Origin of the sequence: Sphingobium fluminis, assembly GCF_037723805.1 — a bacterium.
GTDB lineage: Bacteria > Pseudomonadota > Alphaproteobacteria > Sphingomonadales > Sphingomonadaceae > Sphingobium.
This window is the reverse complement of the sequence record NZ_JBBJUK010000001.1, coordinates 1125208-1172810: the sequence shown is the minus strand read 5'-3', so window position 1 is coordinate 1172810 and position 47603 is coordinate 1125208. Positions and strand designations below refer to the sequence as shown.

Sequence of the window (47603 nt, the reverse complement as noted above, 5' to 3'; positions counted from 1 at the left end):
GCTGTTCTTCAACCTGGGCGTCGAGATCGGCCAGTTGATCTTCGTGATCGCCGCGATCGCGCTGTACCTGATCCTGCGCAAAGCCTCGGCGTATCTGCGTCTGCGGGCCTATGCGCCGGTCATCGCGCGCCATGCCAGCGCGGCGCTCGTCGGAACGCTCGCCTCCTACTGGCTGGCCGAGCGCACGGTCGCGCTGTTCGGCTGATCCTGCAGGATCGCGCAAGAATGACAAGCCGCGCGCCGACACGCGCCGCGCAGAGGAAACGAACTCCCGGAGCATGCGATCGATGAAGCCATCCCAAAGGCGCCCTATCCTGGGTCGTCATATTTCGACACTCGCCGGGATCATGATTCTGGCCGCTTCTCCCCTGGCTGCGGCACAGGATCAGGTGCGGGACGACGATCATGACATCATCGTCTACGGCCGTTCCCTTCCCCAGATCGGCTCTGCGATCTCCGGATCGCAAGGCGTCGTTGGCTATCGTGATTTCGAGGACAAGCCATTGTCCCGCGTCGGCGAACTGGTCGAAAATGTGCCCGGTGTAATCGCCACCCAGCATAGCGGCACCGGCAAGGCGAACCAATATTTCCTGCGCGGCTTCAATCTGGATCATGGCACCGATTTCGCCGCGTTCGTGGACGGCGTACCGATCAATATGCGCAGCCACGGCCATGGGCAGGGCTATCTCGATCTCAACTTCCTGATCCCGGAACTGATCGAACGGATCGATTATCGCAAAGGCCCCTATTTTGCCGATGTCGGCGACTTTTCGGCGGCCGGCACGGTGATGTTCAAGACGATGGACAGGCTTCAAAGACCGATCGTCGAGGCGACCACGGGCAGCTATGGCTATTATCGCGCGCTCGCCGCTGGGAACGCCACCGTGGGAAAGGAGACCTGCTAGTCGCGTTGGATGGCACGCTGTCCAACGGACCCTGGACGCTCGACGAGGATCTGCAGAAGACCAATGCGCTGGTCAAATATTCTCAAGGCACGCCCGATCATGGCTGGAATTTCGGCTTTACAGGCTATCGTGCACGCTGAAAATCCGCTTTGATATCAGGAGCGATCTTCAGCGCGGCATTCTCGTCGGCGCTCGCTTTGGATAACAGGGTCCGGGACCAGCAGTCTCGGATCATAGGGGGTATTCCAATTCCAGTTCCGGTCGGGGACAATAAAGAACCAGATGGTAATGGACGCGGGTCAGGTTCCCACCTTCGATCACCGGGAGGACGTTGATCCGTTTACCGTGTCTGACGCTGGCTTTTCCATAAACCTGACGATTCAGAAGGTTCATGAAGTGACTAAAGCACTTCCTGGCTTCGTACATGTCGATCTTCTGGTATCGACCGGTCAGACCCCCGACCCCACCGATCCCCTGCTTTAACGTCAATGTCACAGCAAAGGGACACGTAAACCGACGAATGTCGACGAACGAAAGCACGGACTGACGGTAGGCTGATTGTTCTGTTATTGTTCTCATGACGTGACGTATTGAGGGTAGACCCTATATTTAGATTTGAAATGACGTGGGGGTGGACAGAATTACTATAAAATCTGTCTATTCCCTCTACGAGGGTGAATTTCACCAATACCCCACGGACATCCCGGGGAAATTAATTTGGCTTTTTTTGGATATCAGGGGATCGTCGCTAGCGACGAGACGTCCGTTGGGGACTGTCTCTGACCATCAGGTGATCGATTGCCAGTGATATAGGTTTCGTTATGAAACTGGTGCCGCTTACAGGACTCGAACCTGTGACCCCCGCATTACGAATGCGATGCTCTACCAACTGAGCTAAAGCGGCGTCCGGGGGCCAGATAACAGCGCATTGGCGCCAGGACAAGCGGGCAATTCACCGTCGTGACCCAACCCGCCCCCTTCGGCTCTTTACATCATATTTACCATCGCATGCCAATGTGGTTCCGCAAGGAAAGCTTTCCAGTTTCGAGGACAACCCGATGGACACTCTGCGGGGGCATGATGCCGCCAATGATCAGGACGATTTCGATTATGCCGATGACGCGGCAATCGAGAGCCCGCCTGCCGTCGTGACGGACGAGCGCCGCCTGCAGGTTCGCGCTTACAGCTATTGGGCCTCGCTGCTCGGTGACCGGACATTGCCGTCGATTGAGGATCTTTCCCCAGACCAAATGGAGGATTTTGGACCGCGCAGCGTATTACTCGACTTTACGGCAGGCACGGATAACCCCGCAATCGTCTATCTCGGCACCGATCTGCGCCGGGAATGCGAGATCGAGGGCGTCATAACCCATATCAAAGATGTGCCCGCCCGCTCATTGCTGTCGCGCCTCACCGATCATTATCTCCAGATTCTCGCCAATGCAGCGCCGATCGGGTTCGAAGCCGAGTTCATCAATCAGCGTGGTGCGGAAATCCTGTATCGCGGGATATTGATGCCCTTCTCCTCGGACGATGATTCCATCGATTTCGTCTTCGGAGTCATCAACTGGAAGGAATTGGCCGGACGCGACCAGATCGACGCGCTTGAACGCGAAGTCGATGCGGCATTACGAAGCGCGCCCTCCGTACGGGCTGTAACGTCGGTCTGGACCGATGGCCATATGACCGAGCCGGCATTGACCCATCCCTCCGTCGATTTCAACCGTCCGACCGAATCGACCGGCGATACGTCCTTGATCGGATTGCTCGCGCTCGCCCGGGACGGAGCCGAACTGGCGTGCACCTCTGAAACACGCAGCCATTCGGCGCTCTACCGCGCCATCGGCCTGGCCTATGATTTCGCGCTTCTGACTGACAATGCGCCGCAGGATTATGCGGCGCTGTTGCGCGACGCCGGAATCAAAGTGCAGGCGCGAAGTCCGATGACCGCTATCGTCAAACTTGTCTTTGGTGCGAGCTACGACAAGACGCGGATCACCGAATATGCGACCGCGCTGGACCATGGCTGGGCGGCGGGCCTGACCACCGGCAGTCTGGGCGATTATCTCGGCAACTATCCCGGTGGCCTAAAGGCGCTGGTGCGCGACGCGCGCGCCACGCGCCGCGCTGAAGCGCTCCCAAAGACCGATAGAAAGCGCGACGCACGTATCGCCATGAAGGCGGCCGCAGCACTCGATCCGCTGGCGATAACGACCGATCAGGATGGCCTGGCAGTCGTCGTCGCACGGCGGGAAGCCGATGGCTCTCTCGCCATCGTCGCTACCCTGCCCGAAGGGTCGGATCTGGGGCAGCGCGTGATGTCTGCAGCCGCCCGCTGACGGCGGCCATCTGATCGCAGCGGACTTGAGACAGTCATGGCGATAGCCGGGCGCGCGATGACGCCGTTCATTGTGCATCGCATCATTATTACAAAATGGCGAAACTATATTTCGACTTTCGGTTGAGCCGTGGCGGGCGCACGCGCATATAGGCCTCAGGCCGGAAAGACATATGGATGGCAATCCGGCGTCTATTTGGCTCCTAGATGGCGGGCTCGTCCGCCCTGAAAAGGTAGGCGCATGACGGCCCTGACTAACACCCAGACGATCAAGATGGATCAATACGTTGGCAAGGCACTGGTAGCGGCCTTGTCGCAAGGTGCGCTGCCCGGCGAGAGCGAGGGATTCGATGCCGAAGCGGCAACCACCGCCGCCGCTTTCATCGCCGGCGCGGCTTCCACACGCAGCCCGGGCCACCCGGCAATCGCCATCGAAACGTGGGGTGAGGGCGCGACTGGCCGATTTATGCGGATCGCGGTGATCAATGACGATATGCCGTTCCTGGTCGACTCGATCGGCAATGCGCTGGCGGCGATGGACATCACCATCTACCGGCTGCTCCACCCGGTCCTTTCCGTGGCTCGCGACACTGACGGCACGCTCACTGCGATATTGGATGATGATGCGCCCGGTGCCCGCCGGGAATCGGTCGTCTATATCGAGGCTGATCGCGTCGACGCCAAGGCACGGCGCGCACTTGAATCATCGCTGCGCCACACCCTGGCCGATGTCCGCGCCGCTGTGGCGGAATGGCCCCGGATGCGTGAAGCCATGGCGGCGGACGCGGACGCCGTTCCGGACGAGGAAGGTGCCGCGCTGCTTCGCTGGTTCCTGGCGCGGCACTTCACCCAGATCGGCCATGAGCGCCACGCGCGTGGGGGCAAGACCGACCATCGCCTCGGTATCTGCACGCTGGATCGAAAGGCGCTGCTGGCCCCGGCGTCGATCGAGGCCGCCTTCAGCTGGTTCGAAGAGGGCAGGCGCACCCCGCTGATCCTCAAATCGAACCTGATCTCGCGGGTCCATCGCCACGTCCTCATCGACCTCATCATCGTTCCGGTGCGCGAGGGCAAACAAGTGACGGCCCTGTCGGTCCATGCCGGCATGTGGACCAGCGCAGGCCTCGCCGCGACGCCGGACAAAGTGCCGCTGCTGCGTTCCGCGCTGTCATCGCTGATGGACAAGTTCGGCTTCGACGCGGGGGGCCATGCCGGCAAGACGCTGGCCCACGCACTGACCGCCCTGCCCCATGACATATTGATCGGTTTCGACCGGGAAACGCTCGAACGGCTCGCGCTGACGTTCATGTCGCTGACCGATCGGCCCCGTCCCAAGCTCGCGCTCGCCACCAGCGCGTTGGCGCGACATCTTTACGCATTCGTATGGCTACCGCGCGATGAACTCAGCACCGCTCGCCGCGTGGCGGTGCAGGAGATGCTGGCTGACGCCGCCCATGGTCATGTGCTCAGCTGGTCGATTGCGCTCGAAGAAGGCGGGCTTGCGCTCTTGCGCATCACGCTTGACCTGCGCGAAGGCGGTATCGTGCCGGACGACGCGGCGCTGGACCGACAATTGAAGCAAATGGTGCGTGGGTGGCTCCCGTCCGTCGAAGAAGCGCTGGCGCAAACCGAGGAGGGCGGCCGCGCCGCCGCGCTCGCTCAGCGATTTGCGCCCGGGTTCCCGATGGCCTATCGTAACGGCGCTGGCCCTGCGGAAGCGGCGGTGGATATCCGCCGGCTGCACGGCCTGTCCGGCCCAGGCGATAAATCCATCCGCATCTATCGCAACGACGACGATAGCCCTGAACGCCTGCGCCTCAAGCTCTACAGCAATGATGTCGTTGCGCTGTCGGACGCCGTGCCTGCGTTCGAGAATTTCGGCTTTCGCATCATCGACGAGATGACCACTCCGGTGGACGGCGGCACCTTGGGGCATGTTCAGCGGTTCGTGCTGGAATTGCCGGAGGGTGGCGACGCGGCCGACGTGATCGCTCGCGCGGATATCGTGACCGAGGCGATCGCCCAGGTGCTGGAAGGCGTTGCCGAAAATGATCGCTTCAACGAACTGATCGTGACCGCGGGGCTGGCGCCCCGATCGGCCGTGCTGTTCCGCGCGCTGTTCCGTTACCTGCGCCAGACCGGCATGGCCTATGGCATGGCGACCTTTGCCGATACGCTGCGCCACGAACAGGATCTTGCCCGCCAGTTGGTTTCCCTGTTCGAAGCACTGCACGATCCGCGCGCGCGGCATGATGCGCAGGCGCGTCTGGAACAGGCGCAGGCAGCGATCGACGCCGGCCTCGAAAACGTCACAGCGATCGACGAAGACCGCGTGCTGCGGTTGCTTCGGGCCGTCATCACCGCCACGTTACGCACCAATTTCTTCAGCGCCGCGGCCGTGGAAGCGCTGGCGTTCAAGCTGGACAGCGCGCTGATCCCGGGCCTTCCTGCCCCCCTCCCTTGGCGGGAAATCTGGATTTATTCGCCCCGCGTCGAGGGCATCCACCTGCGTGCCGGGCCGGTGGCGCGTGGCGGTCTGCGCTGGTCGGACCGCCGCGACGATTTCCGCACCGAGATATTGGGCCTGATGAAGGCGCAGCGCGTCAAGAACGCCGTCATCGTGCCGACCGGCGCCAAAGGCGGCTTCTATCCCAAGCAACTGCCCAACCCGCTGACAGATCGCGACGCGTGGATGGCCGAAGGCACCGAAAGCTATCGCATCTTCATCCGCGCGCTGCTGTCGGTAACCGACAATCTGGTCAAGGACGTGGTGACGCATCCGCCGCAAGTGGTCATCCACGATGGCGACGATCCCTATTTCGTGGTCGCCGCCGACAAGGGCACGGCAAGTTTCAGCGACATCGCCAACGCCATCGCGCTGGAGCGCGACTTCTGGCTGGGCGACGCCTTCGCCAGTGGAGGTTCTCACGGCTATGACCACAAGGCGATGGGCATTACCGCAAAGGGTGCCTGGATCAGCGTTCGGCGACATTTCGCGGAACTGGGCACGGATATTCAAAGCGAGCCTGTCAGCGTCGTCGGTTGCGGCGACATGTCGGGCGACGTGTTCGGCAATGGCATGTTGCTCAGCAAGGCGATCCGGCTCATCGCGGCGTTCGACCATCGCCATATCTTCCTTGATCCCAATCCCGATCCAGCGATCAGCTGGGAAGAACGCGCGCGCTTGTTCGCCCTGCCGCGATCGAGTTGGGACGATTATGACAAGCGCCTGATTTCCGCAGGCGGCGGCGTGTTCTCGCGCGCGCTCAAGAGCATCCCTCTGACTTCGCAGATGCAGGCGATGCTGGGCGTTACCGACAAGGCGATGGAGCCCGCCGCGCTCGTTGCGGCAATCCTCAAAAGTCCCGCCGACCTGCTGTGGTTCGGCGGCATAGGCACCTATGTCAAAGCCGCTGCGCAAAGCCATGGCGAGGTGGGCGACCCTGCCAATGACCGGCTGCGCGTCGACGCAGAGCAGTTGCGCGTGCGCGTCGTGGGCGAAGGCGCCAATCTGGGCGTGACGCAGGCGGCCCGCATCGCCTTCGCCCTGCATGGCGGGCGCATCAACACCGACTTCATCGATAATTCGGCTGGGGTCGACTGTTCGGACAATGAGGTCAATATCAAGATCGCGCTGAATAAGGAGATGGCGGAAGGCCGGCTGAGCTTCGAGGCGCGCAATCGCCTGCTGATCGATATGACCGACGCCGTGGCGGAGCTCGTGCTTGAGGATAACCGGCTTCAGGCGCTTGGCCTCTCCATCGCCGAAACGGGCGGCGCCGCCGATCTGGCCAGCTATGTGCGCTTGATCGAAACGCTGGAAGACGAAGGGCGGCTAGACCGCAGGGTCGAGGGGCTCGCGGCCAACGACCAGTTGTTGAGGCGAGGCCAGGATGGACAGGGGCTCACCCGCCCGGAACTCGCCGTCCTCCTCTCGACGGCAAAACTCGCCTTGCAGGACGCAATCGAACATGGCGCGCTTGCGAGCGATCCCAGCCTTGGCGGCGAACTCGCCGCCGCCTTCCCCCGCGCGATGCAGGAGAAGGAGGCGGACGCAATCGCCGCGCACCAGCTACGCGGACAGATTATCGCCACCAAGGTAGCCAACCGCATCGTCAACCGCCTCGGCCTTATTCACCCATTCGAACTGGCGGAGGAAGAAGGCTGCTCGCTCGCGGACCTTGCCAACGCATTCCTGATCGCCGAGCGGCTTTACGATATCGGCAGCCTGTGGTCGGACATCGATGACGCGGACATGTCCGAAGCTGCGCGGCTTGCGCTGTTCAACGACATCGCCGGCGGGATGCGCGCGCAGATCGCCGATATTTTGCGCAGCTTGCCCGCCGGTACTCTACCCGAAACTGGCTATTCCAGGCTGGCGCAAGGCGTGACAAAGCTCGCCGCAGAGGTGGATAGCCTCCTCACCGGCGAGGCGGTTCGCCGGACCGCCGCAGTCACCGACCGCCTCCTGGCGCTCGGTGCGCCCGAGGCCCTTGTCCATCGCGCAGCCGGCCTCTTCAAGCTCGACGGTGCGGTCGGCATCGCGATGCTGGCCAGACGGTTGAAGGTCGACGAGGTCGCGCTGACCCGCGCCTTCACGCATCTGGGCGAGGCCGTTGGCATTGATTGGGTGCAATCTGCGGCCGCTCGCATGACGCCCAGCGATCCGTGGGAGCGGCTGCTGATTTCAGGCGTGGCTCGCGATATGCAGCAGGTGCGGCTCGAATTTCTCGCCCAGGGCGGGGGAAGCGGCGGCGGGAAGAATATTAGCTCGTATGTAGATAAATGGCTGGAAGAAAAGCAGCCGCGCATTCGGCAGTTTCGATCGCTCGTCCAACGCGCCAAGGCCGTGGCTACACCGAATGTCGCGATGCTGGCCGAAATCGCAGGCCAGGCGCGCGGTCTGCTGGGGCGGTAATCGGACGTCATCATACATATTGATACAAATTTCAGCGAAGGTCGGTTTGCAATTGCGAGTCGTTCGCGTTATTCGGAGGCCCAATCTTAGGAATGCCCCCACCCGATGCACGCTCCGGTCGCCGCCAAGCCGAAAAAGAAAAAGATCCGCAGCTTCTGGCTTAAGCAATTGCATAGCTGGCACTGGATCAGTTCGGCCTTCAGCCTCATCGGCTTGCTACTGTTTGCTTTCACCGGTATCACGCTCAATCATGCGGCGGATCTGGAAGGGGCGCCGCAAACGGTATCGAAGTCCGCCACCTTGCCCGCGCCTTTGCTCAAGCTGATCGCGCCCGATGACGCGCCCGACGCCAAGAAGCCATTTCCCGTCCCGGTTGGGCAGTGGGTCGAAAAAACGATCGGTCAGCGCGGCAGCGGCATCGCCGAATGGTCGGCGGACGACGTCTATCTGGCGCTTCCCCGGCCAGGGGGAGATGGCTGGGTCTCCATCGACCGGCGCAGTGGCGAAGTCACGAGCGAGGCGACCAGCCGGGGTTGGATCAGCTATCTCAATGACCTGCACAAGGGTCGCAACACCGGCGGCGTCTGGCAATGGTTCATCGATATCTTCGCCGCCGCCTGCTTCCTTTTCGCACTGACCGGCCTGCTGTTGCTTCAGTTGCACGCCGCCAAGCGGCCGAGCACCTGGCCACTGGTCGCGCTCGGCCTTGCCATTCCGGCGGTCCTCGCCCTCGTGTTCATCCATTAAGGGGAAACCAGCTTCATGCCGATCAGCCACAGACTTGTCCTGACAGGCGGCGCCGCCTTCGGCACGTTGAGCGCTCTCGCGACGCCCGCGATCGCCGAAACGCTGAACGTCAGCCTCGCCATACCACGCCTTACGGTGGCCGAATATCATCGCCCCTATGTCGCGATATGGGTCGAAAAAGAGGGCGCGGCTCCACGCACGCTGACGGTCTGGTATGATTTCGACAAGGCCAAGGGCGAAGGCACGAAATGGCTACGCGATGTGCGCCAGTGGTGGCGCGCCTCCGGGCGGACCATGACGTTTCCCGCCGATGGCGTCACCGGCGCCACCCGCGCCCCCGGCGACCAGAAGATCAGCTTCGCCACCGGCAAGGGGCCGCTCGGCGCGTTGACGCCGGGCAATTATACGCTGGTCGTGGAAGCGGCGCGCGAAGTGGGCGGACGCGAACTGCTTCGCCTGCCCTTCGCCTGGCCGCCCAAACCGCGTGCCGTGGTGAAGGCGCAGGGCAGCAGTGAATTGGGGGCGGTCAGCCTCAGCTTCGGCAAATAACAGGGGATAATTTCATGAAAGCGAAATATCTGATCGCAGCGGCGCTGGGCGCACTATGCCTTTCATGCGCGGCACAGGCCCACCGGCAATGGATGCTGCCATCCTCCACTACCCTCTCGGGCACCGACGCCTGGGTTACCGTGGACGCCGCCGTTTCCAACGATTTGTTCTATTTCGAGCATAATCCGATGAACACGGACAATATCGTCGTCACCGAACCGGACGGCGCGGTCGGCAAGATCGAAAATATCGGCAAGGGCCGCTTTCGATCGACCTTCGACGTTCACCTCACCAAGCCGGGCACCTATCGCATCGCGTCGGCATCGACCGGGATCATGGGAAGTTACACGCTGAACGGTGAGGTCAAGCGCCTGCCGCGCGGCACCACCAAGGACTCGCTGGCGGCGGCCATTCCGGCCGGCGCTACGAACGTCCAGACGGCCGAAGCATCCAATCGGAACGAGATTTTCATCACGCTGGGCGCGCCTACCACCACGGTTTTCAAATCCACGGGTAGCGGCATCGAACTGGTGCCCGTCACCCACCCCGACGATCTGGTGGCCGGTGAGGCCGCAGCGTTCCAATTCCTGCTCGATGGCAAGCCGGCGGCTGGCCTCAAGCTCACCGTCATCCCCGGCGGCATCCGCTATCGCGACTCGCTGGGACAGATGGACCTCGTCGCCGACAAGGACGGCAAGGTTTCGATCACATGGCCGACGCCCGGCATGTACTGGCTGAACGCCAGCATCGGCGGTGGCCGAGAAGGCGGCGAAGGTGGCGGGCCCGGTGGCGGCCAAGGCATGGGCGGGCCCGGCGGTCAGGCCCCGCGCGCGCCCGGCGCTGGCCAGGGCGGCGATGGTGCCCCCCGCCCCGCCCCGTCCGGCCCCCCGCAGCGCCGCGCGAGCTATGTCACTACACTGGAAGTGCTGGCCCCCTGAGCCGGCAACCCCACGGCATCCGGATTGCGATTCCCCCAAGCCTTTCGCCCGATCAGTTCGATGGGGCCGAGAGGCCCGGGCCGATCCTGGACCTGTCCGGGCCGACCATGGGAACCACCTGGTCGGCCCGCATCGTCGATGCCCCCCCTCATTGCGCGGGCGTGATCCATTCCATCCTCGCGCACGTCATAGGCGAGATGAGCAATTGGGAAGCGGGGTCGGACGTCAGCCGCTTCAACGGGGCACCGGTCGGAGCGTGGGTCACGCTGCCCGATAACCTGTTATGTGTGCTGCGCGCCGGGCTGGACGTCGCCCGAATGTCGGAAGGCGCATTCGATCCCGCGATCGGCAGGATGATCGGAACATGGGGCTTTGGCCCGCCCGGCGCGCGAGGCGAGCCAGCATTGCATCCGTCGTCCGCACCGTGGCGATCTATTGATGTCGAGCCGGGCCGGGCCAGGCGGCGAAGCGACGTGCAACTCGACCTCTCCGGCATCGCCAAGGGCTTTGCGGTGGACGCTGTGGCAAGGGCGCTGCTGGACCTTGGCGTCCAACATTTCCTGATCGAAATTGGCGGCGAGTTGCGCGGCGCTGGCGTAAAGCCTGATTTACAGCCGTGGTGGGTCGATGTGGAAACCCCGCCCGGTCTCTCCCTGCCTGCGCTGCGGATCGCCTTGTGCGGCCTGTCCGTCGCGACATCGGGCGATTATCGCCGCTTCGCCATGGAAGATGGCGTGCGCCTGTCGCACAGCATCGATCCGGCGAGCGGCGCTCCGGTCGCCAACGACGTCGCCTCGGTTACGGTGCTGCACGAAAGCGCGATGCTGGCCGATGCATGGGCAACGGCGATCATGGTCATGGGCCATGATCGGGGGATGGCACTGGCAACTCGAGAAGGCCTCGCCGTGCGGCTGATCCGTCGGCAGGGCGACAAGGGCCAGGAATATATGACGCCGGCGCTGGCGGCGATGCTCGATTAACGCCCTGATCCGTCAGGCGTCGGCCCAGCGGCGCAACAGGTTATGGTAGACCCCGGTCAGGCGGATGACCGCCGCATGGTCCTGCCCCACTTCCGACGCGAGCGCTTGAATACTGCTGTCGAGGTCGAACAGCGTCTGGCGCGCGGCATCGTCGCGCACCATCGACTGAATCCAGAAAAAACTCGCGACCCGCCGCCCGCGCGTCACTGGTTCGACGCGATGCAAACTGGATGAGGGGTAAAGCACGGCATGACCGGCAGGCAGCTTGACCTGCTGCACCCCGAAACTGGTTTCCACAGTCAGTTCTCCGCCGTCATAAGCGTCCGGGTCTTCCAGAAATACGGTCATCGACAGGTCTGACCGCACCCGGAATGTCGTACCCTTCTGGATGCGGATGGCGTTGTCGACATGAGTCCCGAACGCCTGCCCGCCGGCATAGCTGTTGAACAGCGGCGGGAAGATGCGCTGCGGCAGGGCGGCGGCGATGAACAGCGGATTCTTGCCCACCGCGCCGAAGACGATCTGCTGCGCCTGCCGCGCCGCGTCGCTATCCTCGGGCAATTGCAGGTTGCGCTTGGCGAGTGCCGACTGTGGGCCGGATGTCACATTGCCGTCGACCCATTCGGCGGCGTCGATCGACTGACGGATGGCTGCGACTTCGGTCGCGTCGAGCAGGTCGGGAATGGCGATGAGCATGGTCTGGCCGGGGCCGCCTCAGTTTTTGATGACGAAAGGAATTTCGACGACCCCCTTCACCATCACGGGATGGCCGTCCCGCATGATCGGCGACCAGCGCCAGCCGCGCACCGCGTCTCTCGCCGCATCGTCCAGGCGCGAAAATCCGCTGCTTTGCGCGATCGAGATGGTGGCGACACGTCCGTCCAGCCCGACGACCAGCGACAAAAGAACCGTGCCCTGCTCACGCTTGCGCCGGCTTTCGACGGGATAGCGGGGCGGCTTGCCTGACACCATCTGTGCGGAAATGTCGCCGCCCTGCACCGTGCTGGGCGCAGCCGGCGCGCTCGGAGCGGGCACCGGAGGCGCGGGCTTGGCGACGGAGACAGGCATCGAAACGGGCGAAGGCTCGGATGTCGTCTGTATCTGCGGTGGTTGCGCCACCGGGGTGCGCACGATCGGCGGTGGCGCGACCACGTCCGGCCGGGCCGGCGGGGGCGGCGCTTCAGCAGCGGGTGGTGGAGGAGCAGGAGGAGGCGTCAGGTTAACAACAGTGAGCTTCTCTTCCTTGTGCCGGACATAATGGCTGCGCACATGGATGAGAGCGAAAATCAGAATGGCGTGGATCGCGACGACCAGAATGATGCCTGGCAGGCTGACGGAGCGATGCGCCCTATAGCGATCGCTGCTAAGCGGCGACGGTGCAGGGATCGAGATCGAAAGCGGCTCGGCAGCCAGCGCATCGGTGCCCAAGTCGGGCACACCGCCATGCTCTTCATACCTGTCAGCTACTCTGAGCATATTGCCGCGAACCCCTCCGACATCAGCGTCGGGTGCTCGCTCATAGCTCACACCCTAATGCGAATCAATTGCACACATGCGTAGCCGCATATTGGTCGAACGGGCGGCGGTCCGAGGAGGAGGCCCCGCCGCCCGTTCGTACCCCCGGCAAGGGACGAATGCCGGGGGAAGGTCAGATCAGAAGCTGTAGGCAAGCGTCAGCGTGGCCGATCGTGCTTCACCTGGCGTCGCCCAGCCATTGTTACGAATGCGCGTATAGTATTTTTCGTTGGTGAAGTTCTGAACGTTCACCTGCGCCGTCAGCCCGTTGTTGAAGGCGTAGGACAGGAAGGCGCGGTGAGTCAGATAATCTTTCGACCGAAAGATGGGCGTCAGGGTTGAAGACGGCACCGGCGTGGCGGCGGTCAATGCGCTGTTGTTGAGCGCGAACGACCCCTGATAGGTAAAGCCGTAACCAACCTGAAGCCCGAACGGCAGCTGGTAGGTGGTGAACAGGCTGCCCGAATATTTCGGCGTGTTGTTCAACTCGTTGCCGGCCTGCGGATCGGGGACGGCGACCGAATTGCCGCACGGGTTTGTGAACGCACCGCCCGGCGTCGCCGACGGTTGCAGGCCGGGATTGGCCAGGCAATAGTCGGATACGCTCTGGATGACCTTGCTCTTGAGATAGGTGAAGTTGGAGAAGATCGTCCAGTTTTTCGTGATGTTGCCGGTCGCGCCCAAGGCGATGCCGTCGACCCGCGAGCGGCCATCGAGCACCTGAATGTCGGGAAGCCCCGGTTCGAACGGCGATACACGATAATTGGTGCGCTCGTTGCGGAAGAAGGCGGCGGTGAGCTGGAGGCGGTTATCGACCAGATCCCACTTACCGCCGATCTCGTAATTTTTCGCGCCTTCTGGCTTCACGACGCAGTTGGCATCGGTGCAGGCACCGTTGACGGAGGCCTTGGACGGCGTCTTGCTGTTGCCGAACGCGGCGTAGATGCTGGCGTTGGGGGCGGGCTTTACGACCACGCCGATCCGGTAGGAAAACAAATTATCCTTGTTGCGGAACGTCTTGCCGACCAGATGATCGCCACGCTGATAAGCGGCGCCCTGCGACAATATGCCGTTGAAGGGGGCGACCGCATCGGTCCGGCTACGGCCTTCATTCTTCTCGTAGCGAACGCCGCCGTTCAGCTCGATCCAGTCGGTCAGCTTGACCGCATCGAACAGATAGGCGGCATAGTTGGTCTGCTCGCCGACTGTGTAGGATGTCTGGGTGAAATTATAGGGTCCGGTATAGACATTGGCGCTGGCCGGATCGGCAATATTGCCGAACGGCAGGCGGCGCGCCACGGTCGAACGATCATAGGGATTGGTGCCATCCGCGTTGCGCAGCACGCCGCCGCCGACAAGATCGAACTTCTCCCAGGTCGCCGACGCGCCCAGGACGAGCGAATGTTCGATCCCGCCGGTGTTGAACGTCGCCTTGAGGTCGAGCTGGTTATAGGCGAGCTGGTTGCGGGTGTCGCGGACATTGCCCTGCGGTCCCGTCAGCAGATAGGAACCGGTCGGGACAGGTATCGCGACAGCCGCGGGCGAGGCGAAAGCGGTTGCGGTGCCTGCCGAGGCTGCCGCTGTTGCCGTGGTGCACGCGGTGCCCGTCGGCGTCCGCCCCGAAGCGAGGCAGAATGTCCCCTGCGGCGCGGTGGCGATCGTGGTCTGGCGAACGTCCTGCCAGCGGGTCAGGTTGCGGATCGACACCTTGTCGCTGAAATCATGATCGAAGATCGCGGTGAGGGAATCGAGGTTGATCTTCTGGCTGTCCACGCCGCGCAGTCCATAATAGCCTTTGCGGTCGAAGCCCTGCGGCACCCCCCCGGCGACGGCGTAAAAGGGCACGCCATATTGCGGGATATTGTCATCTTCCTGATGCAGATAGGCAAAGGTCAGGCGCGTCGGGGAATCGATGCCCAGCGTCAGCGACGGCGCGATGCCCCAGCGCTTGAATTTCTCATAATCGCGACCCGGCACGTCGTTGCGGTGGAACATGCCGTTCAGCCGGAACGCCATAAAGTCGTTGACCCGCTTGTTGGCGTCGATCGTGGCGCGATAATAGCCGTCCGTGCCGACGCCCGCATTGATGACGCTAAGGTCCTCGGCCTTGGGCAGCTTCGTTGCAAGGTTGATGTTACCGCCGACCGATCCGGCACCCGAAACCGCGCCATTGGCGCCGTTAAACACTTCGATCTGTTCCAGATTGAACGTGTCGGAGCGGGTATATTGCGCGCTGTCGCGCACGCCATCGACGGTGATGTCGTTGTTCGCGCTATAGCCGCGCAGGTTGATGCTATCGCCATAGCCGCCGCCGCCTTCGCCCGCGCCAAAGGTGATGCCGGGAACGGTGGACAAGACGTCGCGCAAGGTCAGCAGATTCTGTTTGGAGATGGTCTGATTGCCAATGACGGTGATCGTCTGCGGCGTGTCGAGCAGCGGGCGCACATATTTGGGCGACTGTACCTTTTCGACCTTCACCGGCGATTCGTCGATCGCGGTGTCGGTGACGGTCATCCCGCCAAGCTTCTGCGCCGGCGCATCGGTTTGCGCGTGGGCGGCGGCACCCATCGCGAGCATGCTGACGCAGCCCAAGGCCAGAAAAGATGAATGGCTGTTCGATTTGGACATGTGGCAAGATCCCCTTCGTTGCTGGGGCGCCTGCTATTGCGAACAGTTCTCAGAGTCAAACGCTATTGCAAAACATTCTTATTACGGCGCGCGAAAAATGTGGTCGAACAGCCAGCAACGAATGGCGCTCGCCAAATTGGGAGGGGCAGGCGCGGCCATTCGGGCGAGATCGATGTTCGCGACCAAGGCGTTTATCGGCAGCCCGCGCTCGGCCGCGGCAGCACGCAACGCGTCCCAGAAAATCGGCTCAAGGCTGATTGCTGTCTGATGCCCGGCGATAGTGACGCTGCGCTTGACCGGCGGCGCGAAAGGTGGCGGCGCCCCGGTGCGGTCGTCGCCCCTTTCCATCAATACATGTGCTGCCCGCCATTGATCGACAAAGTGCTGCCGGTCACGAAGCCGGCCGCGTCGCTACAGAAAAAGGCCACGCCGCGCGCGATTTCGCAGGCATCTCCCAGCCGCCCGACCGGGATTTTGGCGACGATCTTCTCCAGCACCGGCGCAGGCACCGCAGCGACCATGTCCGTATCGATATAGCCTGGCGCAATGGCGTTGACGGTAATGCCGAACTTCGCGCCTTCCTGCGCCAATGCCTTGGTAAAGCCGTGGATACCGGATTTTGCGGCGGCATAGTTGACCTGGCCATATTGACCCGCCTGTCCGTTCACCGAACCTATGTTGACGATGCGCCCCCAGCCGCGCTCCCGCATGCCGCCGAACGTCGCCTTTGACATGTTGAAACAACCACCCAGATTGATGCGCATGACGTCGTTCCAGTCGTCGAAGCTCATCTTGGCCAGCACGCCGTCGCGCGTGATCCCCGCATTGTTGACGACTATATCAACCGGCCCGAGCGCTTCGGCGACTTGCGCGCAACCGTCAAGGCAGGCCTGGTGATCGCCCACATCCCATTTGAAGGTCGCGATGCCGCTTTCCTGCGAGAAGGCCTGCGCCTTCTTCTCGTCGCCGGCATAGTTTGCCGCGACCGTGTATCCCATATCCTGCAATGCCAGACTGATCGCCTTCCCAATACCGCGCGTTCCACCCGTAACGACAGCTACTTTGGTCATATCAGCCTCTCCTATGTCACTCAGTCACACTCTCCATCATATCCACCCGGCCAGTTCTCGGCGGTTAAGAATCTGATACAGATTGATAGCCTCCTCAGAGCCGTTCAAACAACTAAAATGGGCGAAAAACTGCCCTCCGGCAGCAATAAAATCTTGCTTGCCCCGGATTGCGATTTCTTCCAGCGTTTCGAGGCAATCCGCTGCGAATCCCGGCGTCAGCACGACTATTTTCTGCACGCCTCGCGCGGGCATTTGCTTGAGCACTATGTCGGTCGCAGGCTCCAGCCATTTTGCGCGCCCGAAGCGCGATTGGAACGTCACGCGGACTTCCCGATCAAGCGCGATCGATAATAGCCGCGCCGTCTCCTGCGCCTGATCGTAATAGGGATCGCCTAATATACGCGTCCGTTCGGGCATGCCGTGAAAGCTGGCGAGAAGAAGGTCCGGCGCGAAATCGAGGGTGTCGAGTTGGCGCTGAGTAGACGCGCGCAGCGCCTCGATATAGGCCGGGTCGTCGAAATAGGGCGGCAGGGTGCGGATCGCGGGCTGCACGCGCCGTTGCTGGAGAGCCGCGAATACGGCATCCAGCGCCGTCGCCGTCGTCGCCGCGCAATATTGCGGATATAGCGGCGCAACGAGGATACGGTCGCATCCCCTCGCCATCATGGCATCGATGCGGCTGGCTATCGACGGATTGCCGTAACGCATCGCCCAGTCGATGATAAGCTCCTGCCCCATCCGCGCCTGTAATGCTTCGGCCGCTGCGCGTGTGAAGACGGCGAGCGGCGACCCCTCGTCCGTCCACACCTGCGCATAGGCGTGCGCCGACTTGCGCGGTCGGGTAGGCAGGATCGCCCCGCGAAGGATCGGTTGCCAGATCAATTGCGGGATTTCGACGACGCGGGGATCAGACAGAAATTCGCGCAGATAGCGACGGACGGACCCGGCGTCGGGCGCATCGGGCGTGCCGAGATTGATGAGGAGAATACCGACTTTGCTCATGGCGCAATCAATCCTGCGAGAGCAGCGGCAAGCTGCGAAAACGTTGACCCGTGACGGTGTGCAGCGCGTTGGCGATGGCGGGAGCAACCAACACTGCGGCGATTTCGCCACCGCTCCCCGGACTGGCGGTGCTGCGGATCAATTCGACGGTCATCTCGCCAACATCACCGAGACGCGGCAGCCCCATGCGCCCGAGCATGGCTCGCGTCGGCAGGCCCCGCTCATAAGGGACAGACGCGCCCATCGCGGCGGCCAGGCCGTAGACAAGGCCACTCTCGATCTGCTGCCGGGCGATGTCGGGATTGATCTGGTCGCCGCAATCCACTGCGGCAACGATCCGCCCGACGCTCAATCGCCCACCGGCCATTCCGGCCTCGATCATCACCGCGCCATATACGCCATGCATCATGTGAGCGGCGATACCCTGCCCGCTGCCCGCGATACCGCCCTGCCAGCCTCCCATGGCCGCGGCGGTCGACAGGCAGTGGGCCAGGCGCGGATTGCCGCCCAGCATCTGGATGCGGAACGACATGGCGTCGATTCCGGCTAGGTTGGCGAGTTCATCCATGAAGCATTCGGTGAAGAATGCGCCGTACATATCCGCATTGCCGCGCGAGAAGCCGAGCGGCAGGCCTATATCGACTGGATAATGATCCACCGCATAATTGGGGATGGCATAGGGCGGTGCCATGCCCGACACGGCTAAGCGGCTCGCCACGTCCGAAGCGGCCGCCGCCGCAGCGCGCGGCGATGCTCCATGCGCGACGCGCGCCCAAGTCTGTGTCATCGCGCAGGGCGCGGCGACCTTGGCCAGCCAGCCCTCGATCGCGCCCTTGCGCCCGAGCTTTGCCGCCATGCGCGCATGGGCGGGCGTGCTTGGCCGGTCCTGGATAACATCCTCCAGCCGCGACCACAGCAGTTGCACCGGCTGCCCGATCTCGCGAGCTAGCAGCGCCGCCTGTGCGCCAACCTCGACATCCATCTTACGCCCGAAGGAGCCGCCGGCGTGGAGAGGATAGAGCGTGACCGCAGCGTCGGAGAGGCCAAGCGCGGCGGCGATCGCGGTGCGGGCCAGTCCGGGGGCCTGGGTCGCCATCCACACTTCCACGCTTGCATCCGTCACGCGCGCGGTGGCGCTCATTGGCTCCGGCGCCAGATGCAGTCCGGCATCGACCTGATATTCGCTCGCGAGGATGGTCGCGCCCTCAAACACCGGAAGCAAATCCCCCTGCGCGTAGAGTCGCCGTCCCGCCGAACCTGCAAAAGCGGCTTCCAGCGCGGCGTCGATTCCTTCGCTGTCCACCGGTTTTCCCCGCACAGCGAACACCGGATCGGCAAGGTCCAGCGCCTTGTTGGCCGCCCACCAGTTTGAGCCGATGGCGGCCAGCCAGCGTTCATTGCGCACCAGCCGGATGAAGCCCGCTACCGACCTCGCCGCCTTTTCGTCGACGCTCGCCAGCGTGGCATCGCCGATCGGGCCCTGCCGGATCGAGGCGAAGACCATGCCGGGCAGACGGATATCGGCGGCAAAATTATGACTGCCGTCGATCTTCGAAGGCGAATCGAGCCGGGGCAGATCCTCGCCCGCCAGCCGCCCGTCCAGCCCTTGCCGGTAAGGCAAGATGTCCGGCAGATCGAACCCCGCCGCCCCAGCGGCGACCTCGCCCAGTTTGAACGTCCGCTTAGCCCCGTCGCGGATGACGCCGTCCACGATATCGCAGCTTTCCCACGGCACACCCCACCGCGCGGCTGCCGCCTTGCACAGCAGCACCCGGGCCGCAGCGCCCGCATCGCGATAGGCCGTGCGGAACATCGGGACGGATGTGCCCCCGCCCGTGAGCATCAGCGATTGCCGGGTCGCATATTGATCGAGCGCCCAATCCCCTAAACCGCCCGCGACACGCGTCCAGTCGCTCGCCAGCCACTCACGCGCAAGCAGGGTGTTGGCGTAGAGCGGGCTGACCGGCGCACTCTGCACCGCGACAGAGCGCCAGTCCGCACCCAGCTCGTCGGCCAGAATCTGTGGCAGGATGGTCGTAATCCCCTGCCCCGTTTCGGTCTGGGGCACGATGACGATGATCTCGCCCGCACTATCGATCTTGAGGAAGGCGTCGAAGACCGTTTCGGTCGGCCCGACGTTGAGGTTGGGCCGGTAGGAGCGCGGCCAGGCGGCCCAGGCGAGCAACAGCCCCGCCGCCGCGCCGCCACCCACCAGCAGGGTCCGACGGTCGACGCCACCCCTTTTTGCCTGCTTCCGCGAACTGCGCCCCATGCGCGACTGATAGGGGCAGGGCCGGCCGCGTGCAAAGGGTTAATCGGCAGCGACCGGCGCCAGTCCGAGCCGGCGGATCTCGATAGCGGGGCAATGATCCATAACTACTTTAAGGCCCGCGGCTTCGGCGCGGGATGCCGCCTCTCCATTGACGACCCCCAGTTGCATCCACACCGCCTTTGCGCCGGCGGCGATGGCTTCGTCCACGGCCTGCCCGGCTGCGGCGCTGTTGCGGAATATGTCCACGAGGTCGATCGGGACGCCGATATCGGCAAGGCTGGCCCAGACGAATTCGCCATGCACATGCTCGCCCGCAATCTGTGGATTGACGGGCAGGACGCGATAACCATGATTTTGGAGCGTCCGCATGACGCCGAAGCTCGGGCGATCGGGCCGGTCGGAAATACCCACGAGCGCGATCGTGCGGGTTTCGTTCAGCAGATCGGCAATATCTTGCGAGGCAGTGAGCGGCATGGCGATGTCCTTCTAAGCCTGTGCGAGATGGAAGGACGCGGGGGTGAGCAATGCGTTCCGTACGAACGTAGCCGCGCCACGCCTTTCAGTTCATCGCCAGGATCATATTGCGGACCTGCGGATAAACCTGCTTTTCCCATTTGCTGCCCGAAAATACCCCATAATGGCCCACCCCCGGCTGGAGGTGGTGGCGCTTCAGATGCGGCCGCAGGCTGGAGCAGAGCCCATGCGCGGCGGCGGTCTGACCCACGGCGCAGACATCGTCCCGTTCGCCTTCGACGGTCAGCAAGGCCGTTTTGCGAATCGCGCCCGGATTGACCCTGCGCCCGCGATAGTCCAGTTCGCCCTTGGCCAGCAGCGTACGTTGGAATACGCGATCGACTGTTTCCAGGTAGAATTCGGCGGACATGTCGAGCACCGCGAAATATTCGGCGTAGAAATCCTTGATCCGGTTCGCCTCGATCTCGTGGCCGTCGGCAAGCAGCTGGTATAATTCCCGATGCTGCGCACCATGCCGCTCCATATTCATCGACATGAAGGCCGCCAGCTGGAGAAACCCCGGATAAACCTGACGCCCGCGCCCGGCGTAGCGGAACGGCACCTGCGTGATCAGCGTATCTTCGAACCATTCGATCGACTTCTCGTTCGCCAGTTCGTTGACGACCGTCGGCGCCGCGCGGGTATCGATCGGCCCGCCCATCAGGGTCATCGACCGAGGCGTTGCCGGGTCGTTATCCTCCGACATCAAGGCGACGGCAGCCAGCGCCGGGACGCAGGGCTGGCACACCGACAACAGATGCGCACCGGGGCCCAACTGCTGGAAAAATTGCATCGTATAATCGACATAATCGTCGAAACCGAACTGCCCGTCGCTCAGCGGCACGTCGCGCGCGTTCTTCCAGTCGGTAATATAGACGTCATGATCGCGCAGCATGGTTTCGACCGTGCTGCGGAGCAAAGTCGCGAAATGGCCCGACAGGGGAGCCACGATCAGCACGCGGGGCTGGGCGGTTTCGACATCGTCCTTTGCAAAATGCAGCAGGTTGCCGAACGGCAGGTCGAACACGATTTCTTCCCGCACGGCGACCATGGCATTGCCGCTGCGCACTTGCCCGATGTCATAGGCCGGGCGACTGTGAGTCAGTCTCGCCCCCTGGAATACATCCATCAACGCAAACATCCGGCGCGGCATCGCCCAGTCCGCGACGGGTCCGATATTGTCCCTCATTCCCAACGCGACCTGCGCCGCAAAGCGCGCGGGCGCGAGCATGTCGGTGAAAACCTGGTAACCGCTGTAGAGCATGCGCATGATGTCAGAAGACCCTTTTTTCCAGCCTAGTTACCGATTCAATCTTGTGTCAACGCTATACATGGTTTTCATGTTGCACTGCATCATGAATAAAAAAATGGATTCGGAAAGGAAACAATTATCATGGCGGTCGCGGAACTGACCCTCTCTAGCAAAAATTATTCCTCCTGGTCACTCCGGGGCTGGCTGCTGTGCCGGCTTGCTGGCCTCAAGGTGGTGGAAAAGACGATCGCGCTGGACGATCCCGAAAACCGCGCCGAACTACTGCTATTATCGCCTTCCGTGCTGGTACCGCGCCTGACCCATGAGGGGGCAAGCGTGTGGGACACGCTTGCGATTGCCGAATATCTCCATGAACTCTATCCCAATGTCGCGATGTTCCCCGCTGACCGGATTGCGCGCGCGCATTGCCGTTCGGTGTCGGGCGAAATCCATTCGGGCTTTTCCAACCTCCGTTCCGCACTGCCGATGAACCTGAAGGTGCGGCACGAGAAATTCCCGATCTTCTCCGGTGCCAAGGCCGATATCGAGCGGATTGAGACGATCTGGGCCGAATGTATCGACAGCTATGGCGGCCCCTGGCTGTTCGGCGCGGAGCCGACCGTGGCGGACGCCATGTTCGCACCCGTGGCACAACGCTTCATCACCTATGCGGTCAAGCTTTCGCCCAAGGCGGTCGCCTATTGCGACACCATCAACAGTTGGGACCTGATGCGCGAATGGATCGAGGACGCGCGTGCCGAACCCGATGACATGGAAGAGCTCGAGATCGAGTTCTGATCGGGGCTAGCCTCTAATCCCCGCGAGCCACTCGCCCACCATCGCCCGCCCTGCCGCCACGGCGCCCGGCCCATGGACATCATGGTCGCGCCGCAGCGCAATCCCGCACTGCCGCGCATCGTCGAGATCGGCCCAGAAATGGGTCAGCCAGTCGTCGAAGCGCGGGTCCTCGCCCATCTCCGCGTGGAATTGCAAGGCCAGTATATTCCGGCCTCGCCGGAACGCCTGATGCGCATAGACGTCGCTCGATGCGAGCAATTCGGTGCCCGGTGGCAGGTCGAACGTGTCACTATGCCAGTGCAACAATGGTACCCCGTCCAGGTGGCGCAACGGCGAAGCCGCCCCGTCCGCGTTCAACGCCACCGGCGCGAAACCCAGCTCCATGCGCCCGCCAGGGTAGACCGGCGCGCCGAGCGCCGCCGCGATCATCTGGCTGCCCAGGCAGACGCCCAGCGTCGGCCGGTCCCGTTCCAGCCGGTCGGCAAGTTTCGCGATCTGGATCGGTATCCAGGGGTGGAGGTCCTGTTCGTAAACGCCCATCGGCCCACCCATCATGATGAGCAGGTCGGGCGAGCACAGGTCGACGCCGGCAAAGGCCGGATCGCCCACGTCGATGCGGTCGATCGCATAGCCTGCCGCCTCGATCGGCTGGAGATAGCCCGCCGCGCCTTCGCGCGGCACATGGCGAACGATGAGTGCCTGTTTCATTGTCGCGCCAGTCCTAAGGGATTGCGCGCAAGGGGACCACCCATGGCCTTCTTGAGCGCCTGAAATTTTCGCTATTCGCCAGCCCGGCGCGAACCGCGCCTCAGGCGCGCCTCATCCGCCACAGCGCCGCAAAGCCGATCGCGCTCCAGATGATGTTGAGCACCATCGACGGTATCGCGCCGTGCCACCATGTGTTGAGCACGAAAAGGGCGGCGCCGACGGCGTTCATCCACTGGAATGCGGCCGAACTGCCCGATACCCGCGTTATAGAGACCAGAATATAGGCGCCCAGCACCAATATCGCGCCAATCCAGCCGGCAATTTCAATGAACAAGGATATTGGCATGCACGCCCCCGTCAGGCCCTCGGTGCGCGGCCAATCTGAAAAAACAAAGGGCTCCCTCCTTTCTGAGAGAGCCCTTCAAACCTATGTCAGGCCGGCCAATGATCAGGCGGCGAGCTTGCGCAGCACATATTGCAGGATGCCCCCGTTCAGGAAATATTCCAGCTCGTTGATCGTATCGATCCGGCACATTGCAGTGAAGGTGAAGGTCGAGCCGTCCGCCCGCTTGACGATCACGTCCACATCCTGACGCGGCTTCAAACCCGCGACATTCTGGATCGTGAAGGTCTCGTCACCCGTCAGGCCGTGCGAGTCCTTATTCTCGCCATTCTTGAACTGGAGCGGCAGCACACCCATCCCGACGAGATTCGACCGGTGAATACGCTCGAAGCTTTCGACGATGACCGAGCGGACGCCCAGCAGGTTCGTGCCCTTGGCCGCCCAGTCGCGCGACGATCCGGTGCCATATTCCTTGCCGCCGATGACGACCAGGGGCGTACCGTCCGCCTTGTGCTTCATCGCCGCGTCGTAGATCGGCAGGACCTCGCCTTCATAGCTCGTCATGCCGCCTTCAACGCCATCCAGCATCAGATTCTTGATGCGGATATTGGCGAAGGTGCCGCGCATCATGACCTCATGATGGCCGCGACGCGCGCCGTAGCTGTTGAAATCGGCCTGGGCGACCTGATGCTCGCTCAGCCATTTGCCGGCGGGGCTGCTGGCCTTGATCGAGCCGGCCGGCGAGATGTGATCGGTGGTGATGGAATCACCGAAGATCGCCAGCGGCTTCGCCTCGATGATGTCGTGGACAGGGGCCGGGGTCATGCTCAGCCCCTCAAAATAGGGCGGATTGGCGACGTAGGTGGACCCGGCGCGCCAGCTATAGGTGTCAGATCCCGTCACGTCGATCGCCTGCCAGTGCGCATCGCCCTTATAGACATTGGCGTAGCGCGCCTGGAACATCGCGCGGTCCATGCAGCCGGCCATGGTCGTGGCGACTTCAAGATTGGTCGGCCAGATGTCCTTGAGATACACGTCATTACCCGCCGTGCTGACGCCGATCGGAGTGGTGATAAAATCCTCGATCACCGTGCCCTTGAGGGCGTAAGCCACCACCAGCGGCGGCGAGGCCAGGAAGTTCGCGCGCACGTCGGGCGACACACGGCCTTCGAAGTTGCGGTTGCCAGAAATGACGGCCGCGGCGACCAGACCGTTCTCGTTGATCGCAGCGCTGATCGCGGGGGCCAGCGGGCCGCTATTGCCGATGCAGGTGGTGCAGCCATAGCCGACCAGGTTGAAGCCGACCGCGTCGAGATGCGATTGAAGGCCGGCGCGCACCAGATAGTCGGTGACGACCTGCGAACCGGGGGCGAGCGAGGTCTTGACCCAGGGCTTGGGCCTCAGACCCAGTTCGTTCGCCTTCTTGGCGACGAGGCCGGCGGCCACCAGAACGCCGGGGTTCGACGTGTTGGTGCAGCTGGTGATCGCGGCGATGGTGACGTCGCCATCGCCAATGTCGAAATCTTCACCCTCCACCGGAACGCGCGTCTGCGCCTTCTTATAGACGTTCGCCATGTCAGCGTTGAACACATCATCGACTTCGGGCAGCGACACGCGGTCCTGCGGACGCTTGGGACCGGCGAGGCTGGGGACTACGGTGGCAAGATCCAGCTCGAGCGTGTCGGTGAAGACCGGGTCGACGGCAGGATCGATCCAGAAACCCTGCTCCTTGGCATAGGCTTCGACCAGCGCGATATTCTCTTCGGTACGGCCGGTCAGGCGCATATAGTCAAGCGTCTTGTCATCGATGCCGAAGAAGCCGCAGGTCGCGCCATATTCGGGCGCCATGTTGGCGAGTGTCGCGCGATCCGCGAGGCTGAGCGAGGCGAGTCCGGGGCCGAAATATTCCACGAAACGCCCTACCACGCCCTTGGCGCGCAGCATCTGCGTGGCGGTCAGCACGAGGTCGGTCGCGGTCACGCCTTCCTTCATCTCGCCGATCAGCTTGAAACCGACGACTTCGGGGATGAGCATGGACACGGGCTGGCCCAGCATCGCGGCTTCCGCCTCGATACCACCGACGCCCCAGCCGAGGACGCCCAGGCCGTTAATCATCGTGGTGTGGCTGTCGGTGCCGACGCAGGTGTCTGGATAGGCGACAAGGGTGCCGTCGGGCGCTTCGCTCGACCACACGGCCTGGGCGATATTTTCCAGATTCACCTGATGGCAGATGCCGGTGCCGGGCGGCACAGCGTAGAAATTGGCCAGCGACTTGCTGCCCCATTTCAGGAAGTCGTAGCGCTCCATATTGCGCTGATATTCGATTTCCACATTCTGCTCGAACGCCTTGGGCGTGCCGAATTCGTCGACCATGACCGAGTGGTCGATGACGAGATGGACGGGGACCTGCGGGTTGATCTTGCTGGCGTCGGCGCCCAGCGCGTTCATCGCGTCGCGCATGGCGGCAAGGTCGACGACGCAGGGAACGCCAGTGAAATCCTGCAACAGAACGCGCGCGGGGCGATACTGAATTTCGCGCTCGGCCTTGCCCCTGTCCTTCTGCCAATCGACGATCGCCTGAATATCCTCGACCGTGACGGTCACGCCGTCCTCGAAGCGGAGCAGGTTCTCGAGCAGTACCTTCATCGAGAATGGGAGCTTCGACACGTCACCGAGCTTTGCCGCAGCCCGCTTCAGCGAATAATAGGCAATGTCCTTGCCTCCGACAGCCAGCGTGTCGCGTGTACCCAGAGTGTCCTGTCCGATGGCGGTCATAAGTCGTGCGTCTCCTCGCATAAACCCGGACCGCGCGGGCGAAAGGAGCCGACATTCCACCAGTATCTCGCCCGATCATCCCTAACCGCGGCAAGGTGGAGGGATGCGCCCCAACCGACGGTCGAAGCGGGTGTGTCCCGATGTTGCAGCGCCATAGCGACTGCCGCCCGGGAGTCAAATGCGCTGGCGCATTTTCCGTAGCCGCGCGCTCAACCGCGCCTTGTGCCGGAGGATATAAAATGGCGCTGCCGCGTTGTCGTGAACAATTCCATAATGATATGAGGAGACGACCATGCGCCCCCATTCCAACTCTGCGTCGGGCAAGTCGTTCGACCCCGCTGCGCGCGGGTACATCATCCATTATCACGCGGGCGAAGCCAATCATTGCCCGGGATGCGGTCGAAGCCAGTGGCTGGTTGGCCGCACCATGGCCGAGTGCGCCTATTGCGAGACCGCGCTGCCACTCGATCATGGGACCAATCAGGGATTGATCGCCCGCTTCGTTCAGACTCGGGGACCCATAACGGAAATGGATGGTGGACAGTTACCGCTCGCCTGAGGGCCGCATCGTTCAGGCCGGTGCGACACCTTCCACCTCCACCACATCGTCACCGGCATAATAGCCGGTGACCCGCACGCGTTTTTCGACATGATCCACCGGCACGCGCAGCAGAATGAGGCGGAAGGTCCCGCCCAGATCGCGCTGGAGCAGGAAGCCGGCGCTATCACGCACCAGCCGTCCCGTCTCGTTCACCCCAGCGCCAACCCCTTGCATGGCGTCAGTCTATCGCGTTTTTGATGCCCTTGCCAGCCAACAAGCCAAGGACGAGGAAGATCGCAAACAGCACGATCGCCACGATGAACAGGATTTTCGCGATTCCGACGAATGTGCCGGCCGCTCCGCCGAATCCCAATATGGCGAGCACGGCCGCGATGACGAGGGAGATGATGGCAAGACGGATCATCGGAATATCCTTTTTGAATCAGCGATGATCCTGAAACGGCCATGGGCGGGCGCGGTTCCGTGCCGCGCCGCTGGCCTTTCCAGCCCTGACGTGCGACAGCCCATCAGGTAATTTAGTAGGTTCCGTCCTTGCCTTCATCATCCTTCACACGTCGCGCGATGCTGCGCGCGGTCGCCGGGTTCAGCGGCTCCGCCCTGCTTCCAACGATCGTACCGGCATGGGCGGGCAGCGGATCGCACGGGCTCGTGACCGCAGGGGGGGATTCGCTTTCGGGTGAGGCGATCGCCCTTGCCATCGGTCGAAGCGATGTCATGCTTGGCCGTCGGCGCGGCCATGCGGTGACGGTGAACGGCTCGCTGCCCGGCCCGCTGATCCGCCTGCGCGAGGGGCAGAATGTTCGTCTCTCGGTGACCAACACTCTTACCGAGGATAGTTCGGTCCACTGGCACGGCCTGCTCGTGCCGTTCCAGTTTGACGGCGTCCCCGGCGTCAGCTTCCCCGGCATCCGGCCCGGCGAGACCTTCACTTACGACTTTCCGGTTAAACAGGCCGGCACATATTGGTATCACAGCCATTCGAACATGCAGGAGGCGATGGGCCTTTATGGCGCGATCGTCATCGACCCTGCCGCTGGCGATCAGGTGCAGGCCGATCGCGAACATATTTTGGTCCTGTCCGACTGGAGCTTCACACATCCGCATATGCTGCTGCGGCGGCTCAAGCAGATGGGCGGCTATTATAATCGCCAGCGCCAGACGGTGGCCGGATTGCTTGCGGGGCGCGATCAGCCGATCGGCGAGCGGCTCGACTGGGCGGCGATGCGCATGGACCCGACCGATATTTCCGATGTCACCGGGTCCACCTACAGCTATTTGATCAACGGCCATGACAGCGTCGGCAACTGGACCGGGCTGTTCACGCCGGGTGAGCGCGTGCGGCTGCGAATCGTCAATGCGTCGGCGATGACGAATTTCAACATCCGCCTGCCGGGCCTGGCGATGACCGTGGTGCAGGCGGACGGGCAGGATGTGATCCCGGTCGAAACGGACGAATTGCAGATCGCCATCGCCGAAACCTATGATGTCGTCGTTCAGCCCCCCGAAGCGCGCGCCTATGGCTTCATTGCCGAGGCCATCGACCGATCAGGCCAGTGCCGCGCGACGCTGGCTCCGGCGATGGGCCTCGCGGCATCCATTCCGCCGATCCGCAAGCGCCCACTGCTCACGATGCGGGACATGGGAATGACCCATGGCGCGACTGCCATGCCCGCGATGGACCATGGCGCTATGGATCACGCGGCGATGGGCCATGCCGCGCCGCCCACTTCGACCGCGCCCGAAGGTCATGGCGCGATGAAGATGCGCGACGCGACGTCGGCGCCCGCTGTCCCACTCGGGCCGGGCGTCGCGAGCCTTTCACCTATGCCCACGGACCGCACGGGAGACCGCCCGACAGGCCTCGATGATGTGGCGCATCGCGTGCTCACCTATCGCGACTTGCGCGCAGCGCTGCCAAACCCGGACACGCGGCCGCCCGGCCGGTCGATCACCCTGCATCTGACCGCCAATATGGAACGCTATATGTGGTCGTTCGACGGCGTTAAATATAGCGACGGCGCCGATCCCATCGCCTTACATCTGGGGGAGCGCGTGCGCATCACGCTGGTCAACGACACCATGATGCCCCACCCCATCCACCTGCACGGCCATTTCTTCGAACTTTTGACGGGCGCGGATGATGACAGCGCAAAGCCGCGCAAGCATACGGTGAACGTCCTGCCGGGCGGCAAGCTGAGCTTCGACCTTACGGCTGATGCGCCTGGCGACTGGGCTTTCCATTGTCACATGCTGCTGCACATGCATGCAGGCATGTTCCGCGTCGTGACGGTGCGCGAGGGCCGGACGTGAAAGCCTTGCTGGCCGCCACGGCGCTCATCCTCTCCGTCGCCCCAGCGGGCGCGCAGGATCATAGCGGGCACGACATGGCCGACATGCCCGATATGGACATGAGCGTCCTGCCTCCCCCGGCGGACGTGCATGAGGAAAGTCGTCCGAGCACAGTCTTACCAGGGACGCGCATTCCCGCCGGTCATGCCGCCGAGGCGCTGTTCGATCCAGCCGCCATGGCGCGAGCGCGCGCCATGCTTTCCCGCGAGAGCGGCGGAATGCTCTTCAGCATGCTGCTGGTCGACCTGCTCGAAACGAGATGGCAGCATGGCCGCAACGGTTATCGCTGGGAGGGGGAGGCATGGTTTGGCGGCGACATCGACCGGCTCACCATCAAGACGCAGGGCGAAGGCATGCGCGACCGCCACGACGATGCCGAGGTCCAGGCACTCTGGTCCCATGCGATTGACCCGTGGTTCAATCTTCAGCTTGGCGTGCGGCAGGATTTCCGTCCTGCGCCGGCGCGTACCTATGCGAGCGTCGGCATCGAAGGACTTGCACCCTACTGGTTCAAGCTCGCCGCCACGGCCTTTCTGTCAGACAAGGGAAAGCTGACGGCGCGGGCAGAGGCGAGCCACGACATCCGGCTGACCCAGCGCCTGCTGCTTACGCCGCGTGCAGAGGTCAATCTTTCAGCCGGTGGCGCTATGTTGCGAGAGGCCGAACTCGGTGCGCGCCTCGGCTATATGATCGAGCCGCGCTTCACGCCGTATATCGGCGTGGAATGGAGCCGCATTCGCGGGTCGCGCTCGCGTGCGGCTGACCAAGATCGAAGTGCGACGCGCGTCGTTACAGGCCTGCGCTTCTGGTTCTGAGCGCCCCCTGTCAGATCCAGCCTTCGAGCACCTGATTGGGCGGGCGGTGGCCATCGGCCCATGTCCGGATATTGGCGATCACCCGCGCCCCGGTCGCGTCCCGCCCCTCGAACGTGGCCGATCCCATATGCGGCAGCAGAACGACGTTGGACAGTGACAACAGCCGCAAATCGATCGCCGGCTCGTGGGTGTAGACGTCCAGCCCCGCGCCGCCGATCCGCCCTTCCTCCAGCGCCGCGATCAGCGCTGGCTCGTCGGTGATTTCGGCGCGCGACGTGTTGATGAGGTAGGCGTCCGGGCGCATCAGCGCGATCCGGCGCGCACTGATCATGCCCCGGCTATCGGCATTGAGCGGACAGTTGATCGACACGACATCGCACTCGCCGAGCAGCCCGTCGAGATCGGGATACCAGACCGCGCCCAGTTCCTGCTCCACCTCGAACGGCAGGCGGTGGCGATTATGATAGGCGATCGACAGGCCGAAGGCGCGCGCACGGCTCGCCACCGCGCGGCCGATGCGGCCCATCCCGACGATACCCAGCCGCTTGCCCGAAATCCGGTGTCCCAGCATGCCCGACGGGCTCCAGCCGCGCCACTCGCCGGTCCGCACCAGCTTCTCGCCCTCGGCCAGACGGCGGGGGACGGACAGGATCAGCGCCATCGTCATGTCGGCGGTATCTTCGGTCAGGACGCCGGGGGTGTTAGTCACGATGATCCGCTTTTCGCGCGCGGCGCACAGGTCGATATGATCGACGCCACTGCCAAAGCTTGCGATCAGTTGCAGCCGCTCGGGCGCCGCCGCGATCAGCGCGCCGTCGATCTGGTCACTGATGCAGGGGACCAGCACATCGCACTGCCCCATAGCGCGCGACAAGGCGGGGCGATCCATCGGCACGTCGCCGACATTGAAACTCGTGTCGAACAGTTCCGCCATCCGCGCCTCCACATTGGGGGGCAGGCGGCGGGTCACGATGACCCGCGGCTTGGCGGGGCGCGGTTTCTTGGCCATGACCGGCCGCTATGCCCCGCCGCGCATCCGGTCAAGGGTTTATCCCCGGAATCGGACCCGAGTGGCCAACTGAGCGGTTGTCGGTCATACGCGCCAGCGGCTATGAAGGCGGCGACGGCGCTCACGGGACCATGAGTTGTATATGAAGCTATATTTGCTGGGCGGATATATTGCCGCCAGCCTTTTAGGAGCGACCCCCGCGGCTGCCGCCCCTGCCCGCCCTGTGCCCTATTGGGCATCCATCTCAGAGGACGAGGCGCGGATGCGGGTCGGGCCGAGCCTCGATTATCCTTCGAACTGGATTTATCGCCGCCGCGACCTGCCGGTGAAGGTCGTGCAGGTGCTGGGCTTGTGGCGCAAGGTCGAGGATTCGGACGGCACGCAGGGTTGGATGCACGTCCGGTTGCTGAGCGACACGAAAACGGGCGTCGTGACCGCGCCGGTGGCGCCCTTACGCGAATCCCCGAGTGATGGATCGCGGGCACTGTTTCGCGCCGAAAAGGGCGTCGTCGGCCGGCTATCCTCCTGCTCGTCGGGATGGTGCGCCTTCGACGTGCGCGGCCAGCGCGGGTTTATCAGGATCGGTGACATGTGGGGCGGCGCGCAATAATCGCACGCCGCTTGCCCTGCCCCCTGCCCTCGCCTAAAGGGTCAGGCCATGCTCGAAACGAACGCCGCGCCCGCTCCGCTCGACCTTACCGGTCGCGCGCTGTTCCCGCACCGGCATCTGTTGTCGATCGCCGACCTCAAACCATGGGAGATCCGTTTTCTGCTCGATGAGGCGGAACAATGGGTGCGCGCCAATCGCGGCCATGCCCGCAAGCATGACGACCGGCTGGCGGGAATGACCCAGATCAACGCCTTTTTCGAAAATTCGACGCGCACTCTCCTTTCCTTCGAAATTGCAGGGAAACGGCTGGGCGCCGATGTCGTCAACATGGCGGCGGCCACGTCCAGCCTGAAGAAAGGCGAAACGCTGATCGACACGGCCATGACGCTAAACGCCATGTATGCCGATGTCATCGTCATCCGCCATGGCAGTTCGGGCGCGGTGCGCCTGATCGCGGACAAGGTAGACTGTCCGGTGCTGAATGCCGGCGACGGCTGGCACCAGCATCCGACACAAGCCCTGCTCGACGCGCTGACGATCCGTCGGCGCAAGGGCAGTTTCGAGGGGCTGGTGGTGGCCATTTGCGGCGATGTGCTGCACAGCCGGGTCGCTCGCTCCAACATGCTCTGTCTCGCCGCACTGGGTGCGCAGGTGCGCGCTGTCGCCCCGCCAACGTTGATGCCGCCAGAGGTCGAAATGCTGGGCGCAACACCCTTTCATCGCATGGATGCGGGGCTTGACGGCGCTGACGTCGTGATGATGCTGCGGCTCCAGAACGAGCGGATGGACGGCGCTTTCATTCCTTCGCCGCGCGAATATCATATGCTCTACGGCCTCACGCCCGAGCGGCTCGCGCTGGCCAAGCCCGATGCGCTTGTCATGCACCCTGGACCCATGAACCGGGGCGTGGAAATTTCAAGCAGCGTCGCTGATCACCCGGAACGCTCCGCCATCACCGAGCAGGTGGAAATGGGCGTGGCGATGCGGATGGCCTGCCTCGACGTGCTGACGCGCGGCGCGAGGGGGGTGGAAGGATGGTCTTGACCAGAATTGCCATCGTCAACGGCAGGCTGGCCGATCCGGCCGGGTCCGATCTGGCCGCCGGGGTCATACTGATCGAGGGCGACCGGATCGTCGCGGCGGGCGACCTTCCCGTGCCTGACGATGCAGAAAGGATCGACGCTCATGGCCTGGTCGTGGCGCCGGGCCTCGTCGATCTCGGTGTGTTCGCGACCGATAAGCCGGCTTTTCATTTCGGTGGCATCACCCGGGCGGCCCTGATGCCCGACCAGTCGGCTGCGCTCGATGATGTCGGCCTGATCCGGCACGCGACCCGCGCGGGCAAGCCGGATTTTTGGGTGCACCCCATTGCAGCGGCGACGCGCGGCCTCAAGGGCGTGGAACTGGCCGAAATCGGCATGATGCAGGCGGCAGGCGCGAAGGCGGTCGGCACGGGACGGCAGTGGATCGCCGACTCGGGCGTCATGCTGCGCGTGCTGTCCTACGCGTCGGGTCTCGGGCTGACCGTCATATCGCATGCGGAAGATGGCGGCCTTACCGCCAGGGCCGTCGCCACCTCGGGGGAGACCGCTACCCGGCTCGGCCTGCCCCACGCGCCCGCCTGTGCCGAGGCCATGGCGATCGCGCGTGACATCATGCTGGTGCGCCAGACTGGTGCCACCATTCACTTTCGCCTGGTGACGACGAAAGCCGGCTTCGATCTGGTTCGCGCCGCCAAGGCCGAAGGGCTTAAGGTGACCTGCGGGATCAGTCCAGCCTACCTGTTCCTGTCCGACAATGCCGTCACCGATTTTCGCACCTTCGCCCGGCTGTCGCCGCCGCTGCGATCCGAAGATGACCGCAAGGCCGCGATCGCAGCCGTCGCCGATGAGACCATTGACGTCATTACCTCCAGCCATGATCCGCGCGGCCCCGAGGATAAGCGCCTGCCCTTCGCCGATGCCGCTCCGGGCATGGCGGGCGCGGAAACCCTGCTCGCGCTATCGCTCAATCTGGTGCGGGAGGGGCATTTGTCCATCAACCGGTTGATGACGCTGCTCAGCGCCAATCCGGCGCAGATATTGGGCGTTCAGGCGGGCAGCTTCGCGGCCGGAAGCGCGGCCGACCTCATCTTCGTCGATCCCGACACGCCATGGATCGTCGATTCGGCCAGAATGGCTGCACAGGCCGGCAATACGCCGTTCGACCGCGTGCCGGTTCAGGGCCGGGCTCGCCGCATAATGAAGGGCGGCATGTTCCTGTAATCTAGTGCGCCGGAACCCGGTCCGTTCTCACGCGCTTGCCGCAGATGCATGATGAACTGGACCAGCCCCTGAACGCGACCATAGCGCATGAGGTGCATGTCAACGCACCATGGAAAATCCCGCCCCGGGCATGGTGGGAAATATTGAAGCGGGTCTACACAGCCATGGGCGCAAACCATCTTTCGCTGCTTGCCGCGGGAGTTGCTTATTATGCGTTTTTAAGCATTGCGCCGCTGCTGGCCGCCGTCGTCCTGACATATGGTCTGATCGGTGATCCTCGCCTCGTCGCGGATCATATGCAATCGATCATCACTGTCGTGCCGCAGGATGCCGCCAAGCTCATCTACGATCAGTTGATGGCGATCGTGACCACCACCAAACCGGCGGTCGGGTTCGGCCTGCTGCTGGCGCTTTCGCTTGCGGTCTATGGCGCCATGCGGGCCGCCTCCGCCATCATCGAGGCGCTCAACATAGTCTATGAGGAGAAGGAAGCGCGATCGATCTTCGCATTCTATCGCGTATCGCTGGGCATCACCTTTTCTTCGGTGATGGTCGTCGTCGTCGGCGTGCTGACCGCTTCGGTGATCGGCTTCCTTCAAGATCTGGCCGACGGCTGGGGTGCGGCCGCCATCATTACAGCCAAGCTGACCACATGGATCGTCGCGGGTGGTTTTGCGAGCGCGGTCCTTGCGCTCATCTACCGGTTCGGGCCGCACCGCCGCAAAGCCAGGTGGCAATGGCTGACCATCGGGTCGGTGACGGCGACACTTTTCTGGCTGCTGGCCACGCTCGGCGTGTCCTTCTACGTCTCGCGCTTTGGCAATTATAACGAGACCTATGGCTCCCTTGGCGCGGTCGTTGTCCTGCAACTATGGCTGTACGTATCGTCCTTCGTGGTCCTTCTTGGCGCGCAGATCAACCAGGAGGCCGAGCGGCAAACCAGCGCCGATACGCAGGTAAAAGAACCCACTGCATATTGAGGTTTATTGCCTTGCCCTCCCCCGCTGCCCACGCTAAAGCGCCCTCCTTCGCCGGTACAGGAGTGTAGCTCAGCTGGTAGAGCGTCGGTCTCCAAAACCGAATGTCCTCGGTTCGAATCCGGGCACTCCTGCCAAAGCCATTTAGCGGCAACCCTTGTTTCTGACAGGGTTTGCGGCTAGATGCGCCGTCGATTTGTGTCGCGAAGCCATGCGGCCGCACCCCCGGACGCCGAACAGGGCGGGATCGGGAGGGCGGAGTGTTGCTTCGCGCTTTGGTGTTGGTATTGAAGGTGAACGGGCAGCGCGATGGCCAAGACTTCTCCCGGCGAGTTCGTCAATCAGGTCAAGACCGAAGCGTCGAAGATCGTGTGGCCATCCAGCCGCGAAACGGTGATGACCGCCGTTATGGTCGTCATCATGACGACGACACTCGGCCTTTTCTTCTTTGGCATCGACACCTTTTTCGGCGCGATTGTCCGGTGGCTGCTGGCGTTCGCCGCAGGGCAGGCATGAGCGGTTCGACGGGATATTTTGGGAGTTTGAAACGGTAACATGGCGCGCTGGTATATCATCCACGCCTATTCGGGCTTCGAAAACAAGGTCAAGGAATCCATTCTTTCCGAAGCCGAACGCATGGGCCTGACCCAGCTGGTCGAGCAGGTGGAAGTGCCCACCGAGACCGTGACCGAGGTCAAGCGCGGCAAAAAGGTGCAGGTCGAGCGCAAGTTCATGCCGGGCTATGTCCTCGCCAAGCTGGCGATGAACGACGATGTCTATCACCTCGTCAAGAACACGCCCAAGGTCACCGGTTTTCTGGGATCTATGGGCAAGCCCCAGGCGATCAGCGAGACCGAGGCCGCGCGCTATTTCGGGGCCCGCAAGGAAGCAGAGGCCGCGCCCAAGCACAAGGTCAGCGTCGATTACGAGATCGGCGATGCGGTCAAGGTGCTCGACGGCCCCTTCGCCAGCTTCAACGGCACGGTCGAGGAACTGGATTTCGAAAAGAACCGGGTCAAGGTGTCGGTGTCGATCTTCGGCCGCGCCACCCCGGTCGAACTGGATTTCGAGCAGGTAGAGCTTTCCAAATAAGGAGCTTTGCCGTGCTCCTGCGAAAGCAGGAGCCTAGGGCGCCGGGGCGATGCTTAGCCGCCCTGGACTCCTGCTTTCGCAGGAGCACAAAGATTTCCGGGAAACCGGGAATAAGCGCGGGAGGCGATCTTCGGACCGCTGCTTGAACCGCTAAACTTGAACCGGGCGTGCCTTCTGGCTCGCCCAGCAACAGAGTGAGTAATAATGGCCAAGAAGATTACGGGCTATATCAAGCTCCAGGTGCCCGCTGGAGATGCCAAGCCTGCCCCGCCGATCGGCCCAGCCCTGGGTCAGCGCGGCGTGAACATCATGGAATTCTGCAAGGCGTTCAACGCGCAGACGGCCGGCATGGACAAGGGTACGCCGCTGCCCACGATCATCACCGTCTATGCGGACCGCAGCTTCACCTTCACGATGAAGCAGCCGCCCGCGACCTTCCTCATCAAGAAGGCCATCGGCCTCAAGTCGGGTTCCAAGGAACCGGGCAAGGTCGTGGCCGGCAAGATCACCCGCAGCCAGCTGGCCGACATCGCGCAGGCCAAGATGGTCGATCTGAATGCGAACGACATCGACGCTGCAACGAAGATCATCGAAGGCTCCGCTCGCGCGATGGGCCTCGACGTGGTGGAGGGCTAAGATCATGGCAAAGCAGACCAAGAAGGCTAAGGCACTCGCCACCACGATCGACCGTGAAAAGCTGCATGGCGTCGATGAGGCGCTGGGCCTGATCAAGACTCACGCGACCGCCAAGTTCGACGAAAGCGTCGAGATCGCGATCAATCTGGGCGTCGACCCGCGTCATGCCGATCAGATGGTCCGTGGCGTCGTCACGCTCCCGGCCGGGACAGGCAAGGACGTCCGCGTCGCCGTGTTCGCCCGTGGCGACAAGGCTGAAGCGGCAACCGCCGCCGGCGCCGACATCGTGGGTGCCGAAGACCTGCTGGAGAGCATCCAGGCCGGCAATATCGATTTCCAGCGCGTCATCGCGACGCCGGACATGATGGGTCTCGTCGGTCGCCTCGGCAAGGTCCTGGGTCCCAAGGGCCTGATGCCGAACCCGAAGCTTGGCACCGTGACGCCGAACGTCGCCGAAGCCGTGAAAGCCGCCAAGGGTGGCCAGATCGAATTCCGCGTCGAAAAGGCCGGCATTATCCATGCGGGCCTTGGCAAGTCGAGCTTCACCGCCGAAGATCTGCGCAAGAATTTCGACGCCTTCGTCGACGCGATCGTCAAGGCGAAGCCGTCGGGTTCGAAGGGCAAATATGTTCGTAAGATCGCCCTGTCGTCCTCGATGGGCCCGGGCGTGAAGGTCGACGTGGCGGAAGTCGCCGCAGTCTGATTTTCATGCTATAGACAATAGGCAAGCCTCCTTCCTTGGAAATGGGGAAGGAGGCTTTCTTATTTTGTTATCTGACCAAACTACATCCGTTCGTCCTGAGTAGGTGCTGAGCTTGTCGAAGCGCCGTATCGAAGGATCGCGCCCAAACTTCTCCTTCGATACGCCATTTCGACAAGCTCAATGGCTACTCAGGACGAATGGTGGTGGAAATGAACGGGGTCAGGGAATTCCCTGATTCAAGGACCGGGGTTTGTGACCTGCCACCCTGGGTTCCGGCTTTTGCCGGAACACATAAGGTTCTCATTGATGCCGTCGGTAGAGGCGGAATCGCACTCCCGATGGATAAAAAACATGGCATTCGAAACTCTCCCCCCCATCCTCGCCCAGGCGCTGACCACGAAGGGCTATGAGGCCCTGACCGAAGTGCAGGCCTCTGTCATCGAGCCAGAGGCGATCGGGCGCGACATGATCGTGTCGGCGCAGACCGGATCGGGCAAGACGGTCGCCTTCGGCCTCGCCATGGCTAGCGAACTGCTGAACGAGGAAGGCCGCCTGCCCCCGCCCGCCTGGCCGCTGGCGCTGGTGATCGCGCCGACGCGCGAACTGGCGTTGCAGGTCAGCCGCGAGCTGGAATGGCTTTATGCCGGCGCGCGCGCGCGCATCGCAACCTGCGTCGGCGGCATGGACGCCGCGCGCGAGCGAAAGGCGCTGGCCCAGGGCGCGCATATCGTCGTCGGTACGCCGGGGCGCCTGCGCGACCATCTGGAACGCGGCGCGCTCGACCTCTCCGCGCTCAAGACCGCCGTGCTCGATGAGGCCGACGAAATGCTCGACATGGGCTTTCGCGAGGATCTCGAAGGCATTCTCGACGCGACGCCCGAAGGCCGCCGCACCCTGCTTTTCTCGGCGACCATGCCCAAGCCCATCGTGACGCTGGCCCGTCGCTATCAGAAGAACGCGTTCCAGATCGCATCGACCTCCGCCGACCGGGGTCATGGCGATATCAGCTATCAGGCGATGACGGTCGCCCCCTCCGAAATCGAAAATGCGGTCGTGAATCTGCTGCGTTTTCATGAGGCGGAGACGGCGATGCTGTTCTGCGCGACCCGCGACAATGTACGCCATCTGCACGCGAGCCTCACCGAACGTGGCTTTGCCGCCGTCGCGCTGTCGGGCGAGCATAGCCAGAACGAGCGCAACCATGCGTTGCAGGCGCTGCGCGACAGGCGCGCGCGGGTCTGCGTCGCGACCGACGTCGCCGCACGCGGCATTGATCTGCCTACGCTGACGCTCGTCGTCCATGTCGAAATTCCGCGCGACGCCGAAACCATGCAGCATCGTTCTGGTCGCACCGGCCGCGCGGGCAAGAAGGGCACCGCCGTCCTGATCGTCCCCTATCCGCGCCGTCGCCGGGTAGAAGGGATGCTGCGGGGCGCAAAGATCCCGGTCGAATGGGTGCCGGTGCCAAGCCGCGAAGCGATCGCGGCGCAGGATGCCGAACGACTGCGTGCGCAGCTACTGGCGCCGATGGAGCTGGAAGAAGCCGACTGGACATTGGGTGCCGAGTTGCTCGCCGCCAAGAGCGCCAAGGAAATCGCGGCGATGCTGGTCCGCAGCGCCCGGGCAGCCATGCCCGCGCCGGAAGAAATGCTGGACGCCAGCGAAGCCCCGCCGCGCCGGGAAGGGCCGCGTCCGGGCTTTGAGGACACTCAGTGGTTCCGCATGGATATCGGCCGCAGCCAGAATGCCGACCCGCGCTGGATATTGCCGCTGATCTGCCGTCGCGGCCATGTGTCGCGCGGCGATATCGGCGCGATCCGCATCACGACCAGCGAGACAATGTTCGAAATCCCCAAAGCGATCGCATCGCGCTTCATTGCGGCGGTCAAGCGCTCGAGCGAAGCCGGCGATGAGGGCGCCGACGTGACCTTCGAACCGGTCGAAGGCGCACCGCGCGAGGAAGCACGCGAAAATCGCAAGCAATTGCGTCCGGCCAATGGCGACAGGCCCAACCGCAGCGGCCCGCCGCGCGGCGGTCCTAGGGGCTCGGCCCCGCACAGCCCCCGCCCGTTCAAGGGCGCCGGTGCTGGCGGTCCTCGCAAGGGCCCGCCCCGCTCACGGGGGTAATTGCTCATCCGTTCGATCCGGGCGGTCGGGAATAGCTCCCGGCAGCCCGGATCGAATGGGCGCACCATTTTATTTAACGCCGCATAGCGTCAGCATGCGCCCGGCCAGCTCGCGTTCGCCCACCACGACATGGGGCACGCCAAGCCCCTCCAGATAGTCTACCTCCGCATCGCTATGGGCGCGGGCGACGACCTGAAGATTGGGGTTCAGGCGCTGCGCATGTTCATGGATCGCGCCGCCCTCGAAGCCTTCGGGCACGGCTATCAGCAGATGACGCGCCTCGCAGATACCGGCCGCGCGCAGGTGCCTGTCCTCCAGCGCATTGCCGCGCACCAGCGGAATGCCCGCCTGCCGGGCTTCCTCCGCCTTGTCCGCATCATCCTCGATCACCATGAAAGGCAGGTTCCGCTGTGCCAGCCGGTCTGCGATCAGCTTGCCGACACGCCCATAGCCGACCAGCACGACATGGCCGATCGCCGGGCGGGCGGCGGCGACGCGTGCATCCTCTTCGTCGGTTTCCTCCTGCTTGCGGCCCCGCACGACCAGAGAAAACAGGATCGGATTGAGGAAGATCGAGATGATCGCCCCCGCCAGGATCAGGTCGCGTCCTTCTGCGGGCAACACGCCAAGCCCGGTGCCGAGCGTGACGAGGATGAAGGAAAACTCGCCGATCTGCGCCAGGCTGACCGCGATGGTGAGCGCGGTGTCGCCAGGATGGCGGAACAGGCGAACGATGGCGAAGGCGGCGATCGATTTGCCGATGATGATGATCGCGACGGTAGCGAGCAGTGGCAGCGGCTGATCGATCAGAACACGCGGATTGAACAACATGCCTACCGACACGAAGAACAAGACGGCAAAGGCATCACGCAGTGGTAGCGTCTCTTCTGTCGCACGACGGCTGAGCGGGGTTTCGCCCAGGATCATGCCGGCAACGAACGCGCCCAGAGCGAAAGATACGCCGAAAGCATAGGCAGCGCCAAAAGCCACGCCCAGCGCGATCGCCAGCACGGCGAGGCGAAACAGCTCGCGCGACCCGCTATGGACCACCCAGTGCAGCGTCCAGGGGATGATGCGCCGGCCCACGACGAGCATCAGCGCGACGAATCCCGCCACCTTGAGCAACGTACCCAGCAATGGCGCCAGCAGCGCGCTCGCGCCGCCGGTTCCGTCGGCATTGTTGATGACGTCGGCCAGCGCCGGCAGCAGCACCAGCGCAAGAACCATCACCAGATCTTCGACGATGAGCCAGCCGACCGCGATGCGCCCACGCCGCGTCTCGACCAGATCAGCACCCTGAAGCGCGCGCAGCAGCACGACCGTGCTGGCGACAGAGAGCGCGAGGCCAAAGACGATGCCGCCCATCAGCGGCCAGCCCATGACATGCCCCAGCCCCATGCCGAGCACCGCCGCCACGGCAATCTGAACCAACGCGCCGGGGACCGCGATGTTTTTGACCGACAACAGGTCCTTGAGCGAAAAATGGAGGCCAACGCCGAACATCAGCAGGATGACGCCAATCTCGGCCAGTTCGTTGGCAAGGCCTGCGTCCGCCACGAAACCTGGCGTAAAGGGGCCGACCATGATGCCGGCGACCAGATACCCGACTAGCGGTGATAATTTGAGGCGATGGGCGATCGAGCCCATGATGAAGGCGACGACAAGGCCGGCGACGATGGTGCCGATCAGGGGCGTGTGATGGGGCATGAATGGCTTTCGTTCAGAAGTGGTGGACGACACGACCACCGGGCGCAAGGCCTCTCATCGGCCTAGCATGTTTCCGTCGGAACCGGACCGCATGATTGCGGCCAGCGTACCGGGCTCGTCCCGCTCGACGGGAGCGGACATAACGGTCAACGCGGGAAAGGGGGTGCTCTGGCAAGCCGCCTGGTCAGGCCGATGGCGGCGGGCGGACCGGCTGGCGGCAGTCGGACAAAGGCATCAACCCCTGCCGCCGCCGACATGATGACAACGGCATCGACCGGCAGAATCGCGACCGGCGCTTCGGGGAGCGACCGATCAGATCCATCCGGGTCGGCCGTTTGCAGCAAGGAAGACGGAACGGACGAGCGCGATTTGAGCGCTACCGCACTCGTCGCCGGATTGAACGCCGATCCCGCCTGTCGACTCGATGGTGGCCCAAGCGGAGTTAGCGCGCACACCAGCGCCAGCATGATCGTCAACCACAGCGCCGCGAGAAAGAGCGTGCCGCCCTTTTCTGTATCGGCTCTGTAATCCGATCGGCTCATTCTGCTCCCTTTTTACCAGGCTCTATTATAGGAAGCGCAGCGGCAAAAACCACCCTTCCTCGCCGGTTCGGCCGGTTGACATCGCCCGAACCTTCCACTAACGGGCCACATTCCCGCGCGGGTCAGCAGGACTTTTGGTCTTCGGTGAGTTGCGTAAAGCAGTTTTGAACGAGAAGAGATAAGCCATGTTCGCTATCGTGCGCACAGGCGGCAAGCAATATCGCGTCGCCGCCGGAGACAAGATCGTCGTCGAGAAAATGGCCGGTGAGGCCGGTGACAAGATCACGCTGGACGACATCCTGCTGGCCGGCGACGGCGGCGACCTCAAGGATGTCGGCGGCCTGACCGTCGCTGCCGAGATCATCGCCCAGGCAAAGGGCGAGAAGGTCATCGTCTTCAAAAAGCGCCGCCGCCATAATTATCGCCGCAAGAACGGTCATCGCCAGCGTCACACGATTCTCAAGATCGTGTCGATCGGCGCCTGAGCCGCAGCTAGAAATTCGAGGAGTTTAGGTCATGGCACATAAGAAAGCTGGCGGTTCGTCGCGCAACGGTCGCGATTCTGAGTCGAAGCGCCTTGGCGTCAAGAAGTTCGGCGGTCAGGAAGTGATCGGCGGCAACATCATCATCCGTCAGCGCGGCACCCGCGTCTATCCCGGCCGGAATGTCGGCATGGGCAAGGATCATACGCTGTTCGCTCTGGGCGAAGGCCGCGTAACCTTCCACTCGGGCAAGCTCGGCCGCAAATATGTATCGGTCGACGCGCAGGCGGAAGCCGCGGAATAACGGACGACATGACGGGTCGTCCTTGAAAAAGGGGCGATCCTCCCGATCGGCAAGCTGAAAAACTTGACGTCGGTGTTCGAGGGAAAAAGGGGGCGCTCCTATTGTGGGAGCGCCCCCTTTTTCCGTTTGTCGCGCTCTCTCATTCATTTCCCTCAAGTCACTGGAACTCCACGCATTCTCGCGCGTCCTGCGGGCGGGGATCATCCAGACCAGACCGTCTTCAAGCCGTCATCATTCGCGGCCAAAGGCGCATTCAGAAGAGGAGAGACGATCATGTTCGCCCGCACCCCCCGCCTGCTCCTTCGGCCAGGCTGGATGGAAGACGCCCCCGCGCTCGCCGAAGCGATCGGCAACGACGCGGTGCTCCGTAATCTGGCGGCAGCGCGCAGTCCCTACGGATTGACGGAAGCGCAGGCTTTTCTGGCGCGGCCGCTGGATCATCACATGCCCCAACTGCTTGCCTTCACCCGCACGCTTGGCGCGCCTCGCCTCGTGGGTGGCTGCGGCATTTCGCAAGCGCCCGACGGGACGCCGGAACTCGGCTACTGGATCGCGCGGCCCTATTGGGGGCTCGGCTTCGCGACGGAGGCTGGCCAGGCGGTAATGAGCATCGCCCGCGCCACCGGCCTGAGCGGGGTGCGCGCATTCCACTTCGCCGACAATCCCGCGTCAGGCAATGTCCTGCGCAAGATCGGCTTCCGCTTCACCGGACGCACTGAGACACGCTTTAGCGCCACACGCAGGGCCCCCGTCGATTGCCTGCTATTCGAAGAGAGTGCGGTCGCGCGCATGGCCAATGACCCGGCGCTCGAACTTTATCGCGATGGCGGGCCTGCGCTCGCGGCCTGAAGATGATCGGGCAAGCGAGCAAGGAGCCGCATCGCCCGGTCCGGACAAAGATCGACAGCGCGATTCCAGTTGGCTGAGCGGGACGGTTTAATTCCCGGCCATAAGGCGCTATGGGCCAGCCCATGCATTTTCTCGATCAAGCAAAAATATACATCAAGTCCGGCTGGGGCGGCCCCGGCGCCGTCAGTTTCCGGCGGGAAAAATATGTCGAATATGGAGGGCCGGACGGCGGCTATGGTGGCAAGGGCGGCGACATCATCTTCGAATGTGTCGCAGGTCTCAACACGCTCATCGACTTTCGCTACTCCCAGCATTTCAAGGCGCAGCGCGGCATGCCCGGCATGGGCAAGAATCGCTATGGCGCCGGCGGTGAGGATCTGATTGTCAAGGTGCCGGTCGGTACGCAGATATTATCCGATCCCCAGCCGGTCGAAGGCACCGAGGATGAGGATGGCATCCCCGACTTCGAGGATCAGGAAATTCTCGCCGATTTCACCGAGCCGGGGCAGCGCATGGTCTTCCTGCGCGGCGGCGATGGCGGCCGGGGCAATATGTCGTACAAGACCAGCACCAACCGCGCGCCGCGCCAGCATGGCACCGGCTGGCCGGGTCAGGAGATGTGGGTATGGCTGCGCCTCAAGCTGCTCGCCGATGTCGGCCTCGTCGGCATGCCCAATGCGGGCAAATCGACGCTGATCAACAAGGTGACCAACACCAAGGCGAAAGTCGGGGCTTACGCCTTCACCACCACCAAGCCGCAACTGGGCGTCGTGTTGCACAAACAGCGCGAGTTCGTGCTGGCCGACATTCCGGGCCTCATTGCGGGCGCGGCGGACGGCGTGGGGATCGGCGACCGGTTCCTGGGGCATATCGAACGGTGCCGCGTGCTTTTGCACCTGATCGACGCGACCGGCGACGATCCTGTCGAGGCATGGCGCATAGTGCAGGACGAACTGACCGCCTATGGCGGTGGCCTCGACGAAAAACCGCAGATTGTTGCGCTGAACAAAGGTGATTTGCTGGGGGCGGAACTGATGGAGGATATCGCCGCCCAACTGCGCGACGCGGGCGTGGAGGATGTTTTCACCATCTCGGCGGGCACGGGCGAAGGCATGGAAGCGCTACTGGACGCTATTCTGCCGATTGTGGGCGACGCAAAGACGGCTGCGCAGGCCGACGCGGCGAATGAAGGCGATGAGGACGCGAAGCCATGGTCTCCGCTCTGAAACCTCGTCCACTCATCCCCATTCGAATGTCGTCATAAGCCGTCATGACAACGCCCCTTTCCGGCTTTCCGCCCCCCTCCATCCGCCGTCTGGTTATCAAGATCGGCTCGGCGCTACTCGTCGATACCGCCGGGCAGGTCCGCGAAGCTTGGCTGCGCACCGTTGTGGCCGATGTCGCCGCGCGCAAGGCGGCGGGTCAGCAGATCATCATCGTGTCCTCGGGCGCTATCGCGCTCGGCGCGCGACGCCTGAAATTGCCCAAAGGTGGGCGCGGTAGTCTGGAGGATGCGCAGGCGGCCGCCGCCACGGGCCAGATCGCATTATCGCAATGTTGGGCCACGCTGCTGGCAGAACAGGATATCACTGCGGCGCAGATGCTGGTGACGCTCGATGATCTCGAACATCGACGCCGTTACCTGAACGCTTCGGCGACACTGGAGCGGCTGATGGCGCTCGGCGTCGTGCCGGTCGTGAACGAAAATGACAGCGTTGCCACCGCGGAAATCCGCTTCGGCGACAATGACCGCCTTGCGGCGCGGATCGGACAGGCTGCTCGGGCTGACGCGGTAGTGCTGCTGTCTGACGTGGACGGGCTTTACAGCGCGAATCCGCACGTGGATGCGAGCGCCATGTTTATTGAGAGAATCGACCGGATCGACGCGCGCATCCTGGCCATGGCGGATGGCGGTTCCGCGTCCGGCATGGGATCGGGCGGGATGACCTCGAAAATCGAGGCAGCCAAGATCGCCACCGGTGCCGGGGCTCACCTCGCCATCATCTCGGGCAAGATCGACGCGCCCTTGTCGCACTGGGAGCGGGGGGGACGAGGCTCGGTCTTCGTGGGCGCGCAGGGCAAGGGCGCGCGCAAGGGCTGGCTGGCCGGACGGTTGACCGTGCGCGGTCGCATCACCGTGGACGAAGGCGCCGAACGAGCATTGGAGCGCGGGAACAGCCTGTTGCCCGCCGGGGTCGCGCGCGTCGAAGGCGTGTTCGCGCGCGGCGACGTGGTCGATATTCTCGCGCCCGATGGCAGGATAATCGCCCGGGGCCTCACAGAATATGACAGCGCGGCAGCGACCCGCATCGCCGGCAAGCGCAGCGAGGATATCGCGACCCTGCTCGGCGAAATGCCGCGATCGGTGCTAGTCCATCGTGACCATATGGCGCTGGTCTGAACCCATGTCCTTTCGTATTGCCATGACCGGCGCGACGGGATTCGTCGGCGCTGAAACATTGAACCGGGCTCTGGCATCGGGGCTGTATGTCAGTGCACTCACGCGCCGCGCCCAGCCCCCCCGCGCGCGCCTCAAATGGGTGCATGGATCGTTGGACAATGCCGCCGCGCTCGACACGCTGGTGCGGGACGTCGACGCGGTGATCCACATCGCCGGCGTGGTGAATGCGCCCGACCGCGACGGTTTCGAGGCGGGCAATGCGCGCGGCACGATGACGTTGATCGACGCCATGCGCCGGCGGGGCGTGCGGCGGCTTGTCCATGTTTCGTCGCTCGCCGCTCGCGAGCCTCAACTTTCCGACTATGGCTGGTCGAAGGACGTGGCGGAGCGTCATGTACGGGCGAGCGGCCTCGACTGGACGATCGTTCGGCCGCCCGCCATTTATGGTCCGGGCGATCGCGAGATGCTGGAACTGTTCGCCATGGCGAAGCGCGGCTTCATGCTGCTGCCGCCGGACGGGCACCTGTCGGTCATCGAAGTGAGCGATCTTGCCCGGCTGCTGCTGACACTGGGAGGAAGCAGGCATGTCGGCCTCGCCCAGACCTATGAAGTCGATGACGGAACGCCGGGCGGATGGAAGCATAAGGATTTCGGGAAAGCCATCGGTCGCGCGGTAGGACGGTCGGTGCGCACTGTGGCGACGCCGCGCTGGCTGCTCGACATCGCCGCGCGCGTGGATCGCGGCTTTCGCGGGGTCAATGCCAAGCTCACGCCGGATCGCGTTCGCTATTTCTGCCATCCCGACTGGGTGGCGCGGGAGACGCTGCATCCTGTGCCGCAGTTGTGGACGCCTGCCGTGCCGACTAACGAGGGTTTGAGAGCAACGGCGCAAGCCTATCGGGCCAAGGGCTGGCTGTAACGTCACCCCGCCGTGCGAAAGAGGCGCTTATATGGTCGTAGCGCCCGCCGTAGGTTTTCTCGCCCGCCGCTCCGCGACGAATTCGCTGATCGCCTGGCCGCTGGCGTTCAAAAGCGGGAAGGTGCGGGCGTCGGATAGCCAGTCAGGACGACGTGCGCCGCTGCCGTAGAATGTGTCGTAGACCAGACTGAAGGCGAGGAAAACCAAAGTCGCGCCGATCAGTCCCTTGATCGCGCCGAACCCGCCGCCCAGCACCCGATCGACTGGCCCCAGCACCGACTGGCGCGTCCGACGCCCGATCGCGCGCGCAAGCAGTTTGCCCGCGCCGAAGGTAAAGCCAAAGACCAGCGCGAACGCGAGCATCGCCGCCCCGCTTGTCGTTCCCACGAACGGGGTCAGCAACGCCGCCGCCGAAGCATGAAACAGGCGAATGGCGAAAATGCCCAGCACCCAGGCGATGAGTGACAGGGTTTCCTGCACGAAACCGCGCAGCAAGCCAAAAACCGTGCACCCGCCGATCAGCAGCAGGACGAGAATGTCGACGCCGTTCATGAGGAAGCGGGCTATCCCCGCCCGAGCATCTGGTCAACCAGCTGCGCGAGGGTGCGATATCCGCTCACCGCTATTCCCTTGACCCCGTCGGCCGCCGCGCTCGGGACGAAGGCCCGTTCGAAGCCAAGCTTCGCAGCTTCGCGCAGGCGGAGGGGTGAATGGGCAACCGGCCTGATCTCGCCCGACAGAGCGACCTCGCCGAACAGCACCATGTCGGCGGGCACCGGTTTTTCCGCCAGTGCCGAAATCAAGGCCGCCGCCACGGCCAGATCGGCCGCCGGGTCGGACAGGCGATAGCCGCCCGCGACGTTGAGATAGACCTCGCAGGTCGAGAAGCTGAGGCCGCAGCGCGCTTCCAGCACCGCGAGCACCATGGCCAGCCGTCCGCTGTCCCAGCCTACCACCGCCCGCCGGGGCGTCGCGCCGCTCGACAGCCGCACCACCAGCGCCTG

The 47603-nt window shown here is 63.4% G+C and carries 48 protein-coding genes and 2 tRNA genes (1 of these 50 running past the window's edge); 30 read left to right on the top strand and 20 right to left on the bottom strand.

Annotated elements, in window-relative coordinates; genetic code table 11:
* The 4 genes from WG907_RS06115 to WG907_RS06100 all read left to right on the top strand — a co-directional run.
* Positions 1–205 (top strand): HupE/UreJ family protein (locus WG907_RS06115; RefSeq protein WP_522012756.1); only part of this gene is annotated, 205 nt, incomplete at its 5' end.
* Positions 206–347: 142 nt separating this feature from the next.
* Positions 348–905: a TonB-dependent receptor plug domain-containing protein gene (locus WG907_RS06110; RefSeq protein ID WP_340231773.1), complete on the top strand. Its 558-nt coding sequence runs from the start codon at positions 348–350 to the stop codon at positions 903–905.
* Between the two features lie 5 nt (positions 906–910).
* Positions 911–1045: a hypothetical protein gene (locus tag WG907_RS06105; protein WP_340231771.1), complete on the top strand. Its 135-nt coding sequence runs from the start codon at positions 911–913 to the stop codon at positions 1043–1045.
* A 148-nt stretch (positions 1046–1193) separates the two neighbouring features.
* The gene (locus tag WG907_RS06100; RefSeq protein WP_340231769.1) at positions 1194–1388 is read left to right on the top strand and encodes a hypothetical protein; all 195 of its coding nucleotides are present in this window, start codon (positions 1194–1196) and stop codon (positions 1386–1388) included.
* 345 nt (positions 1389–1733) lie between these two features.
* Here the strand turns inward: WG907_RS06100 and WG907_RS06095 are convergent.
* A tRNA-Thr gene (locus tag WG907_RS06095) sits at positions 1734–1809 on the bottom strand.
* A gap of 154 nt (positions 1810–1963) precedes the next feature.
* Here WG907_RS06095 and WG907_RS06090 point away from each other — a divergent pair.
* The 6 genes from WG907_RS06090 to WG907_RS06065 all read left to right on the top strand — a co-directional run bounded on the left by WG907_RS06090 (position 1964) and on the right by WG907_RS06065 (position 11375).
* Positions 1964–3244: a PAS domain-containing protein gene (locus tag WG907_RS06090; RefSeq protein ID WP_340231768.1), complete on the top strand. Its 1281-nt coding sequence runs from the start codon at positions 1964–1966 to the stop codon at positions 3242–3244.
* Positions 3245–3484: 240 nt separating this feature from the next.
* Positions 3485–8161 carry an NAD-glutamate dehydrogenase gene (locus tag WG907_RS06085; RefSeq protein ID WP_340231767.1) on the top strand — a complete coding sequence of 1559 codons (4677 nt, stop codon included), beginning with the start codon at positions 3485–3487 and terminating at the stop codon, positions 8159–8161.
* Positions 8162–8266: 105 nt separating this feature from the next.
* Complete coding sequence (locus WG907_RS06080; RefSeq protein WP_340231765.1) at positions 8267–8908, top strand: PepSY-associated TM helix domain-containing protein; 642 nt, start codon at positions 8267–8269, stop codon at positions 8906–8908.
* 15 nt (positions 8909–8923) lie between these two features.
* Complete coding sequence (locus WG907_RS06075) at positions 8924–9457, top strand: DUF2271 domain-containing protein (protein ID WP_340231763.1); 534 nt, start codon at positions 8924–8926, stop codon at positions 9455–9457.
* Between the two features lie 14 nt (positions 9458–9471).
* Positions 9472–10395, top strand: a complete 924-nt coding sequence (locus WG907_RS06070) for a DUF4198 domain-containing protein (RefSeq protein ID WP_340231761.1) — start codon at positions 9472–9474, stop codon at positions 10393–10395.
* 107 nt (positions 10396–10502) lie between these two features.
* Entirely contained in the window at positions 10503–11375 is an 873-nt protein-coding gene (locus WG907_RS06065) for an FAD:protein FMN transferase (RefSeq protein ID WP_340231760.1), read from the top strand.
* A 12-nt stretch (positions 11376–11387) separates the two neighbouring features.
* Here the strand turns inward: WG907_RS06065 and WG907_RS06060 are convergent, their stop codons facing one another.
* The 9 genes from WG907_RS06060 to WG907_RS06020 form a co-directional block, all read right to left on the bottom strand.
* The gene (locus tag WG907_RS06060) at positions 11388–12071 is read right to left on the bottom strand and encodes a Fe2+-dependent dioxygenase (protein WP_340231759.1); all 684 of its coding nucleotides are present in this window, start codon (positions 12069–12071) and stop codon (positions 11388–11390) included.
* An 18-nt stretch (positions 12072–12089) separates the two neighbouring features.
* On the bottom strand, positions 12090–12851 hold the full coding sequence (locus tag WG907_RS06055) for an energy transducer TonB (RefSeq protein WP_340231758.1): 762 nt from the start codon (positions 12849–12851) through the stop codon (positions 12090–12092).
* 177 nt (positions 12852–13028) lie between these two features.
* Complete coding sequence (locus WG907_RS06050; RefSeq protein ID WP_340231756.1) at positions 13029–15518, bottom strand: TonB-dependent receptor; 2490 nt, start codon at positions 15516–15518, stop codon at positions 13029–13031.
* Between the two features lie 81 nt (positions 15519–15599).
* Positions 15600–15866: a ribbon-helix-helix domain-containing protein gene (locus tag WG907_RS06045; RefSeq protein WP_340231755.1), complete on the bottom strand. Its 267-nt coding sequence runs from the start codon at positions 15864–15866 to the stop codon at positions 15600–15602.
* Entirely contained in the window at positions 15866–16588 is a 723-nt protein-coding gene (phbB, locus tag WG907_RS06040; protein ID WP_340231754.1) for an acetoacetyl-CoA reductase, read from the bottom strand. The genes WG907_RS06045 and phbB overlap by 1 nt, the downstream gene beginning before the upstream one ends.
* Before the next feature lie 36 nt (positions 16589–16624).
* Positions 16625–17590, bottom strand: coding sequence for a ferrochelatase (gene hemH, locus WG907_RS06035; protein ID WP_340231752.1), 966 nt, complete (start codon positions 17588–17590; stop codon positions 16625–16627).
* Positions 17591–17597: 7 nt separating this feature from the next.
* The gene (locus WG907_RS06030; RefSeq protein WP_340231751.1) at positions 17598–19862 is read right to left on the bottom strand and encodes a molybdopterin cofactor-binding domain-containing protein; all 2265 of its coding nucleotides are present in this window, start codon (positions 19860–19862) and stop codon (positions 17598–17600) included.
* A gap of 39 nt (positions 19863–19901) precedes the next feature.
* Positions 19902–20336 carry a CoA-binding protein gene (locus WG907_RS06025; RefSeq protein ID WP_340231750.1) on the bottom strand — a complete coding sequence of 145 codons (435 nt, stop codon included), beginning with the start codon at positions 20334–20336 and terminating at the stop codon, positions 19902–19904.
* 85 nt (positions 20337–20421) lie between these two features.
* On the bottom strand, positions 20422–21645 hold the full coding sequence (locus WG907_RS06020; protein ID WP_340231749.1) for a polyhydroxyalkanoate depolymerase: 1224 nt from the start codon (positions 21643–21645) through the stop codon (positions 20422–20424).
* A gap of 123 nt (positions 21646–21768) precedes the next feature.
* On the opposite strand from WG907_RS06020, the gene WG907_RS06015 reads away from it, so the two are divergent.
* The gene (locus WG907_RS06015; RefSeq protein WP_340231748.1) at positions 21769–22425 is read left to right on the top strand and encodes a glutathione S-transferase; all 657 of its coding nucleotides are present in this window, start codon (positions 21769–21771) and stop codon (positions 22423–22425) included.
* 6 nt (positions 22426–22431) lie between these two features.
* Here the strand turns inward: WG907_RS06015 and WG907_RS06010 are convergent, their stop codons facing one another.
* From WG907_RS06010 to acnA, 3 genes are all read right to left on the bottom strand, one after another.
* Complete coding sequence (locus tag WG907_RS06010; RefSeq protein ID WP_340231746.1) at positions 22432–23133, bottom strand: glutamine amidotransferase; 702 nt, start codon at positions 23131–23133, stop codon at positions 22432–22434.
* Positions 23134–23233: 100 nt separating this feature from the next.
* Positions 23234–23479: a CBU_0592 family membrane protein gene (locus WG907_RS06005; RefSeq protein WP_340231745.1), complete on the bottom strand. Its 246-nt coding sequence runs from the start codon at positions 23477–23479 to the stop codon at positions 23234–23236.
* 102 nt (positions 23480–23581) lie between these two features.
* Positions 23582–26251, bottom strand: a complete 2670-nt coding sequence (gene acnA, locus WG907_RS06000; RefSeq protein ID WP_340231743.1) for an aconitate hydratase AcnA — start codon at positions 26249–26251, stop codon at positions 23582–23584.
* A 292-nt stretch (positions 26252–26543) separates the two neighbouring features.
* On the opposite strand from acnA, the gene WG907_RS05995 reads away from it, so the two are divergent.
* Positions 26544–26810: a hypothetical protein gene (locus WG907_RS05995; protein WP_340231742.1), complete on the top strand. Its 267-nt coding sequence runs from the start codon at positions 26544–26546 to the stop codon at positions 26808–26810.
* Between the two features lie 12 nt (positions 26811–26822).
* Here WG907_RS05995 and WG907_RS05990 read toward each other — a convergent pair whose 3' ends face one another.
* Positions 26823–27026 carry a DUF5818 domain-containing protein gene (locus tag WG907_RS05990; protein ID WP_340231740.1) on the bottom strand — a complete coding sequence of 68 codons (204 nt, stop codon included), beginning with the start codon at positions 27024–27026 and terminating at the stop codon, positions 26823–26825.
* Between the two features lie 4 nt (positions 27027–27030).
* Positions 27031–27216, bottom strand: a complete 186-nt coding sequence (locus WG907_RS05985) for a DUF1328 domain-containing protein (protein WP_340231739.1) — start codon at positions 27214–27216, stop codon at positions 27031–27033.
* A 128-nt stretch (positions 27217–27344) separates the two neighbouring features.
* On the opposite strand from WG907_RS05985, the gene WG907_RS05980 reads away from it, so the two are divergent.
* The gene (locus WG907_RS05980) at positions 27345–29123 is read left to right on the top strand and encodes a copper resistance system multicopper oxidase (RefSeq protein ID WP_340231738.1); all 1779 of its coding nucleotides are present in this window, start codon (positions 27345–27347) and stop codon (positions 29121–29123) included.
* Positions 29120–29977 (top strand): copper resistance protein B, encoded by an 858-nt coding sequence (locus tag WG907_RS05975; protein ID WP_340231737.1) that lies wholly within the window; start codon positions 29120–29122, stop codon positions 29975–29977. Before WG907_RS05980 ends, WG907_RS05975 begins: the two co-directional genes overlap by 4 nt.
* 10 nt (positions 29978–29987) lie before the next feature.
* Here the strand turns inward: WG907_RS05975 and WG907_RS05970 are convergent, their stop codons facing one another.
* The gene (locus WG907_RS05970; RefSeq protein ID WP_340231736.1) at positions 29988–30986 is read right to left on the bottom strand and encodes a 2-hydroxyacid dehydrogenase; all 999 of its coding nucleotides are present in this window, start codon (positions 30984–30986) and stop codon (positions 29988–29990) included.
* A gap of 142 nt (positions 30987–31128) precedes the next feature.
* On the opposite strand from WG907_RS05970, the gene WG907_RS05965 reads away from it, so the two are divergent.
* The 10 genes from WG907_RS05965 (at position 31129) to WG907_RS05920 (ending at position 39395) form a co-directional block, all read left to right on the top strand.
* Positions 31129–31596: an SH3 domain-containing protein gene (locus tag WG907_RS05965; RefSeq protein ID WP_340231735.1), complete on the top strand. Its 468-nt coding sequence runs from the start codon at positions 31129–31131 to the stop codon at positions 31594–31596.
* A gap of 48 nt (positions 31597–31644) precedes the next feature.
* A complete protein-coding gene (locus WG907_RS05960) occupies positions 31645–32640 on the top strand; it encodes an aspartate carbamoyltransferase catalytic subunit (protein ID WP_340231733.1) in 996 nt (331 codons plus the stop codon).
* Positions 32637–33860: a dihydroorotase gene (locus tag WG907_RS05955; RefSeq protein WP_340231732.1), complete on the top strand. Its 1224-nt coding sequence runs from the start codon at positions 32637–32639 to the stop codon at positions 33858–33860. Before WG907_RS05960 ends, WG907_RS05955 begins: the two co-directional genes overlap by 4 nt.
* Before the next feature lie 44 nt (positions 33861–33904).
* Positions 33905–34840 (top strand): YihY/virulence factor BrkB family protein, encoded by a 936-nt coding sequence (locus WG907_RS05950; RefSeq protein ID WP_445326765.1) that lies wholly within the window; start codon positions 33905–33907, stop codon positions 34838–34840.
* 58 nt (positions 34841–34898) lie between these two features.
* Positions 34899–34974: transfer RNA gene (locus tag WG907_RS05945), tRNA-Trp, on the top strand.
* A 172-nt stretch (positions 34975–35146) separates the two neighbouring features.
* Positions 35147–35353 (top strand): preprotein translocase subunit SecE, encoded by a 207-nt coding sequence (gene secE, locus WG907_RS05940; protein WP_340231731.1) that lies wholly within the window; start codon positions 35147–35149, stop codon positions 35351–35353.
* A gap of 39 nt (positions 35354–35392) precedes the next feature.
* Entirely contained in the window at positions 35393–35929 is a 537-nt protein-coding gene (nusG, locus tag WG907_RS05935; RefSeq protein ID WP_340231730.1) for a transcription termination/antitermination protein NusG, read from the top strand.
* A gap of 204 nt (positions 35930–36133) precedes the next feature.
* Positions 36134–36565, top strand: coding sequence for a 50S ribosomal protein L11 (gene rplK, locus WG907_RS05930; protein WP_340231729.1), 432 nt, complete (start codon positions 36134–36136; stop codon positions 36563–36565).
* Positions 36566–36569: 4 nt separating this feature from the next.
* Positions 36570–37268, top strand: coding sequence for a 50S ribosomal protein L1 (rplA, locus tag WG907_RS05925; RefSeq protein WP_340231728.1), 699 nt, complete (start codon positions 36570–36572; stop codon positions 37266–37268).
* A gap of 351 nt (positions 37269–37619) precedes the next feature.
* Positions 37620–39395: a DEAD/DEAH box helicase gene (locus tag WG907_RS05920; protein ID WP_340231727.1), complete on the top strand. Its 1776-nt coding sequence runs from the start codon at positions 37620–37622 to the stop codon at positions 39393–39395.
* A 69-nt stretch (positions 39396–39464) separates the two neighbouring features.
* Here the strand turns inward: WG907_RS05920 and ybaL are convergent, their stop codons facing one another.
* Both ybaL and WG907_RS05910 read right to left on the bottom strand, forming a co-directional pair.
* Complete coding sequence (gene ybaL / locus WG907_RS05915; RefSeq protein WP_340231726.1) at positions 39465–41102, bottom strand: YbaL family putative K(+) efflux transporter; 1638 nt, start codon at positions 41100–41102, stop codon at positions 39465–39467.
* 146 nt (positions 41103–41248) lie between these two features.
* Positions 41249–41644, bottom strand: a complete 396-nt coding sequence (locus WG907_RS05910; protein WP_340231724.1) for a hypothetical protein — start codon at positions 41642–41644, stop codon at positions 41249–41251.
* 185 nt (positions 41645–41829) lie between these two features.
* Here WG907_RS05910 and rplU point away from each other — a divergent pair, with 185 nt between their 5' ends.
* The 6 genes from rplU to WG907_RS05880 all read left to right on the top strand — a co-directional run bounded on the left by rplU (position 41830) and on the right by WG907_RS05880 (position 46599).
* Positions 41830–42129 (top strand): 50S ribosomal protein L21, encoded by a 300-nt coding sequence (rplU, locus tag WG907_RS05905; RefSeq protein ID WP_340231723.1) that lies wholly within the window; start codon positions 41830–41832, stop codon positions 42127–42129.
* Between the two features lie 31 nt (positions 42130–42160).
* Positions 42161–42430 (top strand): 50S ribosomal protein L27, encoded by a 270-nt coding sequence (rpmA, locus tag WG907_RS05900; RefSeq protein ID WP_340231722.1) that lies wholly within the window; start codon positions 42161–42163, stop codon positions 42428–42430.
* A gap of 273 nt (positions 42431–42703) precedes the next feature.
* Positions 42704–43279 carry a GNAT family N-acetyltransferase gene (locus tag WG907_RS05895; RefSeq protein ID WP_340231720.1) on the top strand — a complete coding sequence of 192 codons (576 nt, stop codon included), beginning with the start codon at positions 42704–42706 and terminating at the stop codon, positions 43277–43279.
* A 122-nt stretch (positions 43280–43401) separates the two neighbouring features.
* On the top strand, positions 43402–44505 hold the full coding sequence (obgE, locus tag WG907_RS05890) for a GTPase ObgE (RefSeq protein WP_340231718.1): 1104 nt from the start codon (positions 43402–43404) through the stop codon (positions 44503–44505).
* Positions 44506–44549: 44 nt separating this feature from the next.
* Positions 44550–45680, top strand: a complete 1131-nt coding sequence (gene proB, locus WG907_RS05885) for a glutamate 5-kinase (RefSeq protein WP_340231717.1) — start codon at positions 44550–44552, stop codon at positions 45678–45680.
* A gap of 4 nt (positions 45681–45684) precedes the next feature.
* Positions 45685–46599, top strand: coding sequence for an NAD-dependent epimerase/dehydratase family protein (locus tag WG907_RS05880; RefSeq protein ID WP_340231716.1), 915 nt, complete (start codon positions 45685–45687; stop codon positions 46597–46599).
* Between the two features lie 27 nt (positions 46600–46626).
* On the opposite strand, the gene WG907_RS05875 is transcribed toward WG907_RS05880, so the two are convergent.
* Together WG907_RS05875 and radA are read right to left on the bottom strand one after the other, a co-directional pair.
* Positions 46627–47151, bottom strand: coding sequence for a CvpA family protein (locus tag WG907_RS05875; RefSeq protein WP_340231715.1), 525 nt, complete (start codon positions 47149–47151; stop codon positions 46627–46629).
* A gap of 11 nt (positions 47152–47162) precedes the next feature.
* On the bottom strand, positions 47163–47603 hold the end of the coding sequence (radA, locus tag WG907_RS05870; RefSeq protein ID WP_340231714.1) for a DNA repair protein RadA. Its footprint extends 927 nt past the window's final position; the window shows 441 of its 1368 coding nt (coding positions 928–1368); the start codon falls outside the window, past its right edge; it ends in the stop codon at positions 47163–47165.

Coding starts and splice junctions, on each gene's coding strand:
- WG907_RS06110 (WP_340231773.1), top strand. CDS start 348: ATGATTCTGGCCGCTTCTCCCCTGGCTGCGGCACAGGATCAGGTGCGG.
- WG907_RS06100 (WP_340231769.1), top strand. CDS start 1,194: ATGGACGCGGGTCAGGTTCCCACCTTCGATCACCGGGAGGACGTTGAT.
- WG907_RS06090 (WP_340231768.1), top strand. CDS start 1,964: ATGGACACTCTGCGGGGGCATGATGCCGCCAATGATCAGGACGATTTC.
- WG907_RS06085 (WP_340231767.1), top strand. CDS start 3,485: ATGACGGCCCTGACTAACACCCAGACGATCAAGATGGATCAATACGTT.
- WG907_RS06080 (WP_340231765.1), top strand. CDS start 8,267: ATGCACGCTCCGGTCGCCGCCAAGCCGAAAAAGAAAAAGATCCGCAGC.
- WG907_RS06075 (WP_340231763.1), top strand. CDS start 8,924: ATGCCGATCAGCCACAGACTTGTCCTGACAGGCGGCGCCGCCTTCGGC.
- WG907_RS06070 (WP_340231761.1), top strand. CDS start 9,472: ATGAAAGCGAAATATCTGATCGCAGCGGCGCTGGGCGCACTATGCCTT.
- WG907_RS06065 (WP_340231760.1), top strand. CDS start 10,503: ATGGGAACCACCTGGTCGGCCCGCATCGTCGATGCCCCCCCTCATTGC.
- WG907_RS06060 (WP_340231759.1), bottom strand. CDS start 12,071: ATGCTCATCGCCATTCCCGACCTGCTCGACGCGACCGAAGTCGCAGCC.
- WG907_RS06055 (WP_340231758.1), bottom strand. CDS start 12,851: ATGCTCAGAGTAGCTGACAGGTATGAAGAGCATGGCGGTGTGCCCGAC.
- WG907_RS06050 (WP_340231756.1), bottom strand. CDS start 15,518: ATGTCCAAATCGAACAGCCATTCATCTTTTCTGGCCTTGGGCTGCGTC.
- WG907_RS06045 (WP_340231755.1), bottom strand. CDS start 15,866: ATGGAAAGGGGCGACGACCGCACCGGGGCGCCGCCACCTTTCGCGCCG.
- phbB (WP_340231754.1), bottom strand. CDS start 16,588: ATGACCAAAGTAGCTGTCGTTACGGGTGGAACGCGCGGTATTGGGAAG.
- hemH (WP_340231752.1), bottom strand. CDS start 17,590: ATGAGCAAAGTCGGTATTCTCCTCATCAATCTCGGCACGCCCGATGCG.
- WG907_RS06030 (WP_340231751.1), bottom strand. CDS start 19,862: ATGGGGCGCAGTTCGCGGAAGCAGGCAAAAAGGGGTGGCGTCGACCGT.
- WG907_RS06025 (WP_340231750.1), bottom strand. CDS start 20,336: ATGCCGCTCACTGCCTCGCAAGATATTGCCGATCTGCTGAACGAAACC.
- WG907_RS06020 (WP_340231749.1), bottom strand. CDS start 21,645: ATGCGCATGCTCTACAGCGGTTACCAGGTTTTCACCGACATGCTCGCG.
- WG907_RS06015 (WP_340231748.1), top strand. CDS start 21,769: ATGGCGGTCGCGGAACTGACCCTCTCTAGCAAAAATTATTCCTCCTGG.
- WG907_RS06010 (WP_340231746.1), bottom strand. CDS start 23,133: ATGAAACAGGCACTCATCGTTCGCCATGTGCCGCGCGAAGGCGCGGCG.
- WG907_RS06005 (WP_340231745.1), bottom strand. CDS start 23,479: ATGCCAATATCCTTGTTCATTGAAATTGCCGGCTGGATTGGCGCGATA.
- acnA (WP_340231743.1), bottom strand. CDS start 26,251: ATGACCGCCATCGGACAGGACACTCTGGGTACACGCGACACGCTGGCT.
- WG907_RS05995 (WP_340231742.1), top strand. CDS start 26,544: ATGCGCCCCCATTCCAACTCTGCGTCGGGCAAGTCGTTCGACCCCGCT.
- WG907_RS05990 (WP_340231740.1), bottom strand. CDS start 27,026: ATGCAAGGGGTTGGCGCTGGGGTGAACGAGACGGGACGGCTGGTGCGT.
- WG907_RS05985 (WP_340231739.1), bottom strand. CDS start 27,216: ATGATCCGTCTTGCCATCATCTCCCTCGTCATCGCGGCCGTGCTCGCC.
- WG907_RS05970 (WP_340231736.1), bottom strand. CDS start 30,986: ATGGCCAAGAAACCGCGCCCCGCCAAGCCGCGGGTCATCGTGACCCGC.
- WG907_RS05965 (WP_340231735.1), top strand. CDS start 31,129: ATGAAGCTATATTTGCTGGGCGGATATATTGCCGCCAGCCTTTTAGGA.
- WG907_RS05960 (WP_340231733.1), top strand. CDS start 31,645: ATGCTCGAAACGAACGCCGCGCCCGCTCCGCTCGACCTTACCGGTCGC.
- WG907_RS05950 (WP_445326765.1), top strand. CDS start 33,905: ATGCATGATGAACTGGACCAGCCCCTGAACGCGACCATAGCGCATGAG.
- secE (WP_340231731.1), top strand. CDS start 35,147: ATGGCCAAGACTTCTCCCGGCGAGTTCGTCAATCAGGTCAAGACCGAA.
- nusG (WP_340231730.1), top strand. CDS start 35,393: ATGGCGCGCTGGTATATCATCCACGCCTATTCGGGCTTCGAAAACAAG.
- rplK (WP_340231729.1), top strand. CDS start 36,134: ATGGCCAAGAAGATTACGGGCTATATCAAGCTCCAGGTGCCCGCTGGA.
- rplA (WP_340231728.1), top strand. CDS start 36,570: ATGGCAAAGCAGACCAAGAAGGCTAAGGCACTCGCCACCACGATCGAC.
- WG907_RS05920 (WP_340231727.1), top strand. CDS start 37,620: ATGGCATTCGAAACTCTCCCCCCCATCCTCGCCCAGGCGCTGACCACG.
- ybaL (WP_340231726.1), bottom strand. CDS start 41,102: ATGCCCCATCACACGCCCCTGATCGGCACCATCGTCGCCGGCCTTGTC.
- WG907_RS05910 (WP_340231724.1), bottom strand. CDS start 41,644: ATGAGCCGATCGGATTACAGAGCCGATACAGAAAAGGGCGGCACGCTC.
- rplU (WP_340231723.1), top strand. CDS start 41,830: ATGTTCGCTATCGTGCGCACAGGCGGCAAGCAATATCGCGTCGCCGCC.
- rpmA (WP_340231722.1), top strand. CDS start 42,161: ATGGCACATAAGAAAGCTGGCGGTTCGTCGCGCAACGGTCGCGATTCT.
- WG907_RS05895 (WP_340231720.1), top strand. CDS start 42,704: ATGTTCGCCCGCACCCCCCGCCTGCTCCTTCGGCCAGGCTGGATGGAA.
- obgE (WP_340231718.1), top strand. CDS start 43,402: ATGCATTTTCTCGATCAAGCAAAAATATACATCAAGTCCGGCTGGGGC.
- proB (WP_340231717.1), top strand. CDS start 44,550: ATGACAACGCCCCTTTCCGGCTTTCCGCCCCCCTCCATCCGCCGTCTG.
- WG907_RS05880 (WP_340231716.1), top strand. CDS start 45,685: ATGTCCTTTCGTATTGCCATGACCGGCGCGACGGGATTCGTCGGCGCT.
- WG907_RS05875 (WP_340231715.1), bottom strand. CDS start 47,151: ATGAACGGCGTCGACATTCTCGTCCTGCTGCTGATCGGCGGGTGCACG.